We start from the raw sequence: 57,671 nt of genomic DNA on the forward strand, positions 1-57,671 counted from the left end.
TGCAGCAGCAGACCAAGTCGCTGGACATCGGCGGGATCGCCTGCAAGCCCAATCCCTGGGTGTACCCCAAGAGCTGAACCCCGTCCCACGAGGTGAGACGCCCGTCTCGAACCGCGTTGACATCGGAGACGGGGTCGTTCATATTTCTCCGCATGTCACCCCGCCGCGCCGCCGCCTTCGGTCATGCCGCCATTGAGCTGACGCTCATCGGCGTGACCGCGCTGTGCGTGGCAGACATTCTCTGTCGCTGACGCCTGCCCGAGCGCGCGTCGGCCGTCCCTTTTCGCCGTGCTTCCCCGCGCCTGGGCGTATGTGGTCCGTACGTGGGCGCGGCATGCCGGTCTTCTCCTCCCCTCTCCGTCGCTGCCTGTGCGGGCTCTTGGCGTTTCGCGCCTTTTCTCCCCTTCCCGCTTGACTCTGCCTGTGCAGCACACCGAGAGGCTTCTTCCGATGCGTCAACCGTCCGTCATATCCCGCCGCGTGGCAGCGGCAGCCGTCAGTCTGGTCGTGGCAGCGGGCGCCGCCGCCTGCGCCGGCCCACAGGACAACGATGCCAAGGCCGGCGCCACGGACAAGGGCAAGCCCCAGAAGGGCGGCGCGCTCTCGGTGCTGAACACCGAGCCGCAGACCGACTTCGACCCGGCGCGCCTCTACACCTCCGGCGGCGGCAACGTCCCCTCGCTCGTCTTCCGTACGCTGACCACCCGCAACCGCGAGGACGGACCGGCCGGCACCCAGGTCGTCCCCGACCTCGCCACCGACACCGGCCGCCCCAACGCGGACGCCACGGAGTGGACGTACACCCTCAAGGAAGGGCTGAAGTTCGAGGACGGCAACCCGATCACCAGTGCCGACATCAAGTACGGCATCGAGCGCTCCTTCGCCGCCGAACTCTCCGGCGGTGCACCGTATCTGCGCGACTGGCTGATCGGCGGCTCCGCCTACCAGGGGCCGTACAAGGACAAGAAGGGTCTCGACTCGATCGAGACGCCCGACGCCAGGACCATCGTCTTCAAGCTCAACAAGCCGGAGGGCGACTTCCCCTTCCTCGCCACCCAGACGCAGTTCGCGCCGGTGCCCAAGGCGAAGGACACCGGGGCGAAGTACGAGGAGCACCCCGTCTCCTCGGGGCCCTACAAGGTCGTCAAGAACGAGGGCGACGGCCAGCACCTGGTCCTGGAGCGCAACCCGCACTGGTCGGAGAAGACCGACCAGGAGCGCCACGCCTACCCGGACACCATCGACGTGAAGGCGGGGCTCGACGCGGCCGTCATCAACCAGCGGCTGTCCACCAGCTCGGGCGCCGACGCCGCAGCCATCACCACCGACACCAACCTCGGCCCGGCCGAACTCGCCCAGATCGGCAGCGACAAGGGGCTCGCCGCCCGCGTCGGCACCGGCCACTTCGGCTACACCAACTACCTCGCCTTCAACCCGAAGGTGAAGCCGTTCGACAACCCCAAGGTGCGCCAGGCGATCTCGTACGCCATCAACCGCACCAGCGTCATCAACGCGGCGGGCGGCTCCGCGCTCGCCGAGCCCGCGACCACCTTCCTGCCCGAGCAGAAGGCCTTCGGCTACACGCCGTACGACCACTTCCCGGCCGGGAAGACGGGCGACCCGGCCAAGGCCAAGGAGCTGCTCAAGGAGGCCGGGTACGCCAAGGGCCTGACCGTCACGCTCACCCACTCCACGGTCCAGAACCGGGAGACCAGCCCCGAGGTCGCCACCGCCGTCCAGGAGTCGCTCAAGCAGGCCGGGATCACGGTCAAGCTCCAGGGCCTGGAGGCCAACGCGTTCAACGAGGCGCGCTGGACCGTCAAGGGCGAGCCCGGCTTCTTCCTCTCCCGGTGGGGCGCGGACTGGCCGTCCGGCGGCCCCTTCCTGGCGCCGATCTTCGACGGCCGGCAGATCGTCAGGGACGGCTCCAACTACAACCACGCACAGCTGGACGACCCGGCGGTCAACAAGGAGATCGACGAGATCAACAAGCTGACCGACCCCGCGGCCGCCGCCAAGCGCTGGGGCGCGCTCGACAAGAAGATCGGTGAGCAGGCGCTCGACGTACCGCTCTTCCACCCGGTCTACAAGCGGCTGTACGGCAAGGACGTCAAGAACATCGTGATCAGCGACTGGACCGGTGTCCTCGACATCTCGCAGGTCGCGGTCAAGTGAGCACCGTTCCCGATCTGCCGGCGTCCGGGGCGGTGGCGGCGACGCCCGCCGCCCCGGGCGCCCGCGGGACGTGGCGGCGGCTGCGGGGGCGCCCCGCGGCCGTCGTGGCCGCGGGCGTCCTCGCCCTGCTGGTGGCCATGGCGCTCGCGGCGCCGCTGCTCGCCGCCGTCGAGGGCCAGGACGCGAATTCGTACCACGACGCGCTGGTGGACTCGGCGCGCGGCGGCGTGCCCCTGGGTTCGTTCGGCGGGGTGAGCGGCGACCACTGGCTCGGTGTCGAACCGGGCACCGGGCGCGATCTGTTCGTACGGCTGCTCTACGGAGCCCGGATCTCGCTGCTCGTCGCGGTGGGCGCGACCGTGGTGCAGGTGGTGATCGGGGTCGCGGTCGGCCTCGCCGCCGGACTCGGCAACCGGCTGCTCGACAGCTTTCTCAGCCGGGTCACCGATGTGATGGTCGCGCTGCCGATGCTCGTTCTCGCCATCGCGCTGACGGCCGTCGTCCCCGCCGGCTTCCCCCGCCCGCTGCTGCTGATCCTGGTCATCGGGCTGCTCAACTGGGGCGGTACGTCACGGATCGTACGGGCGCAGACGCTGACGCTGAAGCAGCTCGACTTCGTGGCGGCCGCCCGGCTCGGCGGCTCAGGACGGTGGCGGGTCGCACGGCGCGAGCTGCTGCCGTCGCTCGCGGCGCCCGTCATCACGTACGCGGCGATCCTGCTGCCCTCGAACATCGTGATCGAGGCGTCCCTGTCCTTCCTGGGGGTCGGGGTCAAGCCGCCGACGCCGTCGTGGGGACAGATGCTGTCGACCGCGCAGACCTGGTTCCGGGCGGATCCGATGTATGTACTGCTGCCCGCCGGGCTGCTGTTCGTGACCGTCCTCGCCTTCACGGTGCTGGGGGACGCGGTGCGCACCGCGCTCGATCCGCGGGAGGCCAGCCGGCTGCGGATCGGGACAAGGGCGTCGCGCCCCTCCCGTAAGACCCGTACCCCGATCGGGGATTCCGCCTCATGACCCGCTATCTGCTCAAACGGCTCGGCGGCGCGCTGCTCGTCCTGCTCGTGCTGTCCGTCGTGATCTACGCGCTCTTCTATGTCGCGCCGGGCGACCCGGCGAGGCTCGCCTGCGGCGACCGCTGCTCCCCGCAGCAGATCGCCCAGGTGCGGGACCAGCTCGGTCTGGGCGACTCGGTGTACGTGCAGTACGCGCACTTCCTCCAGGGGATATTCGCCGGGCGCGACTACTCCACCGGCACGGCCCTGCTGCACTGCGACGCGCCCTGCCTCGGCTTCTCGTACCAGACCGACCAGCAGGTCACCCAGCTGATCCTGGACCGGCTGCCGGCGACCGTCTCCCTCGCGCTCGGCGCGATGGTGCTGTGGCTGGTCATCGGGGTGGGCACGGGGCTGCTGTCCGCGCTGCGGCGCGGCGGATTCACCGAGCGCGCGCTGACGGTGCTCACACTCGCCGGGACCGGCACGCCCGTCTTCATCCTCGGGCTGCTGCTTCTGATGGTGGTGTGCGCGTATCTCCAGTGGCTGCCGTTCCCGACGTATGTGCCCCTGTCGGAGGATCCCGAGCAGTGGGCGTGGAACATGCTGCTTCCCTGGCTCACGCTGGGCTTCTTCGAGAGCGCCAAATACGCGCGGCTGACGCGCAGCTCGACGCTGGAGACGCTGGCCGAGGACCATATCCGGACGTTTCGCGCGTACGGCGTCGGGGAGCGGGCGGTCGTCGGACGGCACGCGCTGCGCGGCGCCGTACCGCCGGTCATCGCGCTCAGCGCGCTGGACCTCGGCACGATGATGGGCGGCGCGGTGCTCACGGAGTCCCTCTTCGGCATCCCCGGTATCGGCAAGACGCTGATCGACGGGGTGCGCGAGATCGATCTGCCGGTGGTGGTGGGGGTGGTGCTGGTGATCGGCGCGGCCGTCGTCCTGGCGAATGTGGTGGCCGATCTGCTGTATGCCGCGGCCGACCGAAGGGTGGCCCTGCTGTGACGGAGCAACGGGTGACGGAGCGTCCGGAGCCGGAACGACTGCTCGTGGTGAAGGATCTGACGGTCGACTTCTCGTCCGGGGAGCCGGGAGCGTCGGGGAAGCCGGGTGAGTCGGGGGCGGAGAGCGTACGGGCCGTGGACGGCCTGTCCTTCACGCTCGACGCAGGCCGGGCGATCGGCCTGGTCGGCGAGTCGGGCAGCGGCAAGAGCACCGTCGCGGGCGCGCTGCTCGGCCTGCACCGCGGGACCGGCGCGCGCGTCGGCGGCACGGTGCGCGTGGGCGGTACGGATGTGGGCGCGGCCTCCGACCGCGAACTGCGCGCGCTGCGCGGCGCGGTGGCGGCGATGGTCTTCCAGGACCCGCTGTCGTCGCTGGACCCGTACTACGCGGTGGGCGACCAGATCGCCGAGGTGTACCGGGTCCATACGGACGCCTCGCGACGGGCAGCCCGCGCGCGGGCCGTGGAGGTCCTCGACCGGGTCGGCATCCCGGACGCGGCGCGCAGGGCCGGAGCGCGGCCGCACGAGTTCAGCGGCGGTATGCGCCAGCGCGCGCTCATCGCGATGGCCTTGGCGTGCGAACCGCGCCTCCTGATCGCCGACGAACCGACCACGGCCCTGGACGTCACGGTCCAGGCCCAGATCCTCGACCTCCTGCACGACCTGCGCCGCGAAACGGGCATGGGGCTCCTGCTGGTCACCCATGACGTGGGCGTCGCGGCGGAGAGCGTGGACGAGGTCCTGGTCATGCGGCACGGACGGGAGGTGGAGCGCGGGCCGGTGGCGCGGGTGCTGGGAGCTCCGGCGGCCGGCTACACGCGCACGCTACTGGCGGCGGTGCCCCGGGTGGACGGCCCGGCGCCACGCGTACCCTCGCCGCGAGCCGCCTCCGGTGGTGCGGATGAGGTGCTGCTCGAAGCCACGGACCTGCGGCGGGAGTTCCGGCGGGGGCGGCGGACCGTCACGGCGGTCGACGGTGTCTCGCTCACCGTCAGGCCCGGCGAGACGCTCGGCATCGTCGGAGAGAGCGGCAGCGGCAAGACCACCCTGGGGCGGATGCTCGTACGGCTGCTGGATCCGACCGCCGGGCATCTGCGGTACCGGGGCGCGGAGATCGGGGCGCTGTCCGAGAAGCAGCTGCGGCCCTACCGGCGCGAGCTGCAGATGGTCTTCCAGGACCCCGTCTCCTCGCTCAACCCGCGCCGGTCCGTCGGCGAGTCCGTCGCCGACCCGCTGCGGGCCGCCGGGGTGCTCGACGAGGCCCGGATCGTCGCGCGGGTACGGGAGCTGCTGGAGCGGGTCGGGCTCGATCCTGACCGGTACGGCCGGTATCCGCACGAGTTCAGCGGGGGACAGCGCCAGCGCGTCGGGATCGCGCGCGCCCTCGCCGCCGAGCCACGGCTGATCGTCTGTGACGAACCCGTCTCCGCGCTGGATGTGACGACGCAGGCCCAGGTCACCGGGCTGCTCGCCGAACTCCAGCGGGAGCTGGGCCTCGCCCTGGTCTTCATCGCCCACGACCTCGCCGTCGTACGGCAGGTCAGCCACCGGGTCGCGGTCATGCGGGACGGCAGGATCGTCGAACAGGGCACGGTGGACGAGGTGTACGGGGCGCCCGCCGACCCGTACACCCAGCAGTTGCTGGCCGCCGTACCCGCGCTCGATCCGGCGCTCGCCGCCGCGCGCCGCTCGGCCCGCAGGGCCCTCCCCGAGGCCGTGGCCGCGGTCTGACCTTCCGTAACCGGGGCGCTCCGTAGCGCGACGGAACGCCGCCGGTACGGGAAAGTTACGCGCATTCACCCCTTCTGGTGGCGCGACGGACAACCGTCCGTCGCGCCACCGGCATATCCGCTTACGGTCGTCCCGCTGCGAGTCGCCGGATCAACGGTGGCCGCCCACAAGGGAGATCGGGGGTGTGCCCGTGCGGATCGGACTGCTTACGGACGGTGGGTATCCGTATGCGACGGGTGAGTCCAGGCTCTGGTGCGACCGGCTCGTACGCGGGCTCGCACAGCACGAGTTCGACCTCTACGCGCTGAGCCGCAGCGCACAGCAGGAAGAGCGCGGCTGGATACAGCTGCCCGGCCAGGTCCAGCGGGTGCGCACCGCGCCGCTCTGGGCACCGGCCGACGACGGCCGCCGCCACGGACGGCGTGACCGGCGCCGGTTCGCCGAGCATGTCCGGCAACTGGCCACGTCCCTCTGTTCCGACGGAACGGACGGAGCGCGGAGCGCGCAGGGGGAACCGGGCGCGGACGCCTTCGCGGCCGGGCTCTACGGACTCGCCGACCTGGCCAGGGAGCGCGGCGGCCTCTACACGGCCCTACGCTCGGAAGCCACCGTACGGCTGCTGGAATCCGCCTGCCGCGCACCCGGCGCGCGCCGGAGCGTGCACCCCGCCACCGTCCCCGACCTGCTGGCCTTCGCCGATCAGCTGGAGCGCGCACTGCGCCCCCTCTCTCTCGACTGGTACGGCGACGAGGCCCTGGGCGCGGCCGACCTCTGCCACGCCGCGTCCGGCGGACCTGCGGCGCTGCCCGGCCTGTTGGCCAAACGCTTCTTCGGGGCCCCGCTGCTGGTGACGGAGTACGGCGTACACCTGCGGGCCCACTACCTGGCGGCCGGCGCACCCCGGGCCGACGGCCCTGAAGGCCCCTTGACCGAACCGGCGTTCCGCACCCCGGTCCGCTCCCTGCTCGCCGCGTTCCAGCGGCGGCTGGCCGCCGAGGTCTACCGGCAGGCGAGCGTCATCACCCCCGGCAACACCCACTCCAGGCGCTGGCAGGAGCGCTGCGGCGCCGACCGCGCCAAGCTGCGCACCGTCTACCCCGGTATGGAGGCGGAGCGCTTCGCCGCGGTGGGGGACGGGGACGACGGCGGTGACCCCGGCACCCTCGTCTGGGTCGGCAGGATCGAACCCGCCAAGGACCTCATCTCACTGCTGCACGCCTTCGCCGAGATCCGCAAGGCGGAGCCGGACGCGCGGCTGCGGATCGTGGGCGCCCCGGCGCAGGGCCCCGAGCCCGCCGCGTACCTCGCCCACTGCCGGAGCCTGGCCGCCCAGCTCTTCCCCGACGAGGCGGCAGGCGCGCACGCCGTCGGCGACAACCCCGTCTCCTTCGAGGAGATCGGCGGCCCCGAGACGCCCGAACTGCCCGACGCCTACGCGGCGGGCGGGGTGGTCGTCCTGTCCAGCGTGGTCGAGGGATTCCCGATCAGCCTGGTCGAGGCGATGTTCTGCGGACGGGCGACGGTCTCCACGGACGTCGGCGCGGTCCTCGAAATCATCGGGGGTACGGGCCTGGTGGTGCCCCCGCGCAATCCGCGGGCGCTCGCGGATGCCTGTCTCGCGCTGTTGCGCGACCCGGAGCGCCGTGAGCGGCTCGGCGCGGCGGCCCGCGCCCGCGCACAGGAGCTCTTCACCGTCGAGCAGAACCTCGCGGCATTTCACGGCATCTATCTGGAGCTCATCTCGCACGCCCCCGTACGGCGGGCCGCGGAGGCCGTGAACGCCGACGGGGCACCGCTGCCGTTCGCCGACCCGGCCGAGATGTACGCCCCGGGACGCTGGACCGGCAGACGCCAGGAGGAGCTCGCGAGGCCCGTGCCGAGCTGGGCACGCACGGGCGAGCGGGTCGGCGCGCACGCCGCCGCGGGGGAGAGCGATGTCTGACGGAGGCCACCCCATGACCGCACCGACGACGCCGACCTCACCGGGCGCATCGACGGCACCGGCCGCACCGACGACGCCGACCGCACCGGCCCCGGCCAGGAAAGCGGCCGCCCGCCGTGGGCCCGCCGATCCCGTCAGAGCCCTGATGCACCGCCACCGGCTGCTGTGCGAGCGGGCCGTCGACCCGCTGGAGATCGCCGCCGGTCTGGAGGCGTACGGGATCACCGACCGGACCGCCGCCCGTTTCCGGCACCGCGATGTCTTCTCACTCGCCGAGGAGCTGTACGCACGCGTCCCGCACGGGGCGGACCGGGAGACCCCCGAACCCCCGGCGCGCGTCGCCGATGCGCGCGCCGGGCGGACCGGGACGACCGGCCGGGCGAGATGGGCCGCTCTCACGCTGCTGCCCGGCGCCGTCTGCTCCCTGACCCTCCTGGGCCTGGAGCACAGCGGCGGGCAGCGACAGCTCGCGATAGGCCTGGCGGGAGCCCTGGCGCTCTCCGGTGCGCTGTCCGCCTGTCTCCGGCGCGGGCCGCTGCACGCCGGGGGCCGTACGGTCCCCGCCGCCGGCCTCTGGGTGTACTGGCTGCTGGCCTATCTGCTCTGCGGTGACGGACTGCTCGACCAGCTCCTCTCCGGCGGCCCCGACGGACCCTGGCCCGCGACCGTGACCCCCCTCGTCGCGCTGGCCTTCGCCGTCGCCCCGGCCGCCTGGTGCGCCCACCTCTTCTCCGTACTGGCGCGGCGCAGACTCACGGACAGCCGGGGACTCGCCGATTTCGCCGCCGGCGCGCGCCCCCTGCTGCTCACGGTCGTGGGGCTGTACGCCGTCGTCCTGACGGGACTGTCACTCCTCGCGCCCCTCGCCCTCCAGGACGACGACGGTGCGCTCGCCGCCACCGTCACCCTCGGCACGCTGTTCCTGCTCGCCCGGCTGCTCACGGTCCACGGCTTCCCCGAGTCCGCCGCCACCGGGCTCGCCGCCGCCTGCGCCGTGGAGGCCCTGGCCTGCGCGTCCGTACTGGCCGGCCGCCTCCCCGGCTGCGACGTCCTCGCCGCTCCCGTCCGGGCCGTGGTCCTGGCCTGGGGCGCCGGAGCCGTACCCGTCCTCGCCTGCGGAGCGGCCGCGCTCGGACTCCTCACCCACGCCACCGTCGCCCTCTCCCGGGCGTCGGCGCACACCTGACGCACGCACCCGGGGCCGCGCATCCCCGGGAGCCAGGGCGTCCCCCGCGACACGTACCGCGACCACAGCTCGTACCGAGACCACCTCCTAAGGAGACGACCGACATGACCCCCCAATCCACAGCACCCACACCCGCCCGTCGGCACAGAGGGGCCGCGCGATGAGGGTCCTGCTGCTCGGTGCCAATGGTTTCCTCGGCCGCTTCGTGGCCGACCGGCTGCTCGCCGACCCCGCCGTCCACCTCACCGCGCTCGGCCGCGGCGACGACGCCGACGTACGGTTCGACCTCGCGGGCGGCAGCCCGGGAGCGCTCACCCGCTTCCTGGACGCCGTCCACCCCGGGGTCGTCATCAACTGCGCCGGAGCCACCCGCGGCGGCGCCCGTGAGCTGACCCGGCACAACACGGTCGCCGTGGCGACGGTCTGCGAGGCCCTGCGCCGCAGCGGCTGCGGCGCCCGGCTGGTGCAGCTCGGCTGCGCCTCCGAGTACGGTCCTTCCCAGCAGGGCTCGTCGACCGCCGAGGACGCCGTGCCGCGCCCCGGCGGGCCGTACGGAGTGAGCAAGCTCGCCGCGTCCGAGCTGGTGCTCGGCGCCGGTCTCGACGCCATCGTGCTGCGGGTCTTCTCCCCGGTCGGCCCCGCCACCCCGGCGGGCTCCCCGCTCGGCCGGCTCGCCGAGGCGATGCGCCGCGCCATGCAGTCCGGCGACGGCGAACTGAAGCTCGGCGGACTCGGTGTACAGCGCGACTTCGTGGACGTACGCGATGTGGCGCGCGCCGTGCACGCCGCCTCGCTCTCCGCCGCGCAGGGCATCGTCAACATCGGCACCGGACGCGCCGTCCGGCTCAGGGACGCCGCCGCCGTGCTGGCGAGGGTCGCCGGCTACGCGGGCGCCCTGCACGAGCTGGACATGCCCTCCGCGCCGATGCGCACCGGCCATGCCACCGTCGGCGCCCCCCGGGGCGAGCCGCTGGTGGAACAGCTGGGCGCCGGCCCCTTCCCGTACCCCGACGGCTGCGGCAGCTGGCAGCAGGCGGACGTACGCACCGCCCGTGACCGGCTCGGCTGGCGGCCCCGGATCAATCTGGAGGAGTCCCTCGCCGATATCTGGATGGAGGCGGCGTGCCGCATCTGACCACCACCGGCGGCCCGCTCTCCGCCACCGGTGCCGGCAGGCTCGGCTTCGGTGTCCCCGGATACGCGCACCCGCTGCTCGCCCCGGCCGAATGGGCCGAACTGACCCGTCCGGGCACGCCGATGCACTGGGCCGTCCTCAATGTCGCGGACGGCCCCGGCGCCCGTCCCGACCCGCATCGCGTGGAGGCGGCGCGCCGGCTCGGCGCCGCGGGCGTACGGGTACTCGGCCATCTCGACCTGGCGTACGGCGCCCGCTCCTTCGGCGAGATCGTCTCCGACGCGCACCGCTTCCTCGACTGGTACGGGGTCGGCGGGTTCTTCCTCGACCGCTGCCCGGCGGCCCGCGCGGACCTGCCCGAGGTCCGGCGGACGACGGCGACCCTGGAAGCGGTGCTGGACGGCGGGGACGACGACGGACATCTCGTGCTGGGGCACGGGACGCATCCGTACCCCGGATACGCCGAGACCGCCGACCAGTTGGTGACCTTCTCCGGGCCGTGGACGGACTACCGCTGGTCGCAGGTGGCCGAGTGGACGGCGGACTATCCGCCGGAGCGGTTCGTCCATCTCGTCCACGGGGTGCCGCGTACACACCTGGACGAGGCCATGCGGATCGCCCGCTGGCAGGGCGCCGGGACGATCTTCTTCACCGACCGGGGGGAGCGGGGCGGCCGGGGGGCCGGGGACGGTCGAACGGGTCGTAACGGACCATTCACGACACTGCCCGGTTACTGGGACGAAATTGTCTCGCGAGTCGGACCGGGTGTCTCGGAATGAGGAGGGCCGTGGCAGTGTTACAGGTGGAACAACCGTACTGAATCACCGACCAACCCCCTTGTTGAGGTCCTTGTGTCGCTGCCACCCCTGGTCGAGCCCGCTGCTGAGCTCACCGTTGACGAGGTCCGCAGGTACTCCCGTCATCTGATCATCCCGGACGTGGGGATGGACGGGCAGAAGCGGCTGAAGAACGCGAAGGTGCTGTGTGTGGGTGCCGGTGGGCTCGGCTCCCCGGCTCTGATGTACCTGGCCGCGGCCGGTGTCGGCACGCTCGGCATCGTGGAGTTCGACGAGGTCGACGAGTCGAACCTGCAGCGCCAGATCATCCACAGCCAGGCCGACATCGGCCGGTCGAAGGCCGCCTCCGCGCGTGACTCCGTCCTCGGTATCAACCCCTATGTGAACGTGATCCTTCACGAAGAGCGGCTCGAAGCCGAGAACGTGATGGAGATCTTCTCGCAGTACGACCTGATCGTGGACGGCACGGACAACTTCGCCACCCGCTATCTGGTCAACGACGCCTGCGTGCTGCTGAACAAGCCGTACGTCTGGGGTTCGATCTACCGCTTCGACGGCCAGGCCAGCGTGTTCTGGTCCGAGCACGGCCCCTGCTACCGCTGCCTCTACCCGGAGCCCCCGCCCCCGGGCATGGTTCCGTCCTGCGCCGAGGGCGGTGTGCTGGGCGTGCTCTGCGCGTCCATCGGCTCCATCCAGGTCACCGAGGCGATCAAGGTCCTGACGGGCATCGGCGAGTCGCTGGTCGGCCGTCTGATGATCTACGACGCCCTGGAGATGCAGTACCGCCAGGTCAAGGTCCGCAAGGACCCCGACTGCGCGGTCTGCGGCGAGAACCCCACCGTCACCGAACTCATCGACTACGAGGCCTTCTGCGGCGTCGTGTCCGAGGAGGCCCAGCAGGCGGCGGCCGGCTCGACGATCACTCCCAAGCAGCTCAAGGAGTGGATCGACGACGAGGAGAACATCGAGATCATCGATGTCCGGGAGCCGAACGAGTACGAGATCGTCTCGATCCCCGGCGCGAAGCTGATCCCGAAGAACGAGTTCCTGATGGGCACCGCCCTGGAGAGCCTGCCGCAGGACAAGAAGATCGTCCTGCACTGCAAGACGGGTGTCCGCAGTGCGGAGGTCCTCGCGGTGCTGAAGTCCGCGGGCTTCTCGGACGCGGTGCATGTGGGTGGCGGAGTGATCGGCTGGGTCAACCAGATCGAGCCGGACAAGCCGGTCTACTAGGCCGTACGCCTACGAGAGCTTGCACGGTGAAGGGGCCGGTCCACGGGGTGTGGACCGGCCCCTTTCCGCTGCCCGGGCCGTTCCGAGCGGGGCAGCCCTCAGGAGCAGCTCTTCCCGGAGGCCGGCACCTTGTCGTGGAGGAAGTAGTCGTTCACCGTCCGGGTGATGCAGCGGTTGCCGGTGGTGTACGCGCCGTGGCCCTCGCCCTCGAAGGTGAGCTGGACACCGACGCCCTCGCCGAGTTCCTCGACCATCCGCTGCGAGCCCTCGTACGGCGTCGCCGAATCGCCCTTGCCGCCGATCACCAGGATGGGGGCCGCGCCGGGCGCCGCCACCTCCGCTGTCTCGTGCTCGCCCGCGACCGGCCAGTCGGCGCACCAGCCGGCCAGGTCCCAGGCCAGATAGGGACCGAAGACCGGCGACACCTTCTGGAAGTCCGCCAGCAGACGGGACCTGACCTCGGTGGCGGTGACGCGCCCCTTGGTGTCCGCGCAGGAGATGGCGCGCTGGGAGTGGTGCGCGGTGCCGTAACGGCCCTTCTCGTCCCGGTCGTTGTACGAGTCCGCCAGCCGCAGCAGCCCGCTGCCGTTCCCCCGCTCGGCGGCGTTCAGCGCGTCGGTCAGATACGGCCAGCTCCGCTCGCTGTACAGCGAATTGAAGATCCCGGTGAGCGCGAGGCTCTGGGTGAGCGTGCGGCCGCCGGCGGCCGGCACCGGTTTCCGGTCGAGCCGGCCGAGCAGCTTCACCACCCGCGCGGTGCCGTTCTTCGCGCTGATGCCACGGCTCTTGAAGTAGTTCTCCAGGGCGCGCTGGAAGCCGAGTGCCTGGTTGCGGGAGTGGCCGGCGTAGTCGGCGGACGGGTCGACGACCGCGTCCAGGGTGAGCCGCCCGACCCGTGCCGGGAACAAGTGGGCGTAGACGCCGCCCAGTTCGGTGCCGTACGAGAAGCCGAAGTAGTTGAGCTTGTCATCGCCGAGGACCTGGCGCATCAGATCCATGTCACGGGCGGCGCTGGTGGTCCTGATGTGGGGGAGCACCCGTCCTGAGCGCCGCGCGCAGTCCGCGCCGAAGGCCGCGGCGTCCTCCAGATAGGTCTTCTCCTCGGCCGGAGTGTCCGGGGTCGCGTCGATACGGAGCGCCTTCTCCGTCTGCTGGTCGTCCCGGCACACCACTCCGGAGCTCTCCGCGACCCCGCGTGGGTCGAAGCCGACCAGGTCGTACCGCGTCCGGAGCGTGCTGAACATCCCGGCCGAGGCGGGCAGCGTGGCCACACCGGAGCCACCGGGCCCGCCGAAGTTGAACAGGAGCGAGCCGATGCGGCGGCTCCGCTCGCTCGCCTCCGAGCGGATCAGGGCGATGCCGAGGCTCTCGCCGGCCGGCTCGGCGTAGTCCAGCGGCGCCTTCATCGTGGCGCACTTCCAGCGGGAGCCGGGGGCCTTCGCGGCGCTGCCCCACGCCTTCACGGGGGCCGCGCACCGCTTCCAGTCGAGCCGCTGTCCGGTCAGTGCGGCGGGCAGCACGGGTGCCGCGGACGCCGCCGCGGCGGCTGTGCCGGAGAGGGTCGCGGTGGCCGTGGCGGACGCCTTCGCGTCGGGCGCGGGATCCTCCGTACCGCTGTCACAGGCGGTGAGGGCGCCGGCCAGCAGCAGCGACACCGCGGACAGGGCGGTTATCCGGATACGGCGGGCGGGTGCGCCGGCAGGTCTGCCTCTGCGTCCGCTGATACGTCTGCGCATGATGCGTCGGGCTCACTTTCGTTCTGCCCTTCGGCGGTGGGGCGCACGAAGCGGGGACAGGGACGGGGATCGGGGGGAGGAGAACGGCTGATCATCCTATGCGCGACACTCCGGGCATTTTCCAGCCACTGAGAGCTGGGCACAGACCGTCCCGGCTAGCCACAGACCGTCCCGGCGGTCGGGACCTTGCCGTCCAGGAGATAGCCGTTCACGGCGTCCTGTACACAGGTGTTGCCGCTGTTGTACGCGCCATGGCCCTGGCCGCGGTACGTCATCTCGACGCCGACGCCCTTGCCGAGCGCGTCGGCCATCGCCTTGGCGCCGGCGTACGGAGTCGCCGGGTCACCGGTGTTGCCGACGACCAGGATCGGCGCCGCGCCCCGCGCGCTCACGTCGGGGGTCTTCCACTGCCCCGGCACCGGCCACTTGGAGCAGCCCATCAGCCCCCAGCCCAGGAAGTCCCCGAAGACGGGCGAGGCCTTACGGAACTCCGGGAGCTTCGCCTTGGTCTGCGCCAGGGTGTAACGCTCCTTGGAGTCCGCGCAGTTGATGGCCGCGTTGGCCGCCTGGAGATTGCTGTACCGGCCCTGGTCGTCGCGTCCGTTCATCGCGTCGGACAGGGCGAGCAGCAGGGAGCCGTTCCCGCCGTCGGCCTCGTCCAGACCCTGTTCCAGCAGCGGCCAGTACTCCTTCGAATAGAGCGCCTGGGCCATGCCGTTGGTCGCCTGCGTCTGCGTCAGCTCCCGGTCGCCGATGCCCGCGATCGGCTGCTTGTCGAGCCGGCCGATCAGCCCGGTGATGAACGCCTCGATCTCCTTCGGCGTGCTGCCGGGCAGTTTGCAGGCGTCACCGCGGGACACACAGTCCTTCTCGAAGTTGTCGAGGGCGAGCTGAAAGCCCTTCGCCTGGCCGAGCGAGCCCTGTTCCGAGGTCTCGGACGGGTCGACGACCGCGTCGAAGACCGCCCGGCCGACCGACTTCGGATACAGATGGGCGTAGACACCGCCCAGTTCGGTGCCGTACGAGATCCCGAAGTAGTGGAGCTTGTCGTCGCCGAGGACCTTGCGCATCAGCTCCATGTCGCGGGCGGCGTTGGTCGTACCGACATACGGGAGCGCCTGTCCGGAGTTCTTCTCGCAGGCCGAGGCGAAGGTAGCCAGCCCCTGGGTGAAGCTCTTCTCCTCGGTGGGGTCGTCCGGGGTGAAGTCCTTGGCGAAGTACGCGTCGAGCTGCTTGTCGCTCTCGCACTCCACGGCGTCGCTGCGGCCGACCCCGCGCGGGTCGAAGCTGACCAGGTCGTAGCGGGAGCGGAGTTTCTCGTAGTCCTTGGAGAAGGCGGGCAGCGCGGCGACGCCGGAGCCGCCGGGGCCACCGAAGTTGAAGATGAGCGAGCCGATCCGCCGGTCCTGTTCCCGCGCCCTGGCCCGGATGAGGGCCAGCCCGATCGTGTCGCCGTCCGGCTTGGCGTAGTCGAGCGGGACGGCCATGACGGAGCACTCCCACGTCGCGCCGCCGGGCAGCGGCGACGGAGCCGTACCGCCGCCCTCCGCGGCGGACGGGACCGGGCACGCCTTCCAGTCCAGCCGCTGGGAGACCAGGTCCGTGGGCTTGGCCGTGCTGTTCGAGCTTCCGCTGTCGGAGCTGCCACTGATGTCGGAGCATCCGGTGGCGGTCAGCAGTGCGGCGGTGGAGACCGCGGCGAGGGCCGTTGCGCGCCGGACGGAGGTGGAGGTCGGCATGGCCTCATCGTGCGCCCCGGGGCCGCGCGCCGCGCGGGGCCGCGGGCCATGCGGGTGGCGGACCGCGCCGGAGCCCGCGTCGCGCGTGCGGGCCTAGAGGGCTCCCTTACGGGTGAGATGGTTGAAGGACAGCCAGCCCGGGAGCACCGGCAGCCACAGCGTCAGCAGCCGGTACAGCAGCACGGCCGGCGCCGCGACCTCCTTCGGCAGCCCCACCGCCAGCAGACCCAGGGTCAGCGCGCCCTCGACCGCGCCCACCCCGCCCGGCGTCGGCGCCGCCGAGCCCAGCGCGTTGCCCGCGAGGAAGACCACCGCGATGCTCGCGTAGCTCAGCTGCTGGTTGCCGTTGTCGAACGCGCGGATCGAGGCGTCCAGACACATCACGAACACGCCCGTCAGCAGCAGCATCCCGCCGATGCCGGTGACCAGCTTCATCGGCCGCTGCAGCACGTCGAGCATGCGCGGCACGACCCCGGCGAACAGCGAGCGCAGCCGGGTCACCACGAACTTCCGCAGGAACGGGATCGCGGTCACGACCAGCACCAGCACGGCCACCGTCAGCAGACCCGCGATCACCGTCCTCGACGGGGTCAGCGATGTCGTCTTCTCCGTACCGGTGAGATAGCCGAAGGACAGCAGCAGCAGGATGTGCGCGCCGAGCCCGAAGAGCTGGGACGCCCCGACGCTCGCCACGGCGAGTCCTGGCCGTACCCCCGCGCGCTGGAGGAAGCGGGTGTTCAGCGCCACACCGCCGACCGCCGCCGGGGCGACGATCTTCACGAAGGACCCGGCGACCTGGGCGACGACGGTCCGCCGGAACGGCACCCGTTCGGGGACGAAGCCCAGCAGGCTCATCGCCGCCGCGACATAGCTGAGCGCGGAGAACGCCGCGGCGGCCGCCACCCAGCCCCAGTGCGCCTGGCTGATGACCGTACCGAAGTCCAGCTGGGTGAACTGCGTGAGCAGGAAGTACGCGGCGACGGCCCCGGCGATGAAGCTCAGGAGCGTACGCGGCTTGATCCGCTCCAGGCGGACCGGTTCGACCGGCGCCTGCGGCCTGATCAGCAGCACCTGCCGCCGCATCAGGGAGAGCAGATCCTCCTCGCGCGCCTCGTCCAGCGCCTCGTCTATCGCCCGTTTCTCGGCCTGTTTCTCGGCGCGCAGCGACTTCCGTACGGCCTTGCGGTCACCGTCGGCGGCCGCGGCGGCCTCCGCGATCTTGGCGCGCTTGTTCGTCTCCGACGCTTCGAGCACGGCCTCGCGCTCGCGCTGCGACCGCTCGCGGGCCAGCCGGCGCAGCGTCGCGCGGGTGGAGCGGCTCAGCGCGATCGGCTGCAACAGCGGCAGACAGTCGGCGATGGCGTCCGGGCCGAGCACCTCGACCGCCGCGGCGACCGAGCGTTCCGCGCCCACGCGCAGGCCCATCGTGGTGAGCATCTGAGCGGTGTCCATGCGCAGCACCAAATCGCCCGCGGCGATCTCGCCGCCGCGCAGCTCCGTGAGGATCACCTTGCCCGACCGGTCCACGACGAGCGCGTCACCGGTGAGTCTGCGGTGCGCGATGCGCCGTGACTGGAGCGCCTTCACCTGGCGCCAGGCGCCCCGTACCAGCTCGTCGGTGATCTCCGTGTCCGGCAGCGAGTCCAGGGACCGGCCGCCGAGGTGCTCGTACACGAGCATGACGGCGTCGGGGCCGAGCTCCGAGGTGGCGATCAGCTTGGGGGCGTTGGCTCCGGCGGCGATGGCCGCGTACGCGAGCAGCGCTTCCTGTTCCAGCGCCTGGCGCAGGGAGGGGATGGAGCTGCGGGTGGTGAAGGACCGCAGGGTCAGCTGCCGCCACACCCGGTAGAAGAAGCCCTGGGCCTGCTGTTCCCGGTCGACGACGGTGACGTCGAGCGGCGGGCCGTCCTCCAGGGAGACCAGATAGCGGCGGCCCCGGTCACCCTGCTCGGCGGAGTCGGCGACATCCTCGGCGCGCATTGCGTTGACCGGGCGGAAACCGACCCGGCGCAGACCCGCCATCAGCGTCTGGCCGGTGGGCCGTACGTTGGGCGAGCCGACCGCGTAGAGCGTGCCGTACGCCACGGTCCAGCCGATCAGCACGGTGAGCGTGATCGAGAAGGGTGTCGTGTAGCCGGCGACCAGCATCGCGAAGGCGTCGAGCAGCAGCACCACCCACAGGATCACGCGCCATCGGGGTCTGCGGGCCATCCCGACGGCTGTCATATAGGCGATGACGGGGGCGAGATAGCCGTGGACGGGGTCGGTGAGCCCGGCGCCGAGCTGCGGCCGGGTCAGCGCGTCCTGGATCGAGCCCGGCGCGGCTCTGGCGACCCAGAGGTCGGTGGCGAGCGTCACACCGTGGGCCAGTACGGCGGCGAGCACACCGTCCGCGATCCGCAGCCCGTCGCGTTTGATCAGCCGCTCGATCGCGAACGCGACCGGGACGAGCAGGACGGCGATGCTGGACACCAGGCCGGCCAGCTTGACCATCAGGTCGGGGGCCTGGCCGGTGCCTTTGCTGATGTCCTGTTCGAGGCCGGAGGTGGTGCCGTGGGCGAAGGCGGAGAGCCCGAGGACGAGGGCGATGGCGAGGATGCCGATGAGCAGGCGCAGCAGGTCGGAGGGGCGGTGGACGCGGGCGGGGAGCAGCGGCTCGTCGCCGGAGACCCGGTCGGCCCGGGTCGCGCCGTGGCCGCAGGGCTCGTCGTCGGCGGGCTGCTCGCCCTGTGGGGGACCGCCGTCCGCGCCGTCTGCGCCGTTCCCACCGTCCGTGCCGTTCGCGCCGTCGGCGCCGTTCGAGGGAGGACCGGTGGCCGCGCGGGACGTCTCCTCGTCCGCGCGGGGCTCGCTGTCCGGGCGCGACTCAGCGCCAGAGGTACTCGCCGCCGTGGGAGGCTGCACGGCCCGCTCCTCTGCCGAATCCGCTTCTTCTTGATCTCGTATCACCAGTCACCGCCCGGATGATGGTGGCACGAGCGAACGACAGAGGGGGGCATCAGGGTGCATTGCGGGGGCGTGGGGCGTGAGAGATACGTCCCTTTGCGTGGGTACGTACACAGGGTTATCGAACATATGCGCCCCGATGTCCCGGGTCGGCGGGGCTGTCGGTGGGGTGCGGCAGGATGGACAGGATGAGCGAGGACGAGCCGACCACAGAGCAGAGCAGGGAGCAGACCGGGGAGCCGTCGGAGCTGCCCGAGTACGCGGAGCGGGTGCTGGATGTCGCCGAACTGATCCCGCCGGGCCGGGTGATGACGTACGGCGATGTCGCGGAGTGGCTCGGCGTGGGCGGACCCCGGCAGGTGGGCCGGGCCATGGCGCTCTACGGCGGCGCCGTGCCGTGGTGGCGGGTGGTCCGCTCCGACGGTGTGCTGCTGCCGGGGCACGAGCTGCGGGCTCTGGACCACTACCGCGAGGAAGGCACCCCGCTGCGTGAGGCCCCGCGCGGCGCCGAAGGCCATCTGCCGCGCCTCGACATGAAGCGGGCGCGATGGGACGGCGCGGACGCGGGCGATGTGTCTCACATATGACAGCTTCCGCCATGCGGCCGGGTAACGGGTGCTCGCCCGGCGCACGTCCCGGCCGCCGCGCGGCGTAGCGTCGTCGGCACGCGTCACGCGCACCCCAGCCAGCCCCGTCACCACCAGCACCCGCACCTTCTCCAGGACCGGCGATCCACGTGAGCTCCTCCACTTCCACCGGGCGTACCCCGCACCGTCGGGTACGGCAGCGGATCCCGGGCGCGTACCGACTGGTGCGTACCTCGCCGGTCCCGGTGGATCCCCCCTTGCTGGACGCAGCGCAGCGCACGGTGGTTGACCATGGGGCCGGACCGTTGCTCGTGCTGGCCGGCCCCGGTACGGGCAAGACCACGACGCTCGTGGAGTCCGTCGCCGAGCGGGTCGCCCGGGGTACGGATCCGGAACGGATCCTGGTCCTCACCTTCAGCCGCAAGGCGGCCGTGGAGCTGCGCGACCGGATGGCGGTCCGGCTGGGCGGCACGCGCGGGCCGCAGGCGACCACCTTCCACTCCTTCTGCTATGCGCTGATCCGCGCGCACCAGGACGCCGATCTCTTCGCCGAACCGCTGCGGCTGCTCTCCGGGCCCGAGCAGGATGTCGCCGTACGCGACCTGCTCGCCGGCCAGCTCGATCTGGAGCGCGGCGGGCGGGCGCGCGTCCGGTGGCCCGACGAGCTGCGGGCGTGTCTCACCACCCGCGGCTTCGCCGACGAGGTACGGGCCGTGCTGGCCCGCAGCCGCGAACTGGGGCTCGGCCCCGACTCGCTGGCGGCGTTCGCGGCCCGTACCGGCCGTCCCGACTGGTCGGCCGCCGCGTCCTTCCTCGCCGAGTATCTCGACGTCCTGGACCTGCAAGGGGTGCTCGACTACGCGGAGCTGGTCCACCGGGCGGTGCTGCTCGCCGGGCGCCCCGAGGTCGCGCAGCGCCTCATGGAGCGGTACGACGCGGTGTTCGTCGACGAGTACCAGGACACCGACCCCGCACAGGTCCGGCTGCTGGGCGCGCTGGCCGGCCACGGCCGCACGCTGGTCGCCTTCGGCGACCCCGACCAGTCGATCTACGCCTTCCGCGGCGCCGATGTGAACGGCATCCTCGACTTTCCTTACACCTTCCCCCGGGCGGACGGCCGTCCCGCGCCGGTGGAGGTCCTCACCAGGTCCCGCCGCTCCGGCGACCGGCTGCTGGCGGCGACCCGGCTGCTGACCCGCCGTATGCCGCTGACCCGGCTCCCCTCGGAGAAGGTACGGGCGCACCGCGAGCTGGCGGCGGTCCGGGACGGCGGCCGGGTCGAGACGTACACGTTCCCGACCCCGTCGACCGAGCTCGACAACATCGCGGACATCCTGCGCCGCGCGCATCTCGAAGACGGCGTCCCCTGGAGCGACATGGCCGTCCTGGTCCGCGCGGGAGGCCGGACCATCCCCTCGATCCGCCGCGCCCTGACGTCGGCGGGCGTCCCTCTGGAGGTGGACGGCGACGATGTCCCCCTCCGCCACGAACCTGCGGTGTCGCCGCTGCTGACGGCGCTCCGGGCGGTCGCCACGGCGGCGATCCACCCGCCCTCGCCGGGCGGCGCAGCGGCGGAACCGGACACGGCCACCACCGCCACGACCACGCCCGCCACCACCGCCACCCCGTCCACGGCCACGCCCGCCCCGGCTCCCGGCCCCACGCCCGGCCCCGTGCCCAGCCCCGCGCCGGCCGGCTGGCTCGATGTCGAGACCGCGCTCACCCTCCTCACCTCGCCCCTCGGCGGCATGGACGCCGCCGATCTGCGGCGGCTCGGGCGGGCGCTGCGGGACGAGGAGCGGGCCGGGGGGAACCGCGTGCCCGCGGCGTCCGACGCGTTGCTCGCGCGGGCGCTCGCCGAGCCCGAGCGGCTCGTCGCGCACGATCCCGCGTACGCCCGGGGCGCGCAGCGGCTCGGCGCGCTGCTGCGCACGGCGCGTGAGCTGCTCGAAGGCGGCGGCACGGCGCAGGAGGCCCTCTGGGAGCTGTGGGACGGCACATCCTGGCCGGGACGGCTCGAACGGTCCGCCCTGCGCGGCGGCGCCGCGGGACGCAACGCCGACCGTGATCTCGACGCCGTGTGCGCTCTCTTCGACGCGGCCGCCCGTGCCGAGGAGCGCACCGGCGGCCGGGGCGCGCTGAACTTCCTGGAGGAACTGGACGCCCAGGACATCGCCGCCGACACCCTCAGCCACCGGGCCGTACGCCCCGACGCCGTACGCCTGATGACCGCGCACCGCTCCAAGGGGCTTGAGTGGGGACTCGTCGTCGTGGCCGGCGTCCAGGAGGGCCTGTGGCCCGACCTCAGGCGCCGCGGTTCCCTCCTGGAGGCGGACAGGATCGGCCGCGACGGCCTCGCCGAGCCCCTCACTCCCGGCGCCCTCCTTACGGAGGAGCGCCGGCTGTTCTACGTCGCCGCGACCCGCGCCCGCGACCGCCTCGTCGTCACCGCCGTCAAGGCCCCCGCCGACGACGGCGACCAGCCCTCCCGCTTCCTCGCCGAACTCGGCGTCGAGCCCAGGGATGTCACCGGCCGCCCCCGCCGTCCGCTCGCCGTCGCCGCGCTCGTCGCCGAACTGCGCGCCACCACCGTCGACCCGGAGGCGAGCCCGGCCCTCCGGGACGCCGCCGCCCGCCGCCTCGCCCGGCTCGCGGCGCTCGGCGACGAGGACGGCCAGCCGCTCGTCCCGTCCGCGCATCCGCACCGCTGGTGGGGCCTGTACGAGCCGACCGAGAGCCCGGTCCCGCTGCGCGACCGGGACCACCCCGTCGCCCTCTCCGGCAGCGCGCTCGAACAACTCGCCCGCACCTGCGCGCTCCAGTGGTTCCTGGGACGCGAGGTGAAGGCCGACGCACCCGCCACCGCCGCCCAGGGGTTCGGCAACGTCGTGCACGTCCTGGCCGACGAGGTGGCCTCCGGCCGTACCCCCGCCGACCTCGCCGTCCTCATGGAGCGGCTGGACTCCGTATGGGACGCGCTCGCCTTCGACGCCCCCTGGAAGTCGCAGCAGGAGAAGGAGCACGCGCGCGTGGCGCTCGAACGCTTCCTGCGCTGGCATGTCATGGACCGCGGCGGCCGCACCCCCGCCGCCACCGAGCACGGATTCGACGTCACCCTCGAAGCGGGCGCGTACGAGGTACGGATCCGGGGCTCCATGGACCGCGTCGAGCAGGACGCGGAAGGCCGCGCCTACGTCGTCGACTTCAAGACCGGGAAGCAGGCCCCCACCAAGGACGAGGTCGCCCACCACCCCCAGCTCGCCGTCTACCAGCTCGCGGTCCGCGAGGGCGCGCTGGACGAGGTCTTCGACGGCCGTCGCCCGGAGCCCGGCGGCGCCGAACTCGTACAACTGCGCCAGCCCGCGCCGAAGAAGGAGGGCGGCGACCAACTCCCCAAGATCCAGGCCCAGGAGCCGCTCGCGGGGGAGTGGGTCGGCGACCTGCTCGCCACCGCGGCCGGCCGCGTCCTGGACGAACGCTTCACCCCCACCACGGGCCAGCACTGCGCGAACTGCACGTTCCGCGCGTCCTGCAGCGCGCAGCCGGAGGGCCGCCAGGTCGTGGAGTGAGCGTACGGATCAGAAGCCGGGAGAGGCGACAGCCGGCCCGGCGCCCTCCGCGGCCTTCAGAAGGCGACGGTCGGTGGCGGTGATGGGGGCAACAGGAACGCGGTCCATGACGGCAGCGTAGAACTCCGAACGAGCGGTACGGACGGCCTTCCGCATCGCTACCGCCTCCGGCCGCTGTCAGTGGTGGCCGATAGCCTCCTGAGGTGTCCGCGCACCTCACCGATCCCGAGCAGCTCAAGGAGCTCCTCGGGATCCCCTTCACCCCGGAGCAGACCGGCTGCATCACGGCGCCGCCCGCCCCGCAGGTGATCGTGGCCGGAGCCGGCTCGGGGAAGACGACGGTCATGGCCGCCCGGGTGGTGTGGCTGGTGGGTACCGGACAGGTCGCCCCCGAGCAGGTCCTCGGCCTCACGTTCACCAACAAGGCGGCGGGCGAGCTGGCCGAGCGGGTCCGCACGGCGCTCGTACGGGCCGGTGTCACCGACCCCGACGCCATCGACCCCGACCACCCGCCGGGCGAGCCCCGCATCTCGACGTACCACGCCTTCGCCGGCCGGCTGCTCACCGACCACGGCCTGCGCATCGGCCTCGAACCCACCACCCGGCTGCTCGCCGACGCCACCCGCTTCCAGCTCGCCGCGCGGGTGCTGCGGGACGCGCCGGGACCGTATCCCGCACTGACGAAAACGCTTCCCGCCCTGGTCAGCGATCTGCTCGCACTCGACGCCGAGCTGGCCGAGCATCTCGTGCCGCCGGGCCGGCTCAGCGCGTACGACACCGACCTGCTGGCCACCCTGGACAGCGCGGTGCTCAGCAACGCCGAGCTGCGCAAGGTGCCCGAGACCGCCGCCGCCCGCCGCGAACTGCTCGACCTGGTGCGACGCTACCGCGAGGCCAAGAGCGCCCGCGACCTCGTCGACTTCGGCGACCAGATCGCCCTCTCCGCCCAGCTCGCCGGGACGCGGCCCGAGGTCGGCGACCTCCTCAGGGACGAATTCCGGGTCGTCCTGCTCGACGAGTACCAGGACACCTCGGTCGCCCAGCGGCTCCTGCTCTCCGGGCTCTTCGGCGGCGGCTCAGGACACGCGGTGACCGCGGTCGGTGACCCCTGCCAGGCGATCTACGGCTGGCGCGGCGCCTCCGTCGCCAACCTCGACGACTTCCCCACCCACTTCCCGTACGCCGACGGGCGCCCCGCCACCCGCTACTCCCTCAGCGAGAACCGCCGCAGCGGCGGCCGGCTCCTCGACCTCGCCAACGGCCTCGCAGAGCCGCTGCGCGCGATGCACGAAGGCGTCGAGGCGCTGCGCCCCGCGCCGGGCGCCGAGCGCGACGGAGGCGTGCGCTGCGCGCTGCTCGCCACGCACGCGCAGGAGATCGAGTGGCTCGCCGACTCGATCGCCCACCTCGTGCGCACGGGCAAGGAGCCGGGCGAGATCGCCGTGCTGTGCCGCACGGCAGGCGACTTCCCGGAGATCCAGGGCGCGCTGGTGGCCCGCGAGGTGCCGGTCGAGGTCGTGGGCCTGTCGGGACTGCTCCATCTCCCCGAGGTCGCCGACCTCGTCGCGATGTGCGAGGTCCTCCAGGACCCCGGCGCCAACGCCTCTCTCGTACGGCTCCTGACCGGGCCGCGCTGGCGCATCGGCCCGCGCGACCTGGCACTGCTGGGCCGCCGGGCCAGACTGCTGGTCCACCGAGGCACCGGCCCCGACGCGGACGAGGACCTCGGCGCACGGCTGGCCGCGGCCGTCGAGGGCACCGACCCGGCGGAGGTGATCTCGCTGGCCGACGCCCTCGACACGTTCCTGGAGTCGGCCGGCGCCCCGGACGACGGACTGCCCTTCTCCGCCGCCGCCCGGGTCCGCTTCGCCCGTCTCGCCACCGAACTGCGTGAACTGCGCCGGTCGCTGGCCGACCCCTTGATGGACGTCCTGCACCGCGTCCTGTCCACCACCGGCCTCGAGGTCGAACTCTCCGCGTCCCCGCACGCCCTCGCCGCCCGCCGGCGGGAGACGCTGAGCAACTTCCTCGACATAGCGGCCTCCTTCGCCGCGCTCGACGGGCAGGCCGGTCTGCTGGCCTTCCTGGCGTTCCTGCGCACGGCCGCGCAGTACGAGAAGGGCCTCGACAACGCGCTGCCGGGCGGCGAGAACACCGTGAAGGTGCTCACGGCCCACAAGTCCAAGGGGCTGGAGTGGGATGTCGTCGCCGTCCCCGGCCTGGTCACCGGACAGTTCCCCAGCGGCAAGGCGCGCGAGGCCTGGACGTCCCAGCCGAAGGTCCTTCCGCACGCGCTGCGCGGCGACGCACCGACGCTTCCGGACATCGCGTCCTGGGACGCGAAGGGCCTGAAGTCCTTCAAGGAGGCCATGAAGGCGCACCAGCACACGGAAGAACTGCGCCTCGGCTATGTCACCTTCACCCGCCCGCGCTCCCTGCTGCTCGGCTCGGGCCACTGGTGGGGGCCCACCCAGAAACGCCCCCGCGGCCCGTCGGACTTCTTGCACGCCCTGTACGACCACTGCGTGGCCGGTCATGGCGAGATCGAGGTGTGGGCGGACGAACCGGAGGAGGCGGAGGACAACCCGGCCCTGCGAGCCGAAACCACCCCTCATGCCTGGCCCCTCCCGCTGGACGCGCCGTCCCTGGCCCGCCGCAGGGCCGCGGCGGACACGGTCCTGGCTCACCTGGACGCGCTGAGGTCGGGCGGCGAGGACGACGGCGAGGACGAGCTGCCGGAGCCGGAGCCGGAGCCGGTGATGGACATCTGGGACGACGAGCCCGAGCCGTTCGAGCCGGACGACCCCGATGAGGACGACCCCGGTCAGGCCGATCTGTCCGACTGGGACGCCTGGGACACCACGCGCGACGCGACGATCCCGGCGCCGTCTCCCGGGGAGGCCGCCGACACAGACGCCGCCGACCCGGACAGAGCCGACACAGACGGCGCCGACACCGGCCCGAGTCGTGCGCACCCCGCGCCCATCCCCATTCCCATTCCCGTTCCCGGCCCCCGGTCGCCGTCCGGCGCGCCCGCCGCCCGCCGCGAAGCGGGCCTCACCCCCGAAGAGGTCCGCGCCCTCGCCTCTTGGGACCGCGATCTCGACGCCCTCGCCGGGGAGCTGCGGCGTGCCCGCGCGACCGTCCGCGACGTACCCGTACCGCCCTCCCTCTCCGCCTCCCAGCTGCTGCGCCTCGCCGCGGACCCGGACGGCTACGCCCAGGACCTGGCCCGCCCCATGCCCCGCCGGCCGCAGCCCGCCGCCCGCAGAGGCACCCGGTTCCACGCCTGGGTGGAGTCGAGGTTCGAGGAGCTGCCGCTGCCGATGCTCGGCCCGGACGAGCTGCCCGGCGGCGACGAGGACGAGCCGGAGATCGCGGACGAACGGGAGCTGGCCGCACTCAAGGCCGCCTTCGAGCGCACCCCGTACGCCCGGCGCACGCCGCACCGCGTGGAGACGCCGTTCCATCTCACCCTCGCCGGCCGGGTGATCCGGGGCCGTATCGACGCTGTCTATCGCCGTGCCCACGTCGACCCGGTGACCGGTAAGGACACGTATACGTACGAGATCGTCGACTGGAAGACCAGCCGAGCCCGCACCGGCGACCCTCTCCAGCTCGCCGTCTACCGCCTCGCCTGGGCCGAGCAGCACGGCCTCCCGCTGACCGCGGTCACGGCCGCGTTCCTCTACGTACGCAGCGGAGAGGTCGTCCGCCCCGACCGTCTCCCCGGCCGCCCGGAGCTGGAACGCATCCTCACCGGCGAGGAAACCGGCGAGGACACCGGCGGCGAGACCGTGGCCGCGGCCACGCACGGGCGATCCGTGGAACCGGCAGACGAGACCGCTCCCGGAGCCCGTTAGGCTCGACGTCATGAGCGACAACCCGGACAGCGTCGTCCGTACGTACATCCAGACCCACCGCGCCGCCTTCCTCGACGACCTCGCCGACTGGCTGCGCATCCCGTCCGTATCCGCCCAGCCCGACCACGACGCTGACGTGCGGCGCAGTGCCGACTGGCTCGCCGCGAAGCTCAAGGAGACCGGCTTCCCGGTCACTGAGATCTGGAACACACCGGGCGCCCCGGCCGTCTTCGCCGAGTGGCCCTCCGAGGACCCCGACGCCCCGACCGTACTGGTCTACGGCCACCACGACGTCCAGCCTGCCGCCCCCGAGGACGGCTGGCACACCGACCCCTTCGAACCGGTCGTCCGGGACGGCCGGATGTTCGCGCGCGGCGCCGCCGACGACAAGGGCCAGGTGTTCTTCCACACCCTCGGGGTACGGGCCCATCTCGCCGCCACCGGCCGCGCCACCCCCGCCGTGCACCTCAAGCTCCTCGTCGAGGGCGAGGAGGAGTCGGGCTCCCCGCACTTCCGCGCCCTGGCCGAGCAGCACGCCGACCGCCTCGCCGCGGACGTCGTGATCGTCTCCGACACCGGTATGTGGTCCGAGAACACCCCGACCGTCTGCACCGGCATGCGCGGCCTGGCCGACTGCGAGATCGAGCTGTACGGCCCCGACCAGGACATCCACTCCGGCTCCTTCGGCGGAGCCGTCCCGAACCCGGCCACCGTCGCCGCCCGCCTCGTCGCGGCCCTCCACGACGAGCAGGAACGGGTCACGGTCCCCGGCTTCTACGACGGCGTCGCCGAACTCACCGACGCCGAGCGCGCTCTCATCGCCGAGCTGCCCTTCGACGAGGCGGAGTGGCTGCGTACGGCCAGGTCCCACGGCACTCTCGGCGAGTCCGGCTACTCCACGCTGGAGCGTGTCTGGGCCCGCCCGACCGCCGAGGTGAACGGCATCGGAGGCGGCTACCAGGGCCCCGGCGGCAAGACGATCATTCCGTCCTCCGCGCAGCTGAAGCTCTCCTTCCGGCTGGTCGCGGGCCAGGACCCGGACCATGTCGAGCGGTCCGTACGCGACTGGGTCGAGGCCGGGATCCCGGCCGGAATCCGCCACAAGATCAGCTTCGGTGCGGCCACCCGCCCCTGTCTGACCCCTCTGGACCACCCCGCGCTCCAGTCGGTCGTACGGGCCATGGGCCGCGCCTTCGGCCAGAAGATCCGCTTCACCCGCGAGGGCGGTTCGGGACCGGCCGCCGACCTGCAGGACGTGCTCGGTGCGCCGGTGCTCTTCCTCGGCATCTCCGTACCGTCCGACGGCTGGCACGCGCCGAACGAGAAGGTCGAACTGGACCTGCTCCTCAAGGGCGTGGAGACCACCGCCTACCTCTGGAGCGACCTTGCCGCCGCACTCCGCTGAACAGAAACCCAATCCACCCGGGGGAGTTGGAAGTACCTGTGAGCACCATCAGCAGTGACGCCACCGCACACCGACCGATCGGCCTCACCGCCCACAGCGGTATCGACCGCGCGGCGCACCACCGTCTCGACGAGGCCTGGCTGGCGGCGGCATGGAGTCACCCGACCACGCGGGTCTTCGTGGTGTCGGGCGGCCAGGTGCTGATCGACGACACACCGGACGGCCGCACCGAACTGGTCATGACCCCGTCCTTCGAGGCGCCCGTCACCGAGACCCACCGCTACTACCTCGGTACGGACGAGGGCGGCGTCCGCTACTTCGCCCTCCAGAAGGACGCGCTCCCCGGGCGCATGGACCAGTCGGCGCGGGCCGCGGGGCTGCGCGAGGCGGGGCTGCTGCTCTCCCCGCGCGACGCGGGCCTGATGGTGCACGCCGTCGCGCTGGAGAACTGGCAGCGGCTGCACCGCTTCTGCTCCCGCTGCGGCGAGCGCACCGTGATCGCGGCGGCCGGCCACATCCGCCGCTGCCAGGCCTGCGGCGCCGAGCACTACCCCCGGACCGACCCCGCGGTGATCATGCTCGTCACGGACGAGGAGGACCGCGCGCTCCTCGGCCGCCAGGTGCACTGGCCCGAGGGCCGCTTCTCCACCCTCGCGGGCTTCGTCGAGCCCGGCGAGTCGATCGAACAGTCGGTGGCCCGCGAGGTCTTCGAGGAGGCGGGCGTCACGGTGGGCGACGTCGAGTACGTCGCCAGCCAGCCGTGGCCGTTCCCGTCGAGCCTGATGCTGGGCTTCATGGCCCGCGCCACGTCCTCGCAGATCACGGTGGACGGTGAGGAGATCGAGGAGGCGCGCTGGTTCTCCCGGGAGGACCTGCGGGCCGCGATCGAGTCGGGCGAGATCCTCCCGCCGGCCGGCATCTCGATCGCCGCGCGCCTGGTGGAACTCTGGTACGGCAAGCCCCTGCCGAAGCCCGCCAACTGACTCAGAGGCCGCGCGGATAGGTGGGGCGGCGTCGCGTGCCGATGGGCGGCGCCCGGCCGCGTTGTCGTCGGTCCACGACGCTCCGCGCCGCCTCCCTCCTCCGCCTCGCCAGGCTTGCCCCTCGCCCCGCTCCTTCCTCCACCCCGCCTATCCGCGCGGCCTCTTACGCGGCAGGCACGGCAGGCGTGTGGCGGCGGGCAGTTCACGCGGACGCTCGGCCGGGATTTTCCCGGCCGAGCGTGGGGCGTGGGCGGCCGTTGAGTCACATCCTCGCAGGTCAGCAGCTTTTTTCAGGGAACGGCTGCTACCCTCGTCCCATGACTCCGCAAGACCTCGCCAACCTCGGGCACCTGCGCCGGGCGCGGGATCTGATCGACCGGGAGTACGCACGTCCGCTCGACGTGCCGACGATCGCCCGCCACGCGCTCATGTCGCCGGCGCACTTCTCGCGGCAGTTCCGGGCGGCCTATGGCGAGACGCCGTACAGCTATCTCATGACGCGCCGGATCGAGCGGGCGATGGCCCTGCTGCGCGCGGGGGTGAGCGTGACCGATGCGTGCATGGCGGTCGGCTGTACCTCGCTCGGCTCGTTCAGCTCACGATTCACCGAGCTCCTGGGGGAGACGCCGAGCGCATACCGGCTGCGGGAGCACCCCGCGGAGACGGCGATGCCCGCGTGCGTGGCGAAGGTTCGCACCCGGCCGACCAGAAACGTGCCGACCAGAAACGCGCCGACCAGAAACGTGCCGAGCAGGATCGGAGAAGCGGTCCGCGCGGCCGCCGCCTAGCGTGGTCCGCATGAACATCTCACTCCATTACTCCCACATCACCGTCAACGACCCGGACGAGTCCCTCGCCTTCTACCGCGACGCGCTCGGCCTCGAAGTACGCAACGACGTCGCTGCCGGCGGATTCCGCTGGGTCACCCTCGGCAGCCCGACCCAGCCGGACATCGAGATCGTGCTCTCGGAACCTCACGCCGGCCGGTCCCAGGCCGACGGCGACGCCATTCAGGAGCTGCTCACCAAGGGCGTCCTGCAGCAGATCGTCTTCCGCACCGACGATCTCGACGCGGCCTTCGAGAAGCTGCGGGCGTCGGGCGCGGAGGTGCTGCAGGAACCCATGAGCCAGCCCTGGGGCCCGCGTGACTGCGCGTTCCGCGATCCCTCGGGCAACATGGTGCGGATCTCGCAGGCGCCGACGGCGTAGTCCGAGGCCTCCCGCACGACGTGTGCAGGAGGCCCCGGCCCGAAGTACTCCGCTGCGGCCGCGCGTGCCCTCCACCCCCGGAGGACACCTGGAGGGCGCCGGCGCGTCAGGCGCCGAGGGCCTGCTTCACCTGGGCCAGCGACGGGTTGGTCATGACCGACTCGGTGCCCGTGGGCGCGATCACCAGAACCGTCGGCACGGTCTGGTTGCCACCGTTCGCCTTCTCGACGAAGGCCGCCGACTCCGGGTCCTGCTCGATGTTGATCTCGTTGTACGCGATGCCTTCGCGGTCCATCTGGCCCTTCAGCCGACGGCAGTATCCGCACCACGTGGTGCTGTACATCGTCACAGTGCCCGGCATGCTCTCGCGCTCCTTTGTCTCGCCCAATGCGCCGTCCGTCGTCCTCGTACGCCGCTCGCATCCTGTCGAACGCACGTGACCCGGCCACCATTCCCGGACGGCTGCGACCCACCGCACGACCCGCGTTGATACGACCGGCGCGGCTCCCCTGTGGACAACCGCCGCAGCCGCCTCCTGGGACCTGGCAGCATGGCGGCGTGACAGCAGCAACGCACTCCCCACTGTTCCCGCAGGAATCCGGCAGCCAGATCGTGGCTCCGCCGCGCGACGCCGACGCGGTGCTCGACGGGCTCGACCCCGAGCAGCGCGAGGTGGCGACCGCCCTGCACGGTCCGGTGTGCGTGCTGGCGGGGGCCGGCACGGGCAAGACGCGCGCCATCACCCACCGGATCGCGTACGGCGTGCGCGCCGGGATACTCCAGCCCGCCAGCGTGCTGGCCGTCACCTTCACCAACCGGGCCGCGGGTGAGATGCGCGGGCGGCTGCGCCAGCTCGGCGCGGGCGGCGTCCAGGCGCGTACGTTCCACTCGGCGGCGCTGCGCCAGCTCCAGTTCTTCTGGCCCAAGGCGGTCGGCGGTGAGCTGCCACGGCTGCTGGAGCGCAAGGTCCAGCTGGTCGCCGAGTCGGCGGCCCGCTGCCGGATCAAGCTCGACCGCAATGAACTGCGCGACGTCACCAGCGAGATCGAGTGGGCGAAGGTCACCCAGACCGTGCCGGCCGACTATCCGGCCGCCGTCGCCAAGTCACACCGCGACGCCCCGCGCGACCCGGCCGAAATCGGCCAGATCTACGCGATGTACGAGCAGCTGAAGCGCGAGCGCTCGGTGATCGACTTCGAGGATGTGCTGCTGCTCGCGGTCGGCATCCTCCAGGACCGGCATGACATCGCCGACCAGATCCGCCGTCAGTACCAGCACTTCGTGGTGGACGAGTACCAGGACGTCAGCCCCCTCCAGCAGCGGCTGCTCGACCTCTGGCTGGGGGACCGGGAGAGCCTCTGCGTCGTCGGGGACGCCAGCCAGACGATCTACTCCTTCACCGGCGCCACCCCCGACCACCTGCTGAACTTCCGCACCCGGCATCCGAGCGCCACCGTGGTGAAGCTGATCCGTGACTACCGCTCCACCCCGCAGGTCGTCCATCTGGCCAACGGCCTGCTGAACCAGGCGCGCGGCCGGGCCGCCGAGCACCGCCTCGAGCTGATCTCGCAGCGCGAGCCGGGCCCCGAGCCGGTCCACACGGAGTACGTGGACGAGCCGGCCGAGGCCGAGGGCACCGCCCGCCGGATCCGCGATCTGATCGCCGCCGGCGTCCCGGCCGGCGAGATCGCCGTGCTGTACCGGATCAACGCCCAGTCGGAGGTCTACGAACAGGCCCTCGCCGACGCGGGCGTGCCGTACCAGCTGCGCGGCGCCGAGCGGTTCTTCGAGCGTCAGGAGGTGCGGGAAGCGGGCGCCGCGCTGCGCGGCGCCGCGCGCTTCGGGGGCAACGACTCCCTGCTCGACGATGTCGTGGAGCTGCCCTCACAGGTGCGGGCGGTCCTCTCCACCAAGGGGTGGACCACCGAACCTCCCTCGGGCTCCGGCGCGGTCCGCGACCGCTGGGAGTCGCTGGCCGCCCTGGTCCGTCTCGCCGAGGACTTCGTGCGCGCCAAGCCGACGGCCACGCTCGCCGATCTCGTGGCCGAACTGGACGAGCGGGCGGCCGCGCAGCACGCGCCCACCGTGCAGGGCGTCACGCTCGCCTCGCTGCACGCGGCGAAGGGCCTGGAGTGGGACGCGGTGTTCCTCGTCGGGCTCACCGAGGGCATGATGCCGATCACCTACGCCAAGACCGACGAGCAGATCGAGGAGGAGCGCCGGCTCCTCTATGTCGGGGTCACCCGGGCGCGGCTCCATCTCTCCCTCTCCTGGGCGCTCTCCCGCTCGCCCGGCGGCCGGGCGTCCCGGCGTCCCACCCGCTTTCTGAACGGGCTGCGTCCGGGCTCCACGGCCCCCGGAGCCCGCAGCGTGGCGGCGGCCGCGGTCGGGACCGTCGAGCGCGGCGGCGCGGCCGTCAAGCGCAAGCGGCGCGGCCCCGTGCTCTGCCGGGTGTGCGGCAAGACCCTCACCGAGGCCGGCGAGATGAAGCTCATGCGCTGCGAGGACTGTCCCTCCGACATGGACGAGGCACTCTACGAGCGGCTGCGCGACTGGCGCGCGGACCAGGCGCAGCAGCTCAGTCAGCCCGCCTATTGCGTGTTCACCGACAAGACGCTGATGGCCATCGCCGAGGCGGTGCCGGGCAGCGAGGGGGAGTTGGCCGGGATCGCGGGGGTCGGCAGCCGGAAGCTGGGCCGCTTCGGAGCCGATGTGCTGGCCATCTGCGCAGGTGAGGAGCTTGCCGGGGACGATGGGGACAGCTGATACAAACTCGTCGAGAAAATAGTTTGCGCGCGCCCCGGGAATCCCCATAGGTTCTTAACCACGGGAACGGCGGCTTCTCCGAAGCCTTGTCCCCGTGCTCTACTTGTCCAAAGCTGTATCTGTCCAGTGAACGTGCGACCGGCCCCCGGGCCGGTCCTTGAGACGCCGAGAGGAGGCGATTCCAGTGATCAGCATCAACACCAGCTTCATCAGCCCGGCCAAAATGACCGATCCCTCGGTCGTCTCCGCCTGCTCGCTCGGCTTCTCCGGTTCCGAACTCATTGCCATCGGTATGTCCGGCGCCTGCGCCGCGCGTCCCACCGGTCTGTCGGGTCTGCCCGTCCGGCCGCGCAATGAGCGACCGACCAAGGCGCTGGGAGCGGCAGTAGCAGGCGCAGAGGCGAAGGCCTATGCCTTCGCGGCGGCCAGTGCCGAAACCAAGAAGCAGACGACGCAGCATCACAAGATGTGGGCCTTCCGTGGGCTCGAACCCTGGAGTGATCCAGCCTGATCGAAGATCAGGCCGGCGCCTTCAGGGCCGCGGAACCCCACCCGGGATCCGCGGCCCTTCTGTTTTTCCCGAACGGGAGAGACGGAGCGAAGGGGCCTCGGGACAGGTAACACCCGGTACCAGCCGACAACCGGCCAACAGGCCGGACCGACCAGACGAGGAACGACACCCCGTGCAACTCGAAGCGCACGCCCCGTCCGTACCGACTTCCGAAACGATCCCCCCGCCCGGTCTCACGGAGGACTCCACCTTGACCCCGCTCACTGCGCTCACCGCGCTCGATGACGCCATCGAGAACCTCGGCGTACCCGTTCCCTGCCGTGCCTACGACCCGGAGGTCTTCTTCGCCGAGTCCCCGGCCGATGTCGAGCACGCCAAGTCGCTCTGCCGCACCTGCCCGCTGGTCGAGGCCTGCCTCGCCGGCGCCAAGGAGCGGCGCGAGCCGTGGGGTGTCTGGGGCGGCGAGCTCTTCGTCCAGGGCGTGGTCGTTGCCCGCAAGCGGCCGCGTGGCCGTCCGCGCAAGAACCCGGTCGCGGCATGAACGCGTCCGGAACCATCGACCGTCCCTTTACGCACGATCCCCAGAAGCAGGCTCCGATGACCTCTTCCACGAGCGAGCCCTCGGGCTCCGCCACCCCAGTTGTCAGCACCACCGGCGCGAACGACTCGCGTCAGAACAGGACCCGCGAGATGCAACTCATCCCAGAAGCCCTGGCTCGCGCGCATATGGACGAACGAATGCGTGAAGTCGACGCGGAACGCCGGGCCGTGCGCCTGGTCGCCGCTCGGCGGATGCAGCGCCGCGCCGAGCGCGTGTCGATGCGCGCCCGCCGCGCGCTGGCCGTGGCCGTCATGCAGTAGGCGAACCCAGCCAGTTCGGTATCACTGAGCGGGGGCCGGTCCCGAGAGACCGGCCCCCGCGTTGCGTTGTCCCCGCCCCCGCCCCCGCCCCCCTGCCCCGCCCCTCGTCGTCGGACTGCTCGGTCAGGCTCCGGCCTCGACCGCTTCTTCCTCGTCGTACTGCTCCGGCAGGAATCCGGGCAGCCAGTCCTCCAGCTCGTCCCGGAGCCGTACGGTCGCGTTCAGCTGGCAGAGCACGCCGATGGTGCTCAGCGTGACGCGGTGTATCAGCAGATACGACGGCGGCAGATTCAGCTGCTTGCCCAACTGATTGGCGGGGGAGCGCGGATCGGCGACCCGCGCCGCCTGATTGCGCATCCAGCTCCGGGTGAAGGTGAACTCCTCCGCTGCCGCCGGCTCGATGATCGGCTGCAGATAGTCCAGCACCGCGTCCGGGTCGAGATCTATGGACTCCTTGACGAATCCCTCCTCGCGCAGCAGGTCGTACACCGACTCGGCGTCGCTCTCCAGCGTCATCCGCAGCGCCTCGCCGATGGTGCCTGGCAGCCCTCCCGGCAGCCGGTCCACCGTGCCGAAGTCCAGCACCCCGAGCCGGAATTCGCCCTCCACCCCGTCATCGTCCTCATCGGTCTCCACGGGCGGCAGCAGCCGGAAATTGCCCGGATGCGGATCCGCGTGCAGCAGTCCCGTACGCGCGGGGCCCGAAAAGAGGAACCGTGCCAGCAGCTGCCCCGCCCGGTCGCGCTGCTCGGGTGTGCCGTTGTTGATCACTTCCGCCAGCGGTATGCCGTCGATCCACTCCGTCACCAGCACCTGGTCGCTCTGGTGCACCACATCCGGCACCACCACATCCGGGTCGTCCGCGAACTCCGCCGCGTGTTCCCGCTGGGCCTGAGCCTCCAGGGCGTAGTCCAGCTCCTCGGAGACGCGGTCGCGAAGCTCGGTGATCAGCGGCTTGATGTCCATCCCCGGCACCAGGGGCCCCAACAACCTGGCGAACCGGCTCAGCTGTGACAAATCCGACAGCAGCGCCTCCCCGGCGCCCGGATACTGCACCTTGACCGCGACCTCGCGCCCGTCGTGCCAGATCGCCCGGTGCACCTGGCCGATCGACGCGGCGGCCGCGGGCTTGTCCTCGAACTCGACGAACAGCTCACGCCAGTCCTCGCCCAACCGCTCGGTCAGCACCGCGTGCACCGTGCGGGTCGGCATGGGCGGGGCCGCCTCCTGGAGCTTGGTGAGCGCCGCCCGGTAGGGCCCGGCGATCTCCTCGGGCAGCGCGGACTCGAAGACGGACAGCGCCTGCCCGAACTTCATCGCGCCGCCCTTGAGCTCCCCGAGCACCTTGAAGAGCTGGTCGGCCGTGCGCTGTTGCAGTTCCCGGGAGACGATCTCCGCGGACCTCCCGCCGATCCGCTTGCCCAGGCCCCAGGTGGCCCGTCCGGCGAAGCCCAGCGGCAGCGCGGCCAACTTCGCGGTACGGGTGACCGCCTTCCGGGGAAGATCAGACATTACGCCCCTCCTAATCCCAGACAGCCATGCCGCGTAGGCCGGCTACCCCGCCATTGTGTCGTGCGGTGCCCCCGCCGCGGCGATGCGCTCCCCCTCTCTTTTCCCGGCCGCCCCACAGGGACAGTCCGGATGGGGCACGATCCGCTCCGAGCGCCAGTCGAGCAGTGGCAGTGACACCTCCCATCGTGCACCCGTGCCGGCGGGCAGCTCACCGTCCAGGAACGACAGGGCATGGGCCGCCGCCAGGCCCGCCACCGTCGTGGCCAGCCCCAGATCGCAGGCCGGTACGGCGGCCGCCCTGCGGCGCCCCGACCCCCACTGCGCCAGCATCCGGGGCCACCCCGGATCGCGGTCCGCCCGCCCCCGCGCCAGACAGCCCGCGCAGGCCGTGCCACCGGGCAGCACCAGCGGCCCGACCAGACCTGTGCCCTCGATCACACCCGCATAGAGATGAGGAGTCCCCGTGGCGATCCAGGGCTCGGCCGCCGCCGGATCGGGGGCGTAGGCCGCGAGGCCGTCCCGCGGGGCGACGACGACCAGGGAGAGGGGCGGCTCACCCTCGCCGCGGGACTCCGCGAGCTCCGCCGCCCTCGGTGCCCGTCCGGGCGCGGACCGCCGGACCAGCTGCCGGGCCGCCACATCCCGGCGCTCGCCGACGGACCCCGCGGGCAGGCCGCCGGGGGCCACATCCCACTCCTGCGCGCACCCGCCGTCCAGCACATCGAGGCGCCCGACCCCGGAGGCCGCGAGCACCGAGGCGACAGCCGCCCCGACCCGTCCGGCTCCCCGGACCTGGACCCGCATCGCCCGCCGCGCCGCCAGGCGCCGTATCCCCGCGCCCGGCTCCGGATGGACGACGGAGAGCGACGCGAGATCGGGCCGCATCCGGTCGAGGTCCCCCGCCCGGTTCCGTAACGCGTCGGCCGCCCGGCCGCCCGCGTCCGAGTCGTCGATCACCCCCGCCGCGGTCAGCCGCTCCACCAGCGAATCGGCCCGGCCGTCCGGCAGTCCCATCGCGCGGGCCTCCTCCCGCAGCAGCGGCAGCCCCCGCGTCCCGTCGAGCAGCTCCAGAAAGCTGCCCGTGGCGGTGTCGACCGGGCCGACCAGCACCGCGTGCGCGGGGGTGACCCCGAACTGCACCGTCTGCCGCTCCCGCCAGGCGTGCCGCAGCGCGGGCTTCACCATCGGATGCATATCGGCCTCCCCGTTGATCTTTTCTTGGTTCGCTGATCTCGCTGTTTCGCGTTCTCAGAATGCAAGGCGGCGGCCGGGGGCGCGGAAAGTTATCCACAGCTGTGGGCATTAGTCGTTCAAATGGCGCATGCCACGGAGTGGATCAAGATCGAACGGTCCCGGCGGCGGGACTTCGCCCGCACGCAGCGGGTAACGTCGGGGCGTGTCCGCCGATCCTTCCCCTCGCCTCGCGGGGGAGACCCCATCGAACAGCGCCGGAAGCGCGGAGCGCGGCGTGGCGAGCCGCCCGCCGCGCGGCCCGGGGACGAGCGCTGTCGAGGTCCGCAGGAGCACCCGCCGCAGCAGAACGGTCTCGGCGTACCGCGAGGGCGACAGGACCATCGTGCTCATCCCCGCCCGGATGTCCGAGGCGGAGGAGCGGCGCTGGGTGTCGGTGATGCTCGACAAGCTCGCAGCCCAGGAGAGCAAGCGTGTCCTCGGCGACACCGAGCTGACCGAGCGGGCCGAGCGGCTGTCCGACCAGTTCTTCGCCGGCCGGGCGAGGCCCGCCTCCGTCCGCTGGGTGACCAATCAGAACACCCGCTGGGGCTCCTGCACCCCCGCCGAGGGCAGCATCCGGCTGTCGCACCGGCTGCAGGGCATGCCGGAGTACGTCGTCGACTACGTGCTCGTCCATGAGCTGGCGCATCTGCTGGTGCCGGGGCACGGGCCCCGGTTCTGGCGGCTGCTGGAGGCGTATCCCCGCACCGAGCGCGCCCGCGGCTATCTCGAAGGCGTCGTCGCGGCCGAGCGACTGCCGCATCTGCCCCTCGTGCCCGGTGAATGACCTATTCCGCATGAGCGCGTGACACCTGTTGAGGCCGGGAACGGTGATTCGGCGATCCTGTACCGAATGTGTACCGGCTTGGCTCAATGTCGCACCCAGCCGTTAGCCTGACGCGACTCAGTCATATTCGGGATGGGGGACGGTCGTTACGTATGGCCAGGGAATTCCAACGCGGCCACAAGGCCAAGATCAGTGATCTCACGCCGGGAACAGATCTGTACGTAGGTGTGCAGATCGCCGCTCCCGGGCTGAGCTTCGACATCAGCTGTTTCGGACTCGACGCCAACGAGCAGCTCTCGGACGACCGCTATTTCATCTTCTTCAATCAGCCGAAGTCGCCCGAGGAATCCGTCCAGCTGCTGGGCGCGCAGGCCGGGGACACCGAGTCCTTCCGGGTGACCCTGGACCGCATCCCGGCCACCATCCACAAGCTCTCGTTCACCGCCACCATCGACGGCGCGGGCCAGATGTCGCACGTCGGTCCCGGATACATCCGCATCGTCGCGGGCGGCGAGGAAGTCGTCCGATACGCCTTCAACGGCTCGGAGTTCACCACCGAGCGTGCGGTCATGCTCGGCGACTTCTATCTGAAGGACGTATGGCGCTTCGCCGCCATCGGCCAGGGCTTCGACGGCGGTCTGGACGCGCTGCTCAAGAACTTCGGCGGCGAGGTCGCCGAGGAGGAGCCGGCCGCGCCCCAGCCGCAGGCCGGTGGCCAGGTACCGTCCTTCGCCCCGCCCGCGCAGAGTTCCGCCCCTGCCCCGGCCTTCGGCGCCCCGGCCGCCCCGCAGGCACCACAGCCTCCGCAGCCCGCGCCGTCCTTCGGCGCTCCTGCCGGACCTCCCGCCCCCGCCCCGGCGCCCCAGCCGATGCACGTCGCGCCGACCATCGCGGCGCCCATGACCCCGCCGGGCGGCATGGTGCCGCCGCCGGCCGCGCCGGCCCCGTACGGACAGCCGCCGCAGTTCGGCCAGGTCCCCGGGCAGGTCCCGCCGCCCGCCGCGCCGTCTCCGTACGGACAGCCCGCGGCGCCCTCCCCGTTCGGTCAGCAGCCGCCCGGTCCTCCTCAAGGCGTCCCTCAGGGCGTCCCGCCGGGCGGCGCCGGGCTCCAGGCGGCCCTTCAGCCGTACAAGGAACTGCCCACCGGCCAGCGCTGGACCCCGCAGAACGGCCAGCTCATGCGGGTGGACCTCGGCATGGGCGGCACACCGGTCCTCGCCCGCCAGGGCAGCATGGTGATGTACCAGGGCAAGGTCGACTTCGGCTACAAGGGCGCCGGTTTCTCGGGCCGTATCGTCGGCAACGCCACGGGCCAGGAGATGCAGCTGATGCGCTGCACCGGCCGTGGACAGGTGTTCCTCGCCGAAGAGGGCGCGCATCTGCATCCCGTCGAGCTTCAGGGTGACGGCATCTGCGTCTCCGCGGAGAACGTCCTCGCCTTCGACGAGAGCCTTCAGTACGAGGTCCGCCGTATCGAGGGCCACGGCATCCCCGGCGGGGCTCTGTTCACCATGCAGTTCCAGGGCACCGGCACCGTCGTCGTGAAGACCCACGGCACCCCGGTGGTCCTGCCCGTCACGCCGACGACCTTCGCCGACTGCAATGCCGTCGTCGCCTGGTCGTCCGCGTCCCAGGTGATCCTCTCCAGCCAGGTCAGGCTGCGCCGTAACGCGTACCCCGGCCACAGCGGAGAGACCGTCAACCTGCAGTTCCGGGGAGCCCCCGGCAACTTCATCGTCGTCCAGCCGTACGAGGTCTGAGGGAGCCCGGACAATGAACCAGCAGCTCGCGGGCTTCGCCCCCACGCCCATCGCGGCCCGGATGGAGAATCACGGCCGCTCCATGCTGAAGGTCGCGATGGCCTCCGGCCAGGACCTCTTCGCACGCACCGGCTCGATGATCGCCTATGAGGGCTTCATCCAGTACGAGCCGAACCCGCCCGCCATCCGTCAGGTCGCCTCCCAGTGGGCGACCGGCGAGGGCACCCCGCTCATGAAGTGCGCCGGGGACGGTCTGCTCTACCTCGCCGACTACGGCGCGGATGTCGTCGTGATCAACCTCAACAACGACGCGCTCTCGGTCAACGGCACCAATCTGCTGGCCTTCGACGCGCACCTCCAGTGGGGCGTCGAGCGGGTGAAGGGCCTGGCCAAGTTCGCCGGCCAGGGCCTGTGGAACGTACAGATCTCCGGGACCGGCTGGGTCGCCGTGACCTCCCGCGGCACACCGATCGTCGTCGACTGCGGCCGCGGCGAGGACGAGACCTACGTCGATCCTGACGCCCTCGTCGCCTGGTCCCCGGACCTCAAGGTGAAGGGCAAGCGCAGCTTCAAAGCCTCCTCGCTGATCGGACGGGGCAGCGGAGAGGCCTTCCAGATGGCCTTCTCGGGCCAGGGCATCGTCGTCGTACAGCCCAGCGAGGACAGCACCGACCGCCTGCGGATCCGGCGCTGAGGGGAAGCGGGAACACACCATGCAGAGTCCACTTTTCGCATACACGGAACAGCAGTCCCAGGAGCGGTACGCGGTACAGAACCCGCAGCTGCTGCGGGTCGCGCTCACCGGCCAGGACGACGTCCTCGCGCGCAAGGGCGCGATGGTCGCCTACCAGGGCCTGATCGACTTCGACGGTGAGTACCAGTCGGGGAACCAGCGGCGGGCCCGGGCGCGCACCGGTGAGGGCCTGGAGCTGATGCGCTGCTCCGGGCAGGGCACGGTCTATCTGGCCAACCTCGCCCAGTACATCCATGTCGTGGAGGTCGACCACGACGGCATGACGGTGGACAGCGCCTATGTCCTGGCGCTCGACTCCACGCTGCACACCGAAGTCATCGCGGTGGACAGCCAGTACGGCATCTCCGGCTCCGGCAAGTACCAGCTGAACATCTCCGGCCGGGGCAAGGTCGCCCTGATGACCTCGGGCCAGCCGCTGATGATGCAGGTCACCCCGGACAAGTACGTCAACGCCGACGCGGACGCCGTGGTCGCCTGGTCCTCCGCGCTGCGGGTGCAGATGCAGGCACAGACGCACTCCTCGGGCATACGGCGGCGGCGTGGCACCACCGGGGAGGGCTGGGAACTCAGCTTCCTCGGGCAGGGCTTCGCGCTCGTCCAGCCCAGCGAGGTCATGCCGCCGCAGCACGCGGAGATCGGTCAGGGCCTGGGGGCGCAGTTCGGCGTCGGCCAGCAGGGCGCGCACGGCCAGAACCAGAACAACGCCTGGAGCGGGGGCGGCTGATCAGCCCAGAGGGGGCGGCCTCCACGGAGGCCGCCCCCTCTCTCAGCCGAAGTCGCAGGAGCAGGAGCAGCCGCTGCTCAGCCGCGCAGCGCGGCGCGCGTACGCTCCACCAGCCGTACCACCGAGCCGTCGGCCACCTCCGCCGCCTCGTCGTAGGAGAACCAGCGCAGATCGAGTGACTCGTCGCTGATCGCCTCGACCGCCCCGGCCGGCGCCAGCGCCGCGTACTGGACATCGAGATGCCAGTGGCAGGGGGCCGGAATGGCATGCCGGTCCAGCTGTACGGGACCGCCCGGCAGCAGCGTCAGGCCCGGGATCCCCGACTCCTCCGTGGCCTCCCGCAGCGCCGCCCGCTCCAGCGAGCTGTCACCGGGCTCGCAGTGGCCGCCCATCTGCAGCCACATGGAGAGCTTCTTGTGCAGGGTCAGCAGGACACGGCCGCGCTCCGGATCGATCACCAGCGCGCTCGCCGTCAGATGCCCCGCCTCACAGGCCTTCCACATCCCGTCCGGGCGGGCGGCCAGATGGTCCAGATAGAGCCCGCGCAGCTCTTCCTGGTCCTCGTAGCTCTTCAGTACGAGGACCGCGTCGTCGTGCAGGCTCACTTGTCGGTGTCGTCCTTGCCCTGGTCCTCGCCGTCGCCCTTGCCGTCGTCCTTCCGGAGGTTCGGCTTGGTGCCGGCCGAACCACCCGCTGCCTCGCCGAGCATCTTGTCGAGCTCGGAGAAGTCCGCCTGCTCGTGGTGGACGAAGCCGTCCGGGTCGTCGAGGTCGGAAGCCGTCGGCAGCATGTCGGGGTGCTCCCACAGGGCGTCGCGTCCGTCGACCCCGCGCGCGTCGGTGAGCGAGGCCCACAGCCGCGCGGCGTCCCGCAGCCTGCGCGGACGCAGCTGAAGGCCGATGAGGGTGGCGAAGGTCTGCTCGGCGGGGCCACCGGAGGCCCGGCGCCTGCGCAGCGTCTCGCGCAGCGCGTCCGCGCCCGTGAGCCTGGTCCTGGCGGCCTCGTGCACCACCGCGTCCACCCAGCCCTCGACCAGCGCGAGTGCCGTTTCGAGCCGGGCGAGCGCCGCCTTCTGCTCCGCGGTGTCCTCCGGCTGGAACATGCCCTGCTGGAGCGCTTCCTGCAGCTCCTCGGGGTGGCTGGGGTCGAACTGGCCGACGACGTCCTCCAGCTTGGAGGTGTCGACCTTGATCCCGCGCGCATAGCCCTCGACCGCGCCGAACATGTGCGACCGCAGCCACGGCACATGGGCGAAGAGCCGCTGGTGGGCGGCCTCGCGCAGGGCCAGATACAGCCGGATCTCGTCCTTGGGCAGCCCGAGGTCCTTGCTGAACGTCTCGATGTTCAGCGGCAGCAGCGCGGCCTTGCCGGCCGGGCCCAGCGGCAGTCCGATGTCGGTCGAGCCGACCACCTCACCCGCCAGCACACCCACGGCCTGCCCGATCTGCTGGCCGAACATGGCGCCGCCCATGGAGCGCATCATGCCGATCAGCGGACCCGCCACGGACTGCATCTCCTCGGGCAGCACATCGGCCATGGCCGTGCCCACCCGCTCCGCCACCGGGTCGACGAGCTGCTGCCACGCGGGCAGGGTCGCCTCGACCCACTCGGCGCGGCTCCACGCCACCGACGTGTTCGCGCCGGAGGGCAGTGAGGTCACACCGTCCAGCCACACATCGGCCAGCCGGACCGCCTCATCGACCGCGGCACGCTCGGCGGGGCCCACGCTCGCGTCCTTGGTGCCGTCGGACGTGCCCTGGGCGACCGTCTGGCGGGCGATCTGCTTGGCCATGTCCCAGTTCACGGGACCGCCCTCGTAACTGAGCATCTGGCCCAGCTGCTGGAAGGCCGCCCCCAGGTCGTTGGGGTTCAGCGAGCCGAACATCGCGGCGAACGGGTTGTCCCCGCCGCCCCCGCCGCCGCCCGGCAGCCCGAATCCCGCGAAGGGATTGCCAGGACCGCCCTGGCCGCCCGCACCCTGACCACCTCCGGCAGGGTCCTTCTTCTTGCCGTCGCCGTCGTCCGGCTCCTCCGGCGGAAGGCCGAATCCGAATGGAGTGTCACTCACGGGGTTCCTCGGCTCGTAGGGCCGCCGGCTTCCTGCCGGCGGCGGCTGCCCGACTACACCACCCAGCCTAAGCGGCACGGGGCCGGCGAGGGTCGTGTCGCGGGTCGTGGACCGTGCCCGGCTGTGGCGCCCGGACCCTCCTTCGACCTGCGCCGTCACCCGCCCGGGCCGGCCGGACGCGGCCCCGACACCCGGGCGGCTTCCGGGCTCGATGCTCCGTCGGCCGATGGCCTGCGGCAGGATGGACGTCACCTGGTGCGTACGCGCCTTACACGTACGTACTGAAGACAACCGCTGGAGACGCCCGGTGAGTTCCCCAGATCCGCAGGTTCGCGCAGCGCGAAACCGCTCAACCCCGACCCCGTCCCGCGGCCCCGTCGTCGCAATCACCGGCGCCGCCTCCGGCGTCGGTGACCTGCTCACCCGGCGCCTGGCCGCGTCCGAGGAGATCAAGCAGGTCATCGCCATCGACGAGCGCCGAGGAGAGGTCTCCGAGGCGCAGTGGCACATCCTCGACGTCCGCGATCCGGCCATCGCGGAGAAGTTGCGCGGCGCGGACGTCGTGGTACATCTGGCGCTCGATCTCGACCTGGAGACCGACGCCGCCGCCCGAACGGCGTACAACGTGCGCGGCACCCAGACCGTGCTCACGGCGGCCGCCGCCGCGGGCGTCCACCGGGTGGTGCTGTGCACCTCGGCCATGGTCTACGGCGCGCTTCCCGACAACGACATCCCGCTCTCCGAGGACGCCGAGCTGCGCGCGACGGCCGAGGCCACCGGCGTCGGCGATCTGCTGGAGATCGAGCGCCTGGGCCGCCGCGCGCCCCGCGCGCACCCCGGGCTCAATGTGACGGTCGTACGGCCCGCCGTGCTCGTCGGCGGTACAGACACCGCCCTCACCCGCTACTTCGAGTCGCCGCGGCTGCTCGTCGTCGCCGGATCCCGCCCCACCTGGCAGTTCTGTCATGTCGAAGACCTGGTCAGCGCGCTGGAGTACGCCGCGCTCGAAAAGGTGGACGGGGAGTTCGCGGTCGGCTGCGACGGCTGGCTGGAGCAGGAGGAGGTCGAGGAGCTGAGCTCCATCCGCCGGATGGAACTGCCCTCCGCGGTGGCTCTGGGGGCCGCTGCCCGGCTGCACAGGATCGGCCTCACCCCCTCGCCGGCCGGTGATCTCGCCTACACCATGCATCCCTGGGTGGTCAGCGTCAGCCGGCTGCACGACGCGGGCTGGCGGCCGCAGTGGACCAACGAGGAGGTCCTCACCGCTCTCCTGGCGGAGGTGGAGGGCCGGCACACCGTCGCGGGCCGCCGGCTCGGCCGCAAGGACGCCACCGCGGCGGGCGCGGCGGGCGCCACCGTGGCGCTGCTCGGTACGGCCGCGCTGGTACGGCGGGCCCGCAAGGCGCGGCGCCGCCTCTAGGCCGGACCGGACCTGGAACGCTCCGAGGCGGCACGCCCCTCCTGGTGAAAGCGTTGTTCCGCGATGCCGGTGCCGTACGGCACGATGGACCGCATGGCGAGCATGCGTTCCCACCCGGGCGAGCAGACGGCGCAGGACCCCATCCGGCTGCTGGCGATCCGCGACACCCCGCTGACGGTCGACGAGGTCTTCCGTGCGGTCGGGGACGACGCGGCGGGCGGCACCGCTCTCTTCGTCGGCACGGTGCGTAACCACGACGGGGGTGCGGATGTCGACACCCTCGGCTACTCCAGCCACCCGTCGGCCGAGGCCGAGCTGCGCCGCGTCGCGGAGAAGGTCGTCGCCGGCCATCCGGTGCGCGCCCTGGCGGCCGTCCACCGTGTGGGTGATCTGGCGGTCGGAGATCTGGCGGTCGTGGTCGCGGTCTCCTGTCCGCACCGGGCGGAGGCGTTCGACGCCTGCCGTCAGCTGATCGACGACCTCAAGCACGAGGTCCCGATCTGGAAGCACCAGAAATTCTCCGACGGCACCGAGGAGTGGGTCGGCGCGTAGCGCCTCCCGAGGGGTGGTGCGCGGCGTCGCCGATTTGCGTAACTGCCCCCCGGCCAGCAGCGTTGGTCTCGCAGATGGCTCATCTGCTGATCGGTCAGTTGCTGTGAGTTGGAGGTCAAAATGGCCGCACTCGCCTGGTTGTTGATTCCGCTGTTCGCCGCGATAGGCGCGGCGATATGGGGGAGCTGGGTCCAGAGAAACCGCACCATAGGTGACATAGCCGAGCTCAACGGCTACACCCGCTTCCGTGACGCCATGGAGAAGGCGGACTCCGGTTCGGACGCCGCCTGACGCGGCCGCCGACCGTACGCAGTCGCTACGCCCGCCCGCACGGAGCCCCGTACGGACCGGCCCCAGGGGTGCACTGACAGACCCTTCCCGTACTGTCGTTCCATGCCACGCCGCACCGCGACGATGCTCGCTTCCACCCTCGTCCTCATCGCGCTGCTCTGCGCAGGCGTGCTGATCAAAGTTCCGTATTCGGAGATGAGCCCGGGGCCGACGGTGAACACGCTCGGTGACGCGGGCGGCGAACCGGTCCTGCAGATCTCGGGCCGCAAGACGTACCCGACGTCGGGCCATCTCAATATGACGACGGTCAGGGTCACCGGCGCGGACTACCGGATGAACATCGTCGAGGCGGTCTACGGCTGGCTGGCCCACGACAACGTGGTGGTGCCGCACGACACGCTGTACCCGGACGGCAAGACGGAAGAGCAGTCCACGCAGGAGAACGCGGAGGAGTTCAGCCAGTCCCAGGAGAGCGCCAAGGTCGCCGCCCTGAAGGAGCTGGACATCCCGGTGACGTCACGCGTCATCGTCTCCTCCGTCCTCAAGGACGGCGCCGCCGAGGGCACGCTGCACGCCGGGGATGTCATCAGGGCCGTGGACGGATCACCGGTCCGGCAGCCGGAGGACGTCGCCAAGCTCGTCACCCGGCACAAGCCCGGCGAGGACGTCGTCTTCACCATCGCCCCGGCCGCGGACGCGAAGGCGGCGGAGAAGGCCGGCAAGGAGCCCGAGGGCACCGAGAAGATCACCATCACCACACAGAAGGCCGACGAGGGCGACCGGGCGGTCGTCGGCATCCGGGCCGGGACCGACCACACCTTCCCGTTCACGGTCGACATCAAGCTGGCCGACGTGGGCGGTCCGAGCGCCGGGCTGATGTTCGCCCTCGGCATCGTCGACAAGCTCACGCCCGGCGCTCTGACGGGCGGCACGTTCGTCGCCGGTACGGGCACGATCGACGACAAGGGAGCGGTCGGCCCGATCGGCGGCATCGAGATGAAGCTCGTGGGCGCGCGCAGCGCGGGTGCCACGTACTTCCTCACCCCGAACGACAACTGCGCCGCCGCGGCCTCGGACATCCCCAAGGGCCTCACCCTGGTCAGGGTCAAGACCATCGAGGACGCCACGAAGTCGCTGGACAAGATCCGCGCCGGGAACACGGCCGGCCTGCCGAGCTGTTCGGCAAAGTGACCGGCCGCGTATCCGCGGGAGGCGGGGAGCCTGGCGGGGAGCCGCTCCGGGAGCCGTACTGATCCCGGAGCCGTACTGATCCGGGAGGGCTACGCCTCGAAGGTCGAGGAGAGGGCCTCGGCCAGCCCCGGGACCAGACCGGAGCCGGTGAGGACCTCGCTGGGCGAGTCCTTCTCGCGCAGCCGCAGCGCCGACTCCCTGGCGCCGTCACGCAGCACCGCCACCGTCATCCGCACCTCCTGACGCTCCGGGTGGGCGGCGACCCACGCGGCGAGCCCCGAGTCGTCGAGACCGTCCGGTACGGACGCCTCCGCGGACGGCGGGAGCATCAGCCGCTCCACCGTCATCGCGCAGCCCGCCACCGCCCCGGGCCATGCGATGGTGCCGAGAAACTCGTCCAGCGGGGTGCCGGAGGGGATCTCGTCCTGCTCGATAGGGGTGAGCGGGGAGACCGCCCCGCCGTCGTCGAGACCCAGCTGGGCCGCGAGTTCCGGTTCGTCGATGCGCAGCCGCGCGGTGTCGACGAGCGCGAAGAGCCGGGCCGGCTGGTCCCAGCCGAGCCCCGACGCGTACTCGTCGATTTCGAGCACCGCGCGGGTCAGCGGGCTCGCGGCCATGGGTGTGCCTGAGGGAGAAACGTTGGACATGCTCAATATCCTGCCTCCTTCGGACCCGAGTGCGGGAACTAGGTAAAGCCTCAGTAAGTTGCATCAGTGGGCCCTACGATCGCGGGGCCGCTTTATACAGGCTGAAACACACGACCGCGAACTTCGAGGTGCGCACGTTGGCTTTCCAGATGCCGGACCGCGGCGGAGGCCCGACCGGGCCACGGATCAGAGTGGGCCGCCCGTCTCGGCGCGTCCGGACCCTGCTCATGACGTTGGGCGTGCTGGCCGTGCTGGCCATGCTGTTCGTCATGTTCGCCGGGTTCTGGACCGACTGGCTCTGGTACCGCTCGGTGAAGTACTCATCGGTGTTCACCACCACCCTGTGGACCAAGGTCGGACTGTTCGCGGTCTTCGGGCTGCTGATGGCCACCGCGGTCGGGGTGAACATCTGGCTGGCGCACCGGCTGCGGCCGCCGCTGAGCGCGATGTCGATGGAGCAGCAGAACCTCGACCGGTACCGGATGGGGATCGCGCCCTACAAGAAGTGGGTGCTCCTCGGGATCACCGCCCTGGTCGGGCTGATCGCCGGAGCCTCCGCCGCCGGCCAGTGGCGCACCTGGCTGATGTGGGTGAACGGGGTGGCCTTCGGCCAGAAGGACCCCCAGTTCAAGATGGACGTGTCGTTCTACGCGTTCGATCTGCCCTGGTACCGCTTCCTGCTGGCCTTCGGCTTCGCGGCCGCCGTGCTCTCGCTGATCGCCGCCGCGCTGACCCACTACCTGTACGGCGGGCTGCGCGTCACCAGCCCGGGCGCGCGGGCGACGGGCGCGGCCACCGGCCACCTCTCGGTGCTGATCGGTGTCTTCGTCTCGCTCAAGGCCGTGGCCTACTGGCTCGACCGGTACGGCCTGGCCGTGAAGTCCAGTGACTTCAAGGCGGCGGGCAACTGGACCGGACTGCGGTACGTCGACGCCAACGCCTACCTCCCGGCGAAGACGATCCTCTTCTGCATCGCCGTCATCTGCGCCGTGCTGTTCTTCGCGACGCTCTGGCGCCGCACGTGGCAGCTGCCGGTGATCGGCTTCGGCCTGATGGTGCTGTCGGCGATCCTCATCGGCGGTCTCTACCCGGCGATCGTGCAGAAGTTCCAGGTCCAGCCGAACGAGCAGGCCAAGGAAGCGCCGTACATCAAGAAGAACATCAATGCCACGCGCGAGGCGTACGGCATCGATGACGCCGATGTGCAGGACTACAAGGGCAAGGGCGACCCGGACAAGAAGGCCGAGCAGCGCAAGGCGGCGGACGCCGCCGCCAGTTACCGGCTGGTCGACCCCAATGTGGTCTCGCCCGCGTTCCAGCAGCTCCAGCAGGAGCGCAAGTACTACCAGTTCCCCGCCACGCTGGACGTCGACCGGTACACCGGCCCCGACGGCAAGCCGCAGGACACGGTGGTCGGTCTGCGCGAGCTGAACATCACCGGTATCCCCAAGCGCAACTGGATCAACGACCACTTCACGTACACCCATGGGTACGGCGTGATCGCGTCCAAGGGCACGAACACGGTGACGGACGAGAACGACGGCACCATCGGCGCTCCCGACTTCACCGAGTCCGGTCTGCCGACGACCGGGCAGCTCGGCAAGTACGAGCAGCGGGTCTACTACGGGGAGAAGACCGAGCAGTACTCGATCGTGGGCGGGCCGCAGAAGGAGCTCGACTACGAGAAGAACGGCGAGGAGACGACGAGTTACCGGGGCAAGAGCGGCGTCGACCTCTCCAACCCGGTGAACCGCGCCGCGTACGCCGTGGCCTTCAGCGAGCCCCAGATGCTCTACTCCGGCGCCATCGGCGACGGTTCGCGGATTCTCTACAACCGCACGCCCAAGGAGCGCGTCGAGGCGGTCGCGCCCTGGCTGACCATCGACGGCGACGCCTATCCCGCCGTGGTCGACGGCCGGATCCAGTGGATCATCGACGCGTACACCACGACGAACGGCTATCCCTACGCGTCCCGTACAACCCTGGGTGACACCACGGCCGACTCGCTGACCGACAACCAGCGCGCGGTCGTCGCGCAGCAGAACCAGGTCAACTACATCCGGAACTCGGTGAAGGCCACCGTCGACGCCTATGACGGCACGGTCGAGCTGTACCAGTGGGACACCAAGGACCCGGTGCTCAAGACCTGGATGAAGGCCTTCCCCGACACGGTGAAGGCGAAGGGCGACATCAAGCCCGAGCTGCTGGCCCATCTGCGCTACCCGCAGGACATGTTCAAGGTGCAGCGCGAGCTGCTCACCCGCTACCACGTCACGGACCCCGCGCAGTTCTACAGCGGCAGTGACGCGTGGCAGGTGCCGGACGACCCGACCAACAAGGACAGCAGTGCGGTCCCGCCGTACTACCTGAGCCTCAGGATGCCGGGCCAGACGGATCAGCGATTCTCCCTGACGACGACCTTCACGCCCAACGGGCGCCCCAACCTGGGTGCGTTCATGGCGGTGGACGCCGACGCCAACAGCTCGGACTACGGCACGATCAGGGTCCTGAGAGTGACCTCCACCGTGCAGGGCCCGCAGCAGGTGCAGAGTGAGCTGAACGGTGTGCCGGAAGTCGCCGAGTTCGTCAGGAACCTGAGAGGCACCGACTCGGACATCGAGTACGGCAACCTGCTCACGGTGCCGATCGACGAGGGCTTCCTGTACATCGAGCCGGTGTACGCGCGAGGGGGCAGCGCGAACTATCCGCTGCTGAAGAAGGTGGCCGTCTCGTACGGCGGCAAGCCGGTGTTCAAGGACACCCTGGGCGAGGCGCTGAACGCGGTGTTCGGGGCGGAGAGTGCCGAGCCGCCCCCGACGACCCAGCCACCGCCGGGTGACACCACGAAGCCGCCCGCCACCGGCGACAAGGCGCTCAAGCAGGCCATCGCGGACGCCCAGAAGGCGTACGACGACGGTGAGGCGGCGCTGCAGAAGCAGGACTGGACGGCGTACGGGAAGGCCCAGCAGGCCCTTCAGGACGCCCTCCAGCGAGCCGCGGAGGCGGACTCCACCTCCGGGGCGGCCGACGGGAACGGCGGCGGCGACAGCAGCTGAGCAGGCATCACCCCGCGTCGTGGTACGGTTGGGACACAACGACGCGGGGTGGAGCAGCTCGGTAGCTCGCTGGGCTCATAACCCAGAGGTCGCAGGTTCAAATCCTGTCCCCGCTACGCGAAGTCAAAGGCCCGGATCCTTCTGGATCCGGGCCTTTGCGCTGTGTTCTGTACGAACTGTGTTTCAGGCCGGGTGAGTTGACCCCGAGTGTGTTTGGCTTGTCTCTCTGTGGGCATGTCGACAAAACGCTGAAGCTACCACGGTGCGATATACCAGCTGTACGTGGGTGGCGGGTGGTGCGACGATGGGGTTTTATGGGGGATAAGGCAACTCTGTTGGAGACAGGGCGGTTTGTGCAACGGCAGTCGGATGGCATCGCGGAGTCCATGAGTGCGACGGGTGCGCTGCGCGCCGTCGACACGGAGGAGACCGCCGACGCCGAGGCCGAGGCGCGCCACCGGCGCGCCGCCGACGCCGGCGACACCGCTTCGATGAGCGTGCTCGGTGCCCTGCTGCTGCGCCGCGGCGACCTCGACGCCGCCGAGCCCTATCTGCGTGCCGCGACCGCCGAGGGTGAGCGCGCCGCCGCCAACAACCTGGGTGTCCTCCTCCACCAGCGCGGCTACCCGGACGAGGCGGCGGGCTGGTGGCGTATCGCCGCCGTCGCCGGGTCCGCGGCCGCCGCCCACGCGCTGGGCCGCCACCACCGCGAGCTGGGCGACGAGCCGGGCGCCGAGTACTGGCTGCGCCAGTCCGCCGAGCAGGGACACGCCCTCGGTGCCTACGCCCTCGCCGACCTGCTGGAGCACCGCAGCGACGTCGGGGCCGAGCGCTGGCTGCGCGCCGCGGCCGAGCAGGGCCACCGTGAGGCGGCGTACCGGCTCGCCCGCACGCTGGAGCGCCGGGCCCGCGAGACGTCCCGCTCCGGCGCCGACATGGTCTACAACAGCGGTACGGGGCCGCCGGCCCCGGGCTCCCGGCGGGCGGACGCGCGCCGGCCGGCGGCCTCGGCCGACGGCGCCGCTCCCACCGGCTCCTCGCTGATCGGTGAGGCCGCGCAGTGGTACCGGCAGGCCGCCGCGCGTGGCCACCGCCGGGCCGCGCTGCACCTCGGCGCGATTCTGGAGAAGCGCGGTGAGCTCAAGGAAGCGGGCCGCTGGTATCTGAGCTCCGCCAAGGACGGCGAGGCCAGGGCCGCCTGCGCCCTCGGCTTCCTGCTGCGCGACGCCGGCGACGAGGAGAGCGCCGCCATCTGGTGGCTGCGCGCCGCGCAGGACGGCGACGGAAACGCCGCGAACGCCCTCGGCGCGCTCCATGCCGCCCGTGGCGAGCAGCAGAGCGCCGAGCGCTGGTACCGCGCCGCAATGGACGCGGGCGATGTCAACGGCGCGTACAACCTCGGGCTGCTCTGCGCCGCCCAGGACCGTACGGCCCAGGCCGAGCAGTGGTACCGCCACGCCGCCTACGCGGGCCATCGCGAGGCCGCCAACGCGCTCGCGGTCCTGCTGCTGCAGGCCGACGACTCCACCGGCGCCGAGCCCTGGTTCTCCAAGGCCGCGGAGGCGGGCAGCGTGGACGCGGCGTTCAACCTGGGCATCCTGCACGCCGGACGCGACGAGGACCGTACGGCCCTGCGCTGGTACGAGCGCGCCGCCGCGGCGGGACACACGGAGGCGGCCCTCCAGGTGGGCATCGCCTGCCTGCGGGACGGCGACGACCAGTCGGCCGAGCGCCATCTGCGCTGCGCCGCCGGCGGCGGCAGCGCCGAGGCGGCCTTCCGGCTGGCCACCCTGCTCGACTCGCGTCAGCCGCCGCCCGGGCCGCCCGTGCTCGGGGAGCCGCACATCGTGAAGAGCGAGTGCGAGCAGTGGTACGAGCGCGCCGCCGAGCAGGGGCACCGCCGGGCCCAGGTACGGGTCGGGATGCTGGCCGCCGCGCGCGGGGACATCACCGACGCCGCCCGCTGGTACCGGGAGGCGGCGGAGGCGGGCAGCCGCAACGGCGCCTTCAACCTGGGACTGCTGCTCGCGCGCGAGGGCGGCGAGCGGGAGGCCGCCCTGTGGTGGACCCGGGCCGCGCACGACGGACACGGCAGGGCCGCGCTGCGCCTGGCGCTGCTCGCCGCCCGCCGGGGTGAACTGAGCGAGGGGGAGCGCTGGTGCGCGCGCGCCGTCGAGCTGGGGCCCGCCGAGGTGGCCGAGCGCGCGGCGCGGCTGCGCGACGCGCTCCATCAGGAGCTCACGGCGTGACCTCTGACAGGGTCCTGAGAGCGCCCCGTATATGAATTTGCGCTGGTCGGCGGCGTGACGTAATGTTGCGTTCAACGACGCGGGGTGGAGCAGCTCGGTAGCTCGCTGGGCTCATAACCCAGAGGTCGCAGGTTCAAATCCTGTCCCCGCTACTGACCCGGAGGCCCGGATCTCGAAAGAGATCCGGGCCTCCGGTGTTGTGTGGAGAGCCCCTCGTCATGCGGTGCGGATCGCGCCGGTCGTGCCGGCTCAGGCGGCGGCGCAGTTCGGGCAGGTGCCGCGGTAGGTCACCTCGACGTCCGAGACCGTGAAGCCGAAGCGCTCGCCGTCCGGCAGATCGGACAGCGGATCGCCGGTGGGATGGACGTCCCGGATGGCGCCGCACTGGGCGCAGACCAGGTGCTGGTGCGGCCGGTGCGCGTTCGGGTCGTAGCGCTTGGCGCGGCGGTCCGTCGACACCTCGATGACCTCACCGAGCGTGACCATCTCACCCAGGGTGTTGTAGACGGTCGCCCGGGAGATCTCCGGAAGTCTGGCGACGGCGCGCGCGTGCACCTCGTCGGCTGTCAGGTGTACGTGGTCCCCGTCGAGGACCTCGGCCACAACACGCCGCTGGGCAGTCATGCGCCAGCCGCGTCCGCGAAGTCGTTCCAACAGGTCACTCATAGGGACCAGCCTAACAGTGAGGGGACTCAGGTCCCGAACGAGTGTGACTTTGGATGTTTGCTTGACTTAGACAAAGTCCATCGTAGGATCGAGATCGGCAAACGCCAAGAGGACAGGACGTCCAGTACATGACGCAGGAGGCGCGCGTGACGCAGGGACCGCTCACCACGGAGGCCGGGGCACCGGTGGCCGACAACCAGAACAGCGAGACCGCGGGCGCCGGTGGTCCCGTTCTGGTCCAGGACCAGGCATTGCTGGAGAAGCTCGCTCACTTCAACCGCGAGCGCATTCCGGAGCGCATCGTCCACGCCCGCGGTGCCGGCGCGTACGGCACGTTCACGCTGACCCACGACGTCTCACAGTGGACGCGGGCGAAGTTCCTCTCCGAGGTCGGCAAGCAGACCGAGACGTTCCTGCGGTTCTCCACCGTCGCGGGCAACCTGGGCTCGGCGGACGCGGTCCGTGACCCCCGTGGCTTCGCGCTGAAGTTCTACACCGAAGAGGGCAACTACGACCTCGTCGGCAACAACACCCCGGTGTTCTTCATCAAGGACGCCATCAAGTTCCCCGACTTCATCCACACCCAGAAGCGCGACCCGTACACCGGCTCGCAGGAGGCGGACAACGTCTGGGACTTCTGGGGTCTGTCGCCCGAGTCCACGCACCAGGTGACCTGGCTGTTCGGTGACCGCGGCATCCCGGCGACGCTGCGTCACATGAACGGGTACGGCTCGCACACGTACCAGTGGAACAACGAGGCCGGCGAGGTCTTCTGGGTCAAGTACCACTTCAAGACCGACCAGGGCATCAAGAACCTCACCACCGACGACGCCAACCGCCTCTCCGGTGTCGACCCGGACTCGCACCAGCGCGACCTGCGCGAGTCCATCGAGCGCGGTGACTTCCCGTCCTGGACCGTGCAGGTGCAGATCATGCCGGCGGACGAGGCGGCCACGTACCGCTTCAACCCGTTCGACCTGACCAAGGTCTGGCCGCACGAGGACTACCCGCCGATCGAGATCGGCAAGCTGGAGCTCAACCGCAACCCGGAGAACATCTTCGCGGAGGTCGAGCAGTCCATCTTCTCGCCGGCCCACTTCGTGCCGGGCATCGGTCCCTCCCCGGACAAGATGCTGCAGGGCCGTCTCTTCGCGTACGGCGACGCCCACCGCTACCGCGTCGGCATCAACGCCGACCACCTGCCGGTGAACCGTCCGCACGCCACCGAGGCGCGCACCAACAGCCGGGACGGCTACCTGTACGACGGCCGTCACAAGGGCACCAAGAACTACGAGCCGAACAGCTTCGGCGGCCCGTTCCAGACGGACAAGCCGATGTGGCAGCCGGTTCCGGTCAGTGGTGCCACCGGTAACCACGAGGCCCCGAGCCACGCCGAGGACAACGACTTCGTGCAGGCGGGCAACCTGTACCGGATGCTGTCCGAGGACGAGAAGGGCCGCCTGATCGAGAACCTCGCGCAGTTCATCTCGAAGGTGTCGCGCGACGACATCGCCGAGCGCGCGGTGAACAACTTCCGTCAGGCGGACGGTGACTTCGGCAAGCGACTGGAGACCGCGGTCCAGGCCCTGCGCGGCTGACAGGCTCGCCGAGACGGAAGGGGCCGGGTCCTTCGGGGATCCGGCCCCTTCCGCCGTCGCCGTACGGGAGCCGGCGCGGGCCGGCCGGTCCGGCACGGGCTGCCGGGGCCGACCGGGCTGCCGGGGCGGCGAGGGCCGGGCTGCCTCAGCCGGCCAGCACCGCCGCCTCGCGCCGGTCCGGGGCCCAGCAGCGGATGATGTCGCGTACGGAGACGATGCCGACCGGCTCGCGCTCGTCGAGGACGATCAGATGGCGGAATCCGCCGTGGGACATGGCCGAGGCGGCCTCCTCGAGTGTCCACGCGGGCGCGGCGAAGACGACGTCGGTCGTGGTGTGGGTGCAGGCGGTCTCGGAGTCGGGACTCTGGCCCGCACCGAGCGAGTTGAGGATGTCCCGCTCGGTGAGAATGCCGATGCCGCAGTGGTCGGTGTCGAGGACGACAGCGGCGCCGACGCGGCGTGCCGCCATCAGACGGGCCGCCTGGCGGAGCGTATGCGTGGGCCCGATGGTCAGGACCACCGAGCTCATCGCGTCACGGACGAGCATGGGATGGAGCCACCTCCTCGGTGAACCGTCTCCTGAAGACCCCCGATGACTCCTGACGGCCCCTGGGGGCCGGAGGGAGACCTTGGAGAAACGATTCACAAGTTCACAAGTGGGGGGACTCTCAGAGTGACACCCTTGCGCCCGGTCAACAAGGGGGCGGTAGAGGCTGGGCAGGGGGCGCGCAAAAAACCGACAAACGCTGCACCGGTGCCCCAAACGCCCCTGCCCGGGGCCCGGCGGTGACCCGACAGGTCAGTAGAGGTCGGTAGCGGTCAGCAGAGGTCGGTAGCGGTCAGTAGCGCTGGTTCAGATAGCCGAGCAGCTCCTCGTGGAGCACGCCGTTCGACGCCGCCGCATTGCCGCTGTGCGGCCCCCGGCGCCCGTCGAGCCCTGTGAAGGTGCCCCCCGCCTCCTGTACGACGATCGCGGTCGCCGCCATGTCCCACAGCGAGAGCTCGGGCTCCGCGCAGATGTCGACCGAGCCCTCGGCGACCATCATGTACGGCCAGAAGTCGCCATAGCCCCGGGTGCGCCAGCAGGCCCTGCTCAGATCGAGGAAGCCGTCCAGCCGCCCCTGCTCCTCCCAGCCGCTCAGTGAGGAGTACGCGAACGACGCGTCCCCGATGCGCGAAACGTCCGAGACCCGCAGCCGGGTCGCCGAGGACAGGCTGCGGCCCGTATAGGCGCCCCCGCCCTTCGCCGCCCACCAGCGACGGCCCAGCGCGGGCGCGGACACCACGCCGACCACCGGCTCGTAACCGCCCTCGGCGGCCACCATGAGCGAGATCAGCGTCGCCCATACGGGCACCCCGCGGACATAGTTCTTGGTGCCGTCGATGGGGTCGATCACCCAGCGGCGCGGGCCCGTGCCTTCGATGCCGTACTCCTCGCCCAGGATCGCGTCGCGTGGCCGCGCCCGCTGGAGGTTGCCACGGATCAGCTCCTCGGCCGCCTTGTCAGCTTCGCTCACCGGAGTCATGTCCGGTTTGGTCTCGACCTTGAGGTCCAGAGCCTTGAACCGGTCCATCGTCGCGGCGTCGGCGGCGTCCGCGAGGACATGGGCGAGACGGAGATCATCGTGGTAGTCGGACATGGGCGTCACAGTATCCACAGCCCAGGGGGACGGACCACGGGGTCCGCTCCGGCGGGAAGTTGCCGGTAGCCTTGACAGTCCGCGACAGCGCGTCAACTCTGAGTGGAGAGCCGAACGGCCCCGGAGGCGACGATGCCTACAGCGCGTGAAGCCCTGCTCGACGCCGCTCTCTCGGCGCTCACCGACCTGCCCTGGTCCGCCGTCAGGATGGTCGACGTGGCGTCGGCCGCCGGGGTGTCCCGGCAGACCCTCTACAACGAATTCGGCAGCAAGGACGGACTCGCCCGCGCGCTGGTGCGACGCGAGGCCGATGTCTATCTGCACGGCGTGGAGCGGTTGCTCGCCGAGTGGGCCGACCCCGCGGACCGGCTGGTGGCCGTCGCCGAGCGGACCGTCCGTGAGGCGCGCGCCCGGCCTCTGCTGCGGGCGCTGCTCACCGGCTGCTGGGGGGAGTGGCTTCCGGCGCCGAGACCCGTGCGGGCCTCGGCCGCCCCGTCCGGTGTCCCGGCGCAGCGCCGGGCCGACGCCGGACCGCTCGCGGCGGCGGAGCTGGTCGCGCTGGTACGGGACAGATCGGCGGCGGCGCTGGATCGGGGCCGTACGGATCACCGCCCTCCCGGTCACAGCCGCGCCGGTCAGGGCAGCGGACGTCAGGGCAGCGCAGGCCAGGTAAGCGCAGGCCAGGGAAGCGCAGGCCAGGGAAGCGCAGCTCACAGCCGTGCCGAGCTGCTCTACCGCTGTGAGCTGGCCATCCGGCTCGCGCTCGCCCATCTGATCGCGCCGGCCGGAGCGTCCGTCGGACCGCTGGTCCGTACGGCCGTCACGGCATCGGTCAACGCACCGCTCAACGCACCGCTCAGTGCGCCGAGCCCGAGAGCTGGAGGCCGATGACTCCGACGATCACCAGCGTGATGGAGATCAGCTTGAGCGTGGACACCACATCGCCGAGAAAGACCATTCCGTAGATCGCGGTGCCGGCTGCGCCGATGCCCGTCCACACCGCGTACGCGGGACCGACGTCGAGCTTCTTCAGGGCGAGCGTCAGCAGGCCGAAGCTGCCGAGCGCGAAGCTCGCGAACGCGATCGTCGGCCACAGCCGGGTGAATCCGTGGGAGAGCTTGAGACAGACCGCGAAGCCCGTCTCCAGG

The 57,671-nt window shown here is 71.5% G+C and carries 47 protein-coding genes and 2 tRNA genes (2 of these 49 cut by a window edge); 36 read left to right on the plus strand and 13 right to left on the minus strand.

Translation table 11 applies throughout. From position 1 onward, the window contains the following. The 11 genes from ACZ6MZ_RS04600 to moeZ all read left to right on the plus strand — a co-directional run. A protein-coding gene (locus tag ACZ6MZ_RS04600) for a DUF3152 domain-containing protein (protein ID WP_469349790.1) crosses the window boundary here: on the plus strand, positions 1 to 77 show its final stretch. It extends 1,240 nt beyond the left edge of the window; the window shows 77 of its 1,317 coding nt (coding positions 1,241-1,317); its start codon lies off the left edge, out of view; it ends in the stop codon at positions 75 to 77. A gap of 75 nt (positions 78 to 152) precedes the next feature. Beyond that, on the plus strand, positions 153 to 251 hold the full coding sequence (locus ACZ6MZ_RS04605; RefSeq protein ID WP_384189827.1) for an Ms4533A family Cys-rich leader peptide: 99 nt from the start codon (positions 153 to 155) through the stop codon (positions 249 to 251). 199 nt (positions 252 to 450) lie between these two features. After that, a complete protein-coding gene (locus ACZ6MZ_RS04610) occupies positions 451 to 2,175 on the plus strand; it encodes an ABC transporter substrate-binding protein (RefSeq protein WP_469349792.1) in 1,725 nt (574 codons plus the stop codon). Positions 2,176 to 2,207: 32 nt separating this feature from the next. Then, entirely contained in the window at positions 2,208 to 3,191 is a 984-nt protein-coding gene (locus tag ACZ6MZ_RS04615) for an ABC transporter permease (RefSeq protein ID WP_469350374.1), read from the plus strand. Continuing rightward, positions 3,188 to 4,177, plus strand: coding sequence for an ABC transporter permease (locus ACZ6MZ_RS04620; protein ID WP_384189612.1), 990 nt, complete (start codon positions 3,188 to 3,190; stop codon positions 4,175 to 4,177). Before ACZ6MZ_RS04615 ends, ACZ6MZ_RS04620 begins: the two co-directional genes overlap by 4 nt. A gap of 11 nt (positions 4,178 to 4,188) precedes the next feature. After that, positions 4,189 to 5,907, plus strand: a complete 1,719-nt coding sequence (locus ACZ6MZ_RS04625) for a dipeptide ABC transporter ATP-binding protein (protein WP_386878387.1) — start codon at positions 4,189 to 4,191, stop codon at positions 5,905 to 5,907. A gap of 190 nt (positions 5,908 to 6,097) precedes the next feature. Then, positions 6,098 to 7,849 (plus strand): DUF3492 domain-containing protein, encoded by a 1,752-nt coding sequence (locus ACZ6MZ_RS04630; RefSeq protein ID WP_469349794.1) that lies wholly within the window; start codon positions 6,098 to 6,100, stop codon positions 7,847 to 7,849. Positions 7,850 to 7,862: 13 nt separating this feature from the next. Next, on the plus strand, positions 7,863 to 9,035 hold the full coding sequence (locus tag ACZ6MZ_RS04635; protein WP_469349796.1) for a hypothetical protein: 1,173 nt from the start codon (positions 7,863 to 7,865) through the stop codon (positions 9,033 to 9,035). Positions 9,036 to 9,195: 160 nt separating this feature from the next. Continuing rightward, complete coding sequence (locus ACZ6MZ_RS04640) at positions 9,196 to 10,170, plus strand: NAD-dependent epimerase/dehydratase family protein (protein ID WP_384189617.1); 975 nt, start codon at positions 9,196 to 9,198, stop codon at positions 10,168 to 10,170. Beyond that, positions 10,158 to 10,949, plus strand: coding sequence for a spherulation-specific family 4 protein (locus ACZ6MZ_RS04645; RefSeq protein WP_469349798.1), 792 nt, complete (start codon positions 10,158 to 10,160; stop codon positions 10,947 to 10,949). Before ACZ6MZ_RS04640 ends, ACZ6MZ_RS04645 begins: the two co-directional genes overlap by 13 nt. Before the next feature lie 72 nt (positions 10,950 to 11,021). Beyond that, positions 11,022 to 12,200 (plus strand): adenylyltransferase/sulfurtransferase MoeZ, encoded by a 1,179-nt coding sequence (gene moeZ, locus ACZ6MZ_RS04650; RefSeq protein WP_389787465.1) that lies wholly within the window; start codon positions 11,022 to 11,024, stop codon positions 12,198 to 12,200. A gap of 98 nt (positions 12,201 to 12,298) precedes the next feature. Here the strand turns inward: moeZ and ACZ6MZ_RS04655 are convergent, their stop codons facing one another. The 3 genes from ACZ6MZ_RS04655 to ACZ6MZ_RS04665 form a co-directional block, all read right to left on the minus strand. Then, positions 12,299 to 13,936, minus strand: a complete 1,638-nt coding sequence (locus tag ACZ6MZ_RS04655; RefSeq protein WP_469349800.1) for an alpha/beta hydrolase — start codon at positions 13,934 to 13,936, stop codon at positions 12,299 to 12,301. A 155-nt stretch (positions 13,937 to 14,091) separates the two neighbouring features. Then, the gene (locus tag ACZ6MZ_RS04660; RefSeq protein WP_384189624.1) at positions 14,092 to 15,675 is read right to left on the minus strand and encodes an alpha/beta hydrolase; all 1,584 of its coding nucleotides are present in this window, start codon (positions 15,673 to 15,675) and stop codon (positions 14,092 to 14,094) included. Positions 15,676 to 15,768: 93 nt separating this feature from the next. Beyond that, positions 15,769 to 18,579, minus strand: coding sequence for a lysylphosphatidylglycerol synthase transmembrane domain-containing protein (locus tag ACZ6MZ_RS04665; protein ID WP_389787469.1), 2,811 nt, complete (start codon positions 18,577 to 18,579; stop codon positions 15,769 to 15,771). A gap of 230 nt (positions 18,580 to 18,809) precedes the next feature. Between ACZ6MZ_RS04665 and ACZ6MZ_RS04670 the strand changes: the two genes are divergently transcribed. The 7 genes from ACZ6MZ_RS04670 to ACZ6MZ_RS04700 all read left to right on the plus strand — a co-directional run bounded on the left by ACZ6MZ_RS04670 (position 18,810) and on the right by ACZ6MZ_RS04700 (position 30,237). Beyond that, positions 18,810 to 19,208: an MGMT family protein gene (locus ACZ6MZ_RS04670; RefSeq protein WP_469349802.1), complete on the plus strand. Its 399-nt coding sequence runs from the start codon at positions 18,810 to 18,812 to the stop codon at positions 19,206 to 19,208. A gap of 149 nt (positions 19,209 to 19,357) precedes the next feature. Beyond that, positions 19,358 to 22,777, plus strand: a complete 3,420-nt coding sequence (locus ACZ6MZ_RS04675; protein ID WP_469349804.1) for an ATP-dependent helicase — start codon at positions 19,358 to 19,360, stop codon at positions 22,775 to 22,777. Positions 22,778 to 22,980: 203 nt separating this feature from the next. Beyond that, positions 22,981 to 26,640 carry a UvrD-helicase domain-containing protein gene (locus tag ACZ6MZ_RS04680; protein ID WP_469349806.1) on the plus strand — a complete coding sequence of 1,220 codons (3,660 nt, stop codon included), beginning with the start codon at positions 22,981 to 22,983 and terminating at the stop codon, positions 26,638 to 26,640. 10 nt (positions 26,641 to 26,650) lie between these two features. Next, entirely contained in the window at positions 26,651 to 28,045 is a 1,395-nt protein-coding gene (locus ACZ6MZ_RS04685; protein ID WP_469349808.1) for a dipeptidase, read from the plus strand. Positions 28,046 to 28,083: 38 nt separating this feature from the next. Then, positions 28,084 to 29,028, plus strand: a complete 945-nt coding sequence (nudC, locus tag ACZ6MZ_RS04690) for an NAD(+) diphosphatase (RefSeq protein WP_384189635.1) — start codon at positions 28,084 to 28,086, stop codon at positions 29,026 to 29,028. 317 nt (positions 29,029 to 29,345) lie between these two features. Beyond that, positions 29,346 to 29,816 carry a helix-turn-helix transcriptional regulator gene (locus tag ACZ6MZ_RS04695; protein WP_389787478.1) on the plus strand — a complete coding sequence of 157 codons (471 nt, stop codon included), beginning with the start codon at positions 29,346 to 29,348 and terminating at the stop codon, positions 29,814 to 29,816. Positions 29,817 to 29,826: 10 nt separating this feature from the next. Further along, the gene (locus ACZ6MZ_RS04700; protein WP_384193630.1) at positions 29,827 to 30,237 is read left to right on the plus strand and encodes a VOC family protein; all 411 of its coding nucleotides are present in this window, start codon (positions 29,827 to 29,829) and stop codon (positions 30,235 to 30,237) included. A gap of 106 nt (positions 30,238 to 30,343) precedes the next feature. Here the strand turns inward: ACZ6MZ_RS04700 and ACZ6MZ_RS04705 are convergent, their stop codons facing one another. Beyond that, a complete protein-coding gene (locus tag ACZ6MZ_RS04705) occupies positions 30,344 to 30,598 on the minus strand; it encodes a mycoredoxin (RefSeq protein ID WP_384193633.1) in 255 nt (84 codons plus the stop codon). Between the two features lie 197 nt (positions 30,599 to 30,795). Between ACZ6MZ_RS04705 and ACZ6MZ_RS04710 the strand changes: the two genes are divergently transcribed. The 4 genes from ACZ6MZ_RS04710 to ACZ6MZ_RS04725 all read left to right on the plus strand — a co-directional run bounded on the left by ACZ6MZ_RS04710 (position 30,796) and on the right by ACZ6MZ_RS04725 (position 34,375). Next, positions 30,796 to 33,003 carry an ATP-dependent DNA helicase UvrD2 gene (locus ACZ6MZ_RS04710; RefSeq protein ID WP_469349811.1) on the plus strand — a complete coding sequence of 736 codons (2,208 nt, stop codon included), beginning with the start codon at positions 30,796 to 30,798 and terminating at the stop codon, positions 33,001 to 33,003. Positions 33,004 to 33,187: 184 nt separating this feature from the next. After that, complete coding sequence (locus ACZ6MZ_RS04715; protein ID WP_384193636.1) at positions 33,188 to 33,514, plus strand: hypothetical protein; 327 nt, start codon at positions 33,188 to 33,190, stop codon at positions 33,512 to 33,514. Between the two features lie 172 nt (positions 33,515 to 33,686). After that, entirely contained in the window at positions 33,687 to 34,055 is a 369-nt protein-coding gene (locus tag ACZ6MZ_RS04720; protein WP_384193638.1) for a WhiB family transcriptional regulator, read from the plus strand. Then, positions 34,052 to 34,375 carry a hypothetical protein gene (locus ACZ6MZ_RS04725; protein WP_384193641.1) on the plus strand — a complete coding sequence of 108 codons (324 nt, stop codon included), beginning with the start codon at positions 34,052 to 34,054 and terminating at the stop codon, positions 34,373 to 34,375. The genes ACZ6MZ_RS04720 and ACZ6MZ_RS04725 overlap by 4 nt, the downstream gene beginning before the upstream one ends. Before the next feature lie 123 nt (positions 34,376 to 34,498). Here the strand turns inward: ACZ6MZ_RS04725 and ACZ6MZ_RS04730 are convergent, their stop codons facing one another. Next, positions 34,499 to 35,887, minus strand: coding sequence for an ABC1 kinase family protein (locus tag ACZ6MZ_RS04730; protein WP_469349814.1), 1,389 nt, complete (start codon positions 35,885 to 35,887; stop codon positions 34,499 to 34,501). Between the two features lie 42 nt (positions 35,888 to 35,929). Beyond that, positions 35,930 to 37,081: a TOMM precursor leader peptide-binding protein gene (locus ACZ6MZ_RS04735; protein ID WP_469349816.1), complete on the minus strand. Its 1,152-nt coding sequence runs from the start codon at positions 37,079 to 37,081 to the stop codon at positions 35,930 to 35,932. 202 nt (positions 37,082 to 37,283) lie between these two features. Here ACZ6MZ_RS04735 and ACZ6MZ_RS04740 point away from each other — a divergent pair, with 202 nt between their 5' ends. From ACZ6MZ_RS04740 to ACZ6MZ_RS04755, 4 genes are all read left to right on the plus strand, one after another. Beyond that, positions 37,284 to 37,907, plus strand: coding sequence for a M48 metallopeptidase family protein (locus tag ACZ6MZ_RS04740; RefSeq protein WP_384193649.1), 624 nt, complete (start codon positions 37,284 to 37,286; stop codon positions 37,905 to 37,907). 152 nt (positions 37,908 to 38,059) lie between these two features. Continuing rightward, on the plus strand, positions 38,060 to 39,667 hold the full coding sequence (locus ACZ6MZ_RS04745) for a TerD family protein (RefSeq protein WP_469349818.1): 1,608 nt from the start codon (positions 38,060 to 38,062) through the stop codon (positions 39,665 to 39,667). A 13-nt stretch (positions 39,668 to 39,680) separates the two neighbouring features. Next, a complete protein-coding gene (locus ACZ6MZ_RS04750) occupies positions 39,681 to 40,361 on the plus strand; it encodes an AIM24 family protein (protein ID WP_384193654.1) in 681 nt (226 codons plus the stop codon). A gap of 19 nt (positions 40,362 to 40,380) precedes the next feature. Next, positions 40,381 to 41,145 (plus strand): AIM24 family protein, encoded by a 765-nt coding sequence (locus tag ACZ6MZ_RS04755; protein ID WP_384193656.1) that lies wholly within the window; start codon positions 40,381 to 40,383, stop codon positions 41,143 to 41,145. Between the two features lie 77 nt (positions 41,146 to 41,222). On the opposite strand, the gene ACZ6MZ_RS04760 is transcribed toward ACZ6MZ_RS04755, so the two are convergent. Together ACZ6MZ_RS04760 and ACZ6MZ_RS04765 are read right to left on the minus strand one after the other, a co-directional pair. Then, positions 41,223 to 41,750: an NUDIX hydrolase gene (locus tag ACZ6MZ_RS04760; protein WP_469349820.1), complete on the minus strand. Its 528-nt coding sequence runs from the start codon at positions 41,748 to 41,750 to the stop codon at positions 41,223 to 41,225. Next, positions 41,747 to 43,213 carry a zinc-dependent metalloprotease gene (locus ACZ6MZ_RS04765; RefSeq protein ID WP_384336396.1) on the minus strand — a complete coding sequence of 489 codons (1,467 nt, stop codon included), beginning with the start codon at positions 43,211 to 43,213 and terminating at the stop codon, positions 41,747 to 41,749. The genes ACZ6MZ_RS04760 and ACZ6MZ_RS04765 overlap by 4 nt, the downstream gene beginning before the upstream one ends. 307 nt (positions 43,214 to 43,520) lie before the next feature. Between ACZ6MZ_RS04765 and ACZ6MZ_RS04770 the strand changes: the two genes are divergently transcribed. The 4 genes from ACZ6MZ_RS04770 (at position 43,521) to ACZ6MZ_RS04785 (ending at position 46,667) form a co-directional block, all read left to right on the plus strand. Next, positions 43,521 to 44,633, plus strand: coding sequence for an SDR family oxidoreductase (locus ACZ6MZ_RS04770; RefSeq protein WP_384183958.1), 1,113 nt, complete (start codon positions 43,521 to 43,523; stop codon positions 44,631 to 44,633). A gap of 93 nt (positions 44,634 to 44,726) precedes the next feature. Then, positions 44,727 to 45,185, plus strand: coding sequence for a molybdenum cofactor biosynthesis protein MoaE (locus ACZ6MZ_RS04775; protein ID WP_469349822.1), 459 nt, complete (start codon positions 44,727 to 44,729; stop codon positions 45,183 to 45,185). Between the two features lie 120 nt (positions 45,186 to 45,305). After that, on the plus strand, positions 45,306 to 45,476 hold the full coding sequence (locus ACZ6MZ_RS04780) for a hypothetical protein (RefSeq protein WP_384183964.1): 171 nt from the start codon (positions 45,306 to 45,308) through the stop codon (positions 45,474 to 45,476). A gap of 102 nt (positions 45,477 to 45,578) precedes the next feature. Next, positions 45,579 to 46,667 carry a YlbL family protein gene (locus ACZ6MZ_RS04785; RefSeq protein WP_389787502.1) on the plus strand — a complete coding sequence of 363 codons (1,089 nt, stop codon included), beginning with the start codon at positions 45,579 to 45,581 and terminating at the stop codon, positions 46,665 to 46,667. An 89-nt stretch (positions 46,668 to 46,756) separates the two neighbouring features. Here ACZ6MZ_RS04785 and ACZ6MZ_RS04790 read toward each other — a convergent pair whose 3' ends face one another. Further along, entirely contained in the window at positions 46,757 to 47,314 is a 558-nt protein-coding gene (locus tag ACZ6MZ_RS04790; RefSeq protein WP_469349825.1) for a PPA1309 family protein, read from the minus strand. A 149-nt stretch (positions 47,315 to 47,463) separates the two neighbouring features. On the opposite strand from ACZ6MZ_RS04790, the gene ACZ6MZ_RS04795 reads away from it, so the two are divergent. From ACZ6MZ_RS04795 to ACZ6MZ_RS04810, 4 genes are all read left to right on the plus strand, one after another. After that, on the plus strand, positions 47,464 to 50,370 hold the full coding sequence (locus tag ACZ6MZ_RS04795; RefSeq protein ID WP_469350376.1) for a UPF0182 family membrane protein: 2,907 nt from the start codon (positions 47,464 to 47,466) through the stop codon (positions 50,368 to 50,370). 42 nt (positions 50,371 to 50,412) lie between these two features. Continuing rightward, positions 50,413 to 50,486: transfer RNA gene (locus ACZ6MZ_RS04800), tRNA-Met, on the plus strand. A gap of 270 nt (positions 50,487 to 50,756) precedes the next feature. Continuing rightward, positions 50,757 to 52,619, plus strand: a complete 1,863-nt coding sequence (locus ACZ6MZ_RS04805; protein ID WP_469349826.1) for a tetratricopeptide repeat protein — start codon at positions 50,757 to 50,759, stop codon at positions 52,617 to 52,619. Between the two features lie 78 nt (positions 52,620 to 52,697). Beyond that, positions 52,698 to 52,771, plus strand: a tRNA-Met gene (locus ACZ6MZ_RS04810). 97 nt (positions 52,772 to 52,868) lie between these two features. On the opposite strand, the gene ACZ6MZ_RS04815 is transcribed toward ACZ6MZ_RS04810, so the two are convergent. Continuing rightward, positions 52,869 to 53,285 carry a Fur family transcriptional regulator gene (locus tag ACZ6MZ_RS04815; protein WP_384183974.1) on the minus strand — a complete coding sequence of 139 codons (417 nt, stop codon included), beginning with the start codon at positions 53,283 to 53,285 and terminating at the stop codon, positions 52,869 to 52,871. 146 nt (positions 53,286 to 53,431) lie between these two features. Between ACZ6MZ_RS04815 and ACZ6MZ_RS04820 the strand changes: the two genes are divergently transcribed. Next, positions 53,432 to 54,883: a catalase gene (locus ACZ6MZ_RS04820; RefSeq protein ID WP_389787506.1), complete on the plus strand. Its 1,452-nt coding sequence runs from the start codon at positions 53,432 to 53,434 to the stop codon at positions 54,881 to 54,883. A 145-nt stretch (positions 54,884 to 55,028) separates the two neighbouring features. On the opposite strand, the gene ACZ6MZ_RS04825 is transcribed toward ACZ6MZ_RS04820, so the two are convergent. After that, on the minus strand, positions 55,029 to 55,430 hold the full coding sequence (locus ACZ6MZ_RS04825) for a CBS domain-containing protein (protein WP_389787507.1): 402 nt from the start codon (positions 55,428 to 55,430) through the stop codon (positions 55,029 to 55,031). A gap of 292 nt (positions 55,431 to 55,722) precedes the next feature. Further along, positions 55,723 to 56,523, minus strand: coding sequence for a histidinol-phosphatase (hisN, locus tag ACZ6MZ_RS04830; RefSeq protein WP_384183982.1), 801 nt, complete (start codon positions 56,521 to 56,523; stop codon positions 55,723 to 55,725). A 132-nt stretch (positions 56,524 to 56,655) separates the two neighbouring features. Between hisN and ACZ6MZ_RS04835 the strand changes: the two genes are divergently transcribed. Continuing rightward, positions 56,656 to 57,414, plus strand: a complete 759-nt coding sequence (locus ACZ6MZ_RS04835; protein ID WP_469349829.1) for a TetR/AcrR family transcriptional regulator — start codon at positions 56,656 to 56,658, stop codon at positions 57,412 to 57,414. Here ACZ6MZ_RS04835 and ACZ6MZ_RS04840 read toward each other — a convergent pair. Then, on the minus strand, positions 57,380 to 57,671 hold the 3' portion of the coding sequence (locus tag ACZ6MZ_RS04840) for a DMT family transporter (protein WP_383914664.1). The gene runs 32 nt beyond the window's last position; the window shows 292 of its 324 coding nt (coding positions 33-324); its start codon lies beyond the right edge, outside the window — the gene reads right to left on this strand; it ends in the stop codon at positions 57,380 to 57,382. The two genes, ACZ6MZ_RS04835 and ACZ6MZ_RS04840, sit on opposite strands and share 35 nt — an antisense overlap.

This window comes from Streptomyces sp. NPDC042201 (genome assembly GCF_055582185.1).

What these genes read in the sequence shown, in the direction of transcription:
- ACZ6MZ_RS04620 (WP_384189612.1), top strand. Translation starts at nt 3,188, where the DNA reads ATGACCCGCTATCTGCTCAAACGGCTCGGCGGCGCGCTGCTCGTCCTG.
- ACZ6MZ_RS04750 (WP_384193654.1), top strand. Translation starts at nt 39,681, where the DNA reads ATGAACCAGCAGCTCGCGGGCTTCGCCCCCACGCCCATCGCGGCCCGG.
- ACZ6MZ_RS04805 (WP_469349826.1), top strand. Translation starts at nt 50,757, where the DNA reads ATGAGTGCGACGGGTGCGCTGCGCGCCGTCGACACGGAGGAGACCGCC.
- ACZ6MZ_RS04815 (WP_384183974.1), bottom strand. Translation starts at nt 53,285, where the DNA reads ATGAGTGACCTGTTGGAACGACTTCGCGGACGCGGCTGGCGCATGACT.
- ACZ6MZ_RS04775 (WP_469349822.1), top strand. Translation starts at nt 44,727, where the DNA reads ATGGCGAGCATGCGTTCCCACCCGGGCGAGCAGACGGCGCAGGACCCC.
- ACZ6MZ_RS04635 (WP_469349796.1), top strand. Translation starts at nt 7,863, where the DNA reads ATGACCGCACCGACGACGCCGACCTCACCGGGCGCATCGACGGCACCG.
- ACZ6MZ_RS04730 (WP_469349814.1), bottom strand. Translation starts at nt 35,887, where the DNA reads ATGTCTGATCTTCCCCGGAAGGCGGTCACCCGTACCGCGAAGTTGGCC.
- ACZ6MZ_RS04700 (WP_384193630.1), top strand. Translation starts at nt 29,827, where the DNA reads ATGAACATCTCACTCCATTACTCCCACATCACCGTCAACGACCCGGAC.
- ACZ6MZ_RS04745 (WP_469349818.1), top strand. Translation starts at nt 38,060, where the DNA reads ATGGCCAGGGAATTCCAACGCGGCCACAAGGCCAAGATCAGTGATCTC.
- ACZ6MZ_RS04610 (WP_469349792.1), top strand. Translation starts at nt 451, where the DNA reads ATGCGTCAACCGTCCGTCATATCCCGCCGCGTGGCAGCGGCAGCCGTC.
- ACZ6MZ_RS04835 (WP_469349829.1), top strand. Translation starts at nt 56,656, where the DNA reads ATGCCTACAGCGCGTGAAGCCCTGCTCGACGCCGCTCTCTCGGCGCTC.
- ACZ6MZ_RS04795 (WP_469350376.1), top strand. Translation starts at nt 47,464, where the DNA reads ATGCCGGACCGCGGCGGAGGCCCGACCGGGCCACGGATCAGAGTGGGC.
- ACZ6MZ_RS04755 (WP_384193656.1), top strand. Translation starts at nt 40,381, where the DNA reads ATGCAGAGTCCACTTTTCGCATACACGGAACAGCAGTCCCAGGAGCGG.
- ACZ6MZ_RS04785 (WP_389787502.1), top strand. Translation starts at nt 45,579, where the DNA reads ATGCCACGCCGCACCGCGACGATGCTCGCTTCCACCCTCGTCCTCATC.
- ACZ6MZ_RS04705 (WP_384193633.1), bottom strand. Translation starts at nt 30,598, where the DNA reads ATGCCGGGCACTGTGACGATGTACAGCACCACGTGGTGCGGATACTGC.
- ACZ6MZ_RS04605 (WP_384189827.1), top strand. Translation starts at nt 153, where the DNA reads ATGTCACCCCGCCGCGCCGCCGCCTTCGGTCATGCCGCCATTGAGCTG.
- ACZ6MZ_RS04655 (WP_469349800.1), bottom strand. Translation starts at nt 13,936, where the DNA reads ATGCGCAGACGTATCAGCGGACGCAGAGGCAGACCTGCCGGCGCACCC.
- ACZ6MZ_RS04640 (WP_384189617.1), top strand. Translation starts at nt 9,196, where the DNA reads ATGAGGGTCCTGCTGCTCGGTGCCAATGGTTTCCTCGGCCGCTTCGTG.
- ACZ6MZ_RS04725 (WP_384193641.1), top strand. Translation starts at nt 34,052, where the DNA reads ATGAACGCGTCCGGAACCATCGACCGTCCCTTTACGCACGATCCCCAG.
- ACZ6MZ_RS04670 (WP_469349802.1), top strand. Translation starts at nt 18,810, where the DNA reads ATGAGCGAGGACGAGCCGACCACAGAGCAGAGCAGGGAGCAGACCGGG.
- ACZ6MZ_RS04790 (WP_469349825.1), bottom strand. Translation starts at nt 47,314, where the DNA reads ATGTCCAACGTTTCTCCCTCAGGCACACCCATGGCCGCGAGCCCGCTG.
- ACZ6MZ_RS04825 (WP_389787507.1), bottom strand. Translation starts at nt 55,430, where the DNA reads ATGCTCGTCCGTGACGCGATGAGCTCGGTGGTCCTGACCATCGGGCCC.
- ACZ6MZ_RS04685 (WP_469349808.1), top strand. Translation starts at nt 26,651, where the DNA reads ATGAGCGACAACCCGGACAGCGTCGTCCGTACGTACATCCAGACCCAC.
- ACZ6MZ_RS04695 (WP_389787478.1), top strand. Translation starts at nt 29,346, where the DNA reads ATGACTCCGCAAGACCTCGCCAACCTCGGGCACCTGCGCCGGGCGCGG.
- ACZ6MZ_RS04660 (WP_384189624.1), bottom strand. Translation starts at nt 15,675, where the DNA reads ATGCCGACCTCCACCTCCGTCCGGCGCGCAACGGCCCTCGCCGCGGTC.
- ACZ6MZ_RS04735 (WP_469349816.1), bottom strand. Translation starts at nt 37,081, where the DNA reads ATGCATCCGATGGTGAAGCCCGCGCTGCGGCACGCCTGGCGGGAGCGG.
- ACZ6MZ_RS04780 (WP_384183964.1), top strand. Translation starts at nt 45,306, where the DNA reads ATGGCCGCACTCGCCTGGTTGTTGATTCCGCTGTTCGCCGCGATAGGC.
- hisN (WP_384183982.1), bottom strand. Translation starts at nt 56,523, where the DNA reads ATGTCCGACTACCACGATGATCTCCGTCTCGCCCATGTCCTCGCGGAC.